This window comes from Frigoribacterium sp. UYMn621 (assembly GCF_040549525.1).
Lineage (GTDB): Bacteria > Actinomycetota > Actinomycetes > Actinomycetales > Microbacteriaceae > Lacisediminihabitans.
Map to the genome: position 1 here is coordinate 1 of NZ_JBEPTM010000003.1, position 57,671 is coordinate 57,671.

The following is a 57,671-nucleotide window of genomic DNA, read 5'->3' on the forward strand; positions in this document are numbered from 1 at the left end:
ATGGTGTCCGAATCGTCGCTGCTGCGAGAAGTTCCGGTCGCGGGGATCCTGGGCGACCAGCAGGCCGCCACCTTCGGGCAGGCCGCGTTCGATGCCGGGGAGTCGAAGAACACCTACGGCACCGGCAACTTCCTCATCTTCAACACCGGGGAAGAGATCGTGCACTCCAAGAACGGACTGCTGACCACCCTCGGCTACAAATTGGGGGATGCGAAACCGCACTACGCGTTGGAAGGCTCGATCGCGGTCACCGGGTCGTTGGTGCAGTGGTTGCGCGACAACCTCGGCCTGATCAAATCGGCCCCCGAGGTTGAGGACCTGGCCAAAACTGTCGACGACAACGGTGGGGTGTATTTCGTGCCCGCGTTCTCCGGCCTGTTCGCCCCGTACTGGCGTTCCGACGCCCGGGGTGCGTTGGTGGGCATGACCCGGTATGTGAACAAGGGACACATCGCCCGCGCCGCGTTGGAGGCCACCGCGTTCCAAACCCGCGAAGTCCTCGACGCCGTCAACGCGGACTCCGGAGTGGATCTGACCGAACTGAAAGTCGACGGCGGAATGATCGCGAACAACACCCTCATGCAGTTCCAGGCCGACATCCTCGGAGTCCCGGTCGTGCGTCCCGTCGTCGCGGAAACCACCGCCCTCGGCGCCGCATACGCGGCCGGCCTGGCCACCGGATTCTGGTCCGACCTCGACGAGTTGCGGGCCAACTGGCAGGAAGACTCCCGCTGGACCCCCAACATGGACCCCGACGAACGCGACCGCCAAATCCGCCTCTGGAAAAAAGCCGTCACCAAAACCTTCGACTGGGTCGACGGAGACGTCAAATAACAACACGCTAAGCGACTACGGCCGCGCTCCCACCCAGAGCAGCTCCTGCACACGCAGGGCGAGGTTCCGGAGGAGCGCGGCCTCGGCGTCGCTGAAGCCTCGCGGTGAGTCATCCATCACGCAGAGGGCACCGATGCGGTGGCCGTCGGGCGCTTCGATCGGGTACCCGGCATAGAACTTCACGCCGCCCGGCCCGGTGACGTGCGGACCATCGGCGAATCGCGCGTCGTCTCGCGTGTCCTCGATCACGAAGTGTCGTGATTCCTCGATGGTGACGTTGCAAAAGGCTTCCTGGCGAGGGATGACGGAGCCGATGAATCCGACGGCAGACTTCGTCCACTGCCTGGTGTTGTCGATGAAGGTGATAGCGGCCATCGGTACATCGAAAAGGTCGCGCGCGATCGAGGTGATCAGGTCGAAGGCCTCGCCGGGTTCGGAGTCGAGGATCGCCAAGGCGTCGAGCGATAGCTGCCGCTCCGTCTCGTCGACGACCTGGGTTTCATGTCGAACCTCGCTGGGCCTCCGCAGAACCTCACTGATGGGCGGGGCGGCGAGCGACGCCCAGCGTTCCGCACTGGCTGTGCCGGTCGAGCGGAGGGTCTCGAAGTCGTCGAGTCTGATGACGCTCGAGTGCGGATCATCCGCCACGAGTTCCGCGGTGATTGCGGTGAATTGCCGGGACTGGTACTGCACGAGGGAATTGAACGCGTCGGGGAAGAGCGTCGCCGAGCCGATCATCGGCATCGAAACGACGAAGATCTCGGCTCCGGCCGCGGACTGCCCGCGCACGATCTCCAGAAGCTCCGCGATGTCTCGCCGCCAGGACTCGGTCGATTTCAGCTCGAAAGCTTCGACCGTGCCCACGACAAGGACGATCGCGTCGAAGCGGTCGAGGGCAAGGGACGCCAGCTCGGCGGCGCAGTCTTGTGCCGTCATGGTGGTCGACACTCGGATCTCGATGTCGACGGCCCGACCGCTCAGCACCGCGAGTCGGCGGGCGAGCTGCCCGGCCAAGGCGAGATCGTGGGTGACGGTGCCGTAGCCGGCAGCAATTCCGCTGCCGCTCAGCAGCATCCGCACGGCATCCACGCCGGCGCCGTGCACTGTCGGCGAGTCGACGGGCGAGGGTGAGCGCTCCCAGGAGTTGACCGATTGGTGCAACCACAACTCGATGAATGGTCGCATCACAGCATTGACGACGTGACGAATCATTTCGGCCCCCAGACCGGGCGATTACCCGCAGCGCCTGATCGCACCGTTCGGGTGAGCATACCCTGCGCCCCCGAGCGGGCGTCGGAGGCTCTCAGATGAGCTCGTCCGTCAGGTGATTGGGGGTTCCGAAGCGATGCGCGGTGATGCTCACCGCCTGCTCGCGAAGGAACGGCAGCAGTTCGATGCGACCGGCTGGCGTGACCGGGCCGCTGTAGATCGCGACATCCGGCCGACCGCCGATCGCTGCGGCAAGAGTCACCGGGTCGCCGCCGATGAGGCGGATGCGGCCGGTTTCGAGCGCGGGGAGACGGGAGAGCCAGGCCGCGTCATCCTCGACGACCGGCGAGAGGTCGGCAAGAGCATCACTCGCCACGGCACTGGAGACGGTCAGTCGAGATCCCGCGAGCAGGCCCGCACCGACGACACGGAGCAGTTCGCTGACGGGCGCGCCCTCGCTCAGTCGGATGGTCACCGGCACGGGGAGGTAGCGGAACACATTGCGTTCGGCGGAGAGCGCGGAGACATCCTCGGCCCGGCCGAAGGCGTTGTTCCAGGCGGCGGCATCGCTGCCGAAGGCACCGGACAGCGAACCCTCGGCCGCGAGAAGCGCCTTCACCGCCGGGTGGGTGATCGCTTCGCCCGCCGCAGAATGGTGTGCCGCAACCCAGGACCCGAGAGCCACCAGATAGTTCGGTCCGCCGGCCTTGGTGCCGGCACCAACGGAGGACTTCTTCCAGCCGCCGAAGGGCTGGCGCTGCACGATCGCCCCGGTGATTCCGCGGTTCACATAGAGGTTCCCCGCCTGCACGGTGTCGAGCCAGAGAGCGAGTTCGGTGGAGTCGAGGGAGTGGATGCCCGCGGTGAGTCCGAAGTCGGTCTCATTCTGCAGCGCGATCGCCTCGGCCAGCGTGGAAGCGGTCATCACGCCGAGCACGGGACCGAAGTACTCGGTCTGGTGGAAGGCGGATCCGCGCCGCACCCCGGTGCGCACCCCGGGCGTCCAGAGCTGTCCGTCCCGGTCGAGCTTGCGCGGCTCGAGCATCCAGGCTTCCCCCTCACCGAGGGTGGTCAGCGCGCCAAGCAGCTTGCCCCTGGCCGGTTCGATGAGCGGACCCATCTGCGTGGCCGCGTCGGAGGGGTATCCGACCTTGAGTGAGGCGACCGCATCCCTCAGCTGGTTGGTGAAGCGGGCGGATTCCGCCACCGATCCGACCAGGATCACGAGCGATGCGGCCGAGCACTTCTGGCCGGCGTGACCGAAGGTAGAAGACACGACGTCCTTCACGGCGAGGTCCAGGTCCGCGCTCGGGGTGACGATGATCGCGTTCTTGCCGCTCGTCTCGGCCAGCAGCGGCAGGTCGGGGCGGAAGGACCGGAACAGCTCGGCGGTCTCGTAGCCGCCGGTGAGGATCACCCGGTCGACCGACGGATGAGAGACCAGGTTCGTGCCGAGGTCGCGCTCGCTCAGCTGCACGAGCTGCAACACCTCGCGCGGCACACCGCCCTCCCACAGGGCTTCGGCCAGCACGGCGCCGCAGCGTGCCGAGAGCGCCGCAGGTTTGAGGATGACGGCACTTCCGGCGGCGAGGGCGGCAATAGTCGAGCCGGCGGGGATCGCGATCGGGAAGTTCCACGGCGGCGTCACAACCGTCAGCTTCGATGGAACGAAGGTCGCGCCATCCACGGTTTCTAGGCCGCGAGCGAGTTCGGCGTAGTAGTGGGCGAAGTCGATGGCCTCGCTCACCTCGGGATCCCCCTGGTCGACGGTCTTCCCGGCTTCGCTCGCCATCACCTCGAGCAGTTCGGCCCGTCGAGCGCTGAGCGCGTCTCCGGCACGGTGAAGGATGGCCGCGCGCTCGGCCGCCGGGCGGGCGCCCCATGCCGCACCTGCCGTAGAGGTCTGGGCGATCATCCGGTCGAGCACGTCGGCCTCGGTGATCAGCGAGGATGCCACCGCCTCGACTCCCAGGGTGGAACCCGGCACGCGAGCGATGATCCCCGTGCTCCAGACGCGGTTGGCCGGAAGCGAGGGGTCGGTGTCGGCAGTGTTCTCGAAGCGGTCGCGCGGCGCTGCCTCGGCAACGGCGCGATCCTGGGTGCGGCGCGGAAGCGGGATGCCGCGGTCGAGCTGGGCGAGCGAGGCGAGGAAGCGCTGCTTCTCCCGCTCGAACAGCGCCTCGTTGCTGGAGAGTTCGAAGACGGCAGACATGAAGTTGTCCTGGCTTGCCCCCTCCTCGAGTCGGCGGATCAGGTAGGCGATCGCGACATCGAACTCCTGGGGGTGCACCACCGGGGTGTACAGCAGGAGCCCGCCGACATCCTTCTTCACGGCCTCCGCCTGGCCGGTGGCCATGCCGAGCAGCATCTCGAACTCGATGCCGTGTTGCACGCCGCGCTTCTGCGCCAAAAGCCAGGCGTAGGCCACGTCGAAGAGGTTGTGACCGGCGACGCCGAGGTGGAGGGCGTCGATTCGCGCCGGCCGCAGGGCGTAGTCGAGGATGCGCTTGTAGTTGGTGTCGGTGTCCTGTTTCGTGGACCAGGTGGCGAGCGGCCAGCCGCGCAGCGACGACTCCACCTGCTCCATCGGCAGGTTGGCGCCCTTGACGAGTCGCACCTTGATCGATGCGCCTCCAGCGGCCCGCCGCTGTGCGGCCCAGTCCCCGAGGGTCACCATCGCGGAGAGCGCGTCGGGCAGGTAGGCCTGCAGCACGATTCCCGCCTCGAGCTGAGAGAACCGTGGCTGGTCGAGAATGCGGGTGAAGACCGCGACCGTGAGGTCGAGATCCTTGTATTCCTCCATGTCGAGGTTGATGAACTTGGCGGGGGTCGTGGAGGCAGCGCGTTCGAACAGCGGGGCGAGGCTCGCGACGACGTGTTTGACATCCGCCTCGAAGGCCCAGGGCGAATGCGGGGCGACGGTGGAGGAGACCTTGATCGAGACGTAGTCGACATCATCGCGTGCCAGCAGCGCGTGGGTGCCGGCGAGTCGACGGGCGGCCTCTCGTTCGCCGAGCACCGCTTCACCGAGGAGGTTGACATTGAGTTTCGCGCCGCCGGCCCGGAGCGAGCCGATCGCCGCGCCGAGACGCCTCGGCGTGGCATCCACAATGAGATGCCCCACCATGCCCCGCAACACTCGACGGGCGATCGGGACGACCACGCCCGGCAGCACCGGCGCACAGACGCCACCGAGGCGCACCGCCGCCCTCAGGTATCCGGGCAGGAAGGAAGGCACGCGCGGTGCGAGCGCGGCGAGGTTGCGCGCCGCGACCCTCAGGTCCTCCGGGCGGATGACACCGTCGACGAAGCCCACGGTGAAGTCGAGCCCCTTCGGATCCTTCAGTACTCCGGCGAGGCGCTGCGCGGAGGCATTGACCGGCGCCCTGGCGCCTTCCTCGAGCCAGTGGCGCACGAGCGCGACAGTGCGCTCCGCGAGCTCGGGGGAGAGGGCGTCGTCGAGAGACGTGGTCGTGGCGGTGTCGGTCACGGGAATCCTTTCGGGGCGATCTGCTCCCAGTATTTCTCGCCGCATCCAGTTAGGTAAAGCGACCGTTTCTGACGAGTATTCTTAAGTGCAACTGACTGTTGGGAGGCCCGATGCTCGATGTGCGCCGGCTGCGCCTTCTGCGCGAACTCCAGCTTCGTGGAACGCTCGCGGGGGTCGCAGAAGCCCTCAATTTCAGTCCCTCGGCCGTGTCGCAGCAGCTGAGTCAGCTCGAGAAGGATGTCGGTGTCGAGCTGCTGCGATCGTCGGGTCGCCGCGTGGTGCTCACGCCGGCGGCCGAGATCCTGGTGAGTCACACGGCGGAGGTGTTGCGCACGCTCGAGCGTGCCGAAGCGGAGCTCGCCTCATCCCTCACCACGATCACCGGCACCGTTCGCGTGGCGGTCTTCCAGTCTGCGGCGCTCGCGATCATGCCCGATGCGCTCGCCATCATGGAGTCCGAGTACCCCGAGGTGCGAGTGGAGATGGTGCAGCGCGAGCCGGAGTCGGCGCTGCGGGAGACTTGGGCGCGGGACTTCGACCTCGTGATCGCGGAGCAGTACCCGGGGCACGCCGCCCCGCGGCATCCGGAGCTCGATCGGCGCACCCTCACGACGGACGCGATCCGCCTCGCTACTCCACCGGCGGATCGCGGGCGACTGCATCCCGCCTCCATCGAACGGGCATCGGATGCCGCGTGGGTGATGGAACCCCGCGGAACAGCCTCCCGGCACTGGGCCGAGCAGGCCTGTCGCCGGGCCGGGTTCGAACCCGACGTGCGGTTCGAGACGGCGGACCTGCAGTCGCACATCCGTCTCGTCGAGTCGGGTAATGCGGTCGCCCTCCTTCCCGACCTGGTCTGGATCGGCCGCGGGACCTCGGCCCAACTGCTGCTGCTGCCGGAGAATCCGCAGCGCACGATCTTCACCTCTGTGCGGGAGGCGAGCAGCACCAGGCCCGCGATCGTGGCGGTGCGCGCGGTGCTGGACCGAGCGGTGCGCCTCGTGGCCGGCTGACCCGAGGACGCTCCCTATCAGTCCCCGCGTGCCGAAAATGCAGGAGATTCGCCCCGAAATGCCGTGGATCGCGGCCGGAAGGCGCTTTCCATGGCGAATCTCCTGCGTTTCAGGTGAGGTGTTGGGTGCCGCCGGGTCAGCGGAGTGACGTCGCAGCCAGCGAACCCGACTTCGCTGACTGCAACAACAGGTCGGCGGCCTTTTCCCCGATGACCATCGACACGGCCTGGGTGTGCCCGCGGATGATGTCGGGCATCACCGAGGCATCCGCGACGCGGAGTCCCTGCACACCGCGAACCCGCAGCTCTTCGTCGACGACGGATGCCTCGTCCGTGCCCATGCGGGCGGTGCCGACCGGGTGGTAGAGCGTGTGGGCTGCCGTTTCGAGCGCGACGGTGTTCCGCTCGGCGCGCTCAAGGGCATCCGTTCCCTCTGGAGCGAGGAAGTGCGGCCCGGTGGTCGTCTTCAGCGCGGGCGCCTGGAGGATGTCCTCGCAGATTCCGAGGCCGGCCATCAGCCGTGCCCGGTCGCTGCCCGCCGCATCACTGAGGTATCGCGGATCGATGATGGCCTTCTCGAGGGGGTCTGCAGAGGCGAGGGTGATCGTGCCGGTGCTCTGGGGCGTCAGGAGGATGGCTCCGATGGTGATCGCGTGCGCCGGCGCGGGAACGAGGCCCTCGCCGATGAACGCGACCGGGGCGAAGATGATCTCGATGTCGGGCAGTTCCATCGCGGGATCCGATCGCACGAAACCGTAGGCTTCCGCGACATTCGAGGTGAGCATGCCCCGGCCCCTGGCGAGGAAGTTCACCAGTTCCGGTGCCTTCTTCGCGGAGAAGAGGGTGTCGCCCGAGGTCTCGACGATGAGGCCGGAGAGCAGGTGGTCGCGCAGATTCTCGCCGACCTCTGGCGAGTCGACCAGCACCGGGATTCCGTGTTTTTCGAGCTGCGATGTGCCGCCGATGCCCGAGAGCATCAGGAGCTGCGGGGTGTTCACCGCCCCGCCGCAGAGCACCACCTCGTGATGCGCCATCGCTCGAGCGGTCTGCCCTCCGAGCACGTACTCGACGCCGATGGCGCGGGTGCCGTCGAACAGTACCCGGGTGGCTTGCGCACCCGTTCGCACCGTGAGATTGGGCCGATCCTTCGATGGCACCAGGTAGCCGTCAGCACTGGAGAATCGTTTGCCCCTCTTCTGGCTCACCATGGTCTGGCTGAAGCCGTCGGGCAGCGCGGTGTTCGGTGCCACGAGCGAGTACCCCGCCTGTACAACCGCCCTGAGGAAGGTCGCGGTGTGCGATCGGGGACTGCGCTGGTGCTCGATGCTGATGGCGCCTCCGGATCCCTGATCGGGATCCGAGTTCCCCTCGACCCGCTCGACGCTCCGGAAGTAGGGCAGCAGTGCCGCATACGACCAGCTCGGCCCGGCGGTCTGTGCCCAGTGGTCGTAGTCGGCGGCGAATCCCCGCACCCACATCATGGCGTTGATCGACGACGATCCTCCGAGCATCCTGCCTCTCGGCCAGTAGATCGTGCGGCCGGAGAGCTGCGGCTGCGGCGTGGTGTCGTAGTTCCAGTCCAGTTCCGACCGGAAGAGCGCCGAGAACGCTGCGGGGATATGCACCTCGGTCTTCTTGTCGACGGGGCCGGCCTCGAGCAACAGCACCGAGCGGGTGCCGTCTTCGGTGAGCCGTGCTGCCAGTGCGGCCCCGGATGCCCCGGCGCCGACCACGACGAAATCGAAATCGTTCCCGCCGCTCATGCTGGCACCTCGAGGCTGCGGAGATCCTTGCGCAGGATCTTGCCAGAGCTGGACTTCGGAATCGTCTCGATGAACGCCACCTGGCGGATCTTCTTATGCGGTGCCACGTGCTCGGCGACGAAGGCCATCACCTCTTCCGACGTGATCTCGGCCCCCGGCTGCACGACGACGAAAGCCTTCGGCACCTCTTCTCCCTCGGCATCATGGGCGCCGACCACCGCGGCATCCGCAATGCTCGCGTGGGTGAGCAGCAGTGCCTCGAGCTCCGCCGGCGCAACCTGATAGCCCTTGTACTTGATGAGCTCCTTCAGCCGGTCGACGATCGACACGATGCCGTCCGACGACACGGTCGCGATGTCCCCGGTGTGGAGAAAGCCGTCTTCGTCGATGGTCGCGCGCGTCGCCTCGTCGTTGCCGAGGTAACCGCGCATGATGTTCGGGCCACGGCAGAGCAGCTCGCCGGGCGCACTCGTTCCCTCGGCGGGCATCTCGATCTCGTCACCGGTCGCCGGATCGATGAGCTTGCACTCGATGTTCGGCAGGGTGATCCCCACCGAACTGAGGGGGATGTCCGCCCGGCTCACCGGGATGCTGTGGGAGACCGGGCTCATCTCGCTCATGCCGTAGCCCTGCCTCACCAGGCATCCGAGACGTTCCGCCACGGCCTTGCCGAGTGCGCCGTCGAACGGCGCGGCGCCGGAGACGATGACATCCATGCTCGAGAGGTCGTACTGGTCGATGAGCGGATGCTTCGCCAGCGCGACCGCGATCGGGGGCGCGATGAAGGCCCAGTTGATCCGGAAGTCCTGGATGATGCGCAAGAACTCCGCGAGGTCGAAGCGCGGCATCGTCACCAGCCGTGCCCGACTGCGGAATGCCATGTTGAGGAGCACGGTCATGCCGTAGATGTGGAAGAACGGCAGCACCGCGAGCACGCGGGCATCGGCATCCGCCCCGAGCAGTGGGAGGGACTGCGCGACATTCGCCACCAGGTTGCGATGGGTGAGGATCACCCCTTTCGGTCGCCCGGTGGTGCCTGAGGAGTAGGGCAGCACCGCGATCTGCTCGGCCGGATCGAAACTCACCTCCGGCGCCGGATTCTTCTCCATCATCAGGTCACGCAGGGAGGCGAAACCCTCGGCGCCGTCCAGCACGATCACCTGGTCGTCGGCGATGCCCGCCCGGGATGCCGCGTCCCGCGCGGAGGCGAGAAGCGGCGAAACGGTGAACAGGAAGCGCGCCTTCGAGTCGACGAGCTGCGTGCCCATCTCCTCCCCGGTGTAGAGCCCGTTGACCGTTGTGGCAGTGGCGCCCGACCGCAGGATGCCGTGGAACACCGCGGCGAAGGCGGGCACGTTGGGAGAGTGCAGCGCCACGACATCCCCGAGCCCGATGCCGCGAGCCGCGAGTGCGCCCGCAACGAGGTCGATCTGGCCGATCAGCTGGCGATAGCTCGTCTCTGCTCCGGATGCGCCATCCACGATGGCGATGCGGTCGAGATCGGCCTCATCGATGCTCGCGAACAGGAAGTCGTACACGCTGAGGTGCGGGATCTCGACATCGGGCAGGGGTCCTCGGAAAACCACGTGAATCTCCTTTGATCGTGTGGTGGGTGGTGCGGGTGAGCGTTGCGAGAAACCTACCCGGTCAGGCGCGGAACGCGGAGATGAATATCGCCGGCATCTTGAACCACGAGGGCGCCGCAGCGAATCCGGAGAGCAAGCGCCCCGTCTTCTTCGCACTGCGGGCGGTCACGAACCACGGGGGCTTCGGGAACAGTGCGAACTCGCCGTGGAGAGCGGACCGGGGGAACGGGCGGAACGGGCCACGGGCGATCGTCTTCTCGGTCTCGGCGAGGAGGAGCGCATTGTGCACGACCCCGATACCGCTCTGCACGTGTTCGAGGCTGTGCCCGGGAAACGCGCCCCAAGGGGCTCCCGGTGTGAGGAAGCCGAGCGCGGTCCAGGTGTTGACCGCGATGGTTCCGTAGTCGAGCCTCGAGAGGGCGTTCTCGAATCCGGCACCGAGTCCCTTGATGGTGCTCGGCATGCCGATGATGTTGGCGCCGAGCGTGCCGACGAAGTCGCGGTTCACCGTGTCGACCGCGGTGTCGAGGAACGCCTGGCCGGTGCCGGGAAGTTCGATCACTCCGAGCACGGGGGAGAAGTACTCGGTGGTGAGCAACGTCGAGGCGTCGTCTTCGGCGTGGATGTCGACGAGCAGGCGACCGCCGCTCGCCCCGAACTTCTCGGCTCCCGGGTATGAGGTGCAGGCCTGGCCGACGCGCACGTCGCTGCCGGGGTACCACGGGGCGCGGTCGGGGGTGCGCGCGAGGGCGCTGCGGAGTTCGGCGAGGAAGGCCTTGCGCTGCGGCCACTGCGAACTGAGCACCACGATCTGGCCGGCGATGCAGTTGTAGCCCCCGTTGTGAAGTCGCTGCGTGACCACATGCTCGGCCTGGTACCTGAGGTCGGCCTTCGACCAAGCGCCCGGAAGCACGATGATCGGCGCGACGCCGCCCAGTTCGCTGGTGATGGGTTTCGCCAGAAGGGGGGTTCCCGCGGCGCGGCGGGTGGCCGCACCGGGTCCGGTGCCCCACACGATCACATCGTGGGTCGCTGCGCTGCCGGTGATGTGCACGTGCGAGATCCCGGGATGGTTGGCGAGGTAGCTGCCGACATCTCCAGCACCGGTCACGATGCGCAGCAGCCCGAGGTCGATCAGCGGTTTGAATGCTGCCGAGTATGGCGCGAGCATCCGGTCCATCACCGGGTTGAGTTTGAGCAGGGCGACGCGATTGTGGGCGATGAGCTCGTAGAGCACGTCGAGCGGTGGGATGGAGGTGATGTTGCCGGCGCCGAGCACGAGGCCGACCCCGTCGGTCTCTGTCGGTGTGCGTGCCCCGAGGCCGGCGGATGCGCGCACCGCCTTCTCGGAATCGCCCGGCTTCATCCAGACCTCCGCGCTGAAACCGTGGAGCAGCAGCGCCTCGTAGGGGTTGGCGGGCAGCACCGGAACGCTCACGCGGCCGCCGGGAGCGGTGCCGAGCTTCGCGTCCGCGATGGGGCTCTTTCCCTGCGCGATGGCGCCGAGCGTGTGCTGGAGGGCGAGGAGAGAGGAAAGAACGATGTACGGTCCCGAGATCCACTCCTCACCAACGTAGGCGGAGTCTGGATCGAGATTCTTGGTGCGCACGGCGGCATCGACCCACTGGTCGGCCGCCGCGGCGACGCTGGAGTGGACCTTGCCGAGCAGGGCGATGCGAGCCGGAATCGGCATCTTCGCCCACCGGGACTCTCCTTCGGCGAGCTGGCTCACCGCGGCATCCAGTGCGGCGCGAACCTCCGCGTCGAGTGCGGGGGTGGAGGGAGCGGCCGTGGCGGGCACGGTCGGGTCTGTGGTGGTCATCAATCTCCTTTGATCGCTGCCGACTTGGTCACGGGCATAGTCGAAACGACCACGCCTCACCAAGGAACCTTCAGTATCGCCCACGAACCCCCCGAGTGCGATAGGCGAACGCCGTCTGTTCCCTGAATACCGTTGTGCCACCGCACAATACGCCGCTACAGTCCTCTCATGTCCATCGACCAGGTTCCCCGGCGAGTGATCGCGCCAGAGCATCGCGCAGCCCGTGCCGAATCCGCCGACTTCTTCCTCGAGCTCGTGGACTCCGTCGGGCCGATCACCGACGGTGTCGTCGATCAGATCCTCGCGGGGGAGAACGAATACGCCGAGAATCCGATGCCGCGGGAGCTTCTGCATTCGATCGTGAGGGAGAACATCTCCGCGCTCCTCGCCACTCTCGCCGGCACGACGGACTCGCTTGCCGCTCCGCGTCGAGCCGGTCGCATCAAAGCCGAGCACGGCATCCCGATGGCGAGTCTGCTTCACGCGTACCGGCTCGCCGGATTGCAGCTCTGGGACGAGATGATGGCGCGGTCGGTCGGCAGCCAGCGGGCCGAGACGCTGCTGCATCTCTCTTCGGATGTCTGGGGCATCATCGACCTCTTCTCCGGTGCGGCCGCGGAGTCCTACCGCGCCTTCGTCGACGAGCGGGATCGCCGCGATGAGCAGGCGCGCAGCGTCATGCTGCTCAGCCTCCTCGATGGGAGCGCCACTCCCGGGGAGATCGGCCGGCTGCTTCGTGCGCTCGAGCTACCGGAGCACGCCCACTACCTGGTGATCGCCGCCGAGCGCAGCAGCAGCGGCGCGGATCCGGTGCCGGAGGTGCACGGTCGACTGAACGCCGTCGGGATATCGTCTGCCTGGACCGCGTGGAAAGGCGAATACGTCGGCCTCGTCGGCATGCCTCGGCACGCGGAGATCGACCGTGCGATCGCCATCGTGGCGGCCGCAGCAACCTCCCGGGTCGGCATCAGCAGAACATTCACGCAGCTCTCGGCCTCTCCGGATGCCGTCGACCAGGCCCGGATGTCGGTCGAATGCATCGCCTCCCCGGGCGTCGGCATTCACCGCTACGGATCGGCCCCCCTCGACCTGCTCCTCGTGGCGCAACCCGGCTACGGTGCGGAACTGCGAGACGGCGTCTTCGGTCGCCTGTTCGGCCCGGACTGCGCGGATGGCGCAGTGTTGCTCGACACCCTCGAGGCCTGGTTCGACGCCGAGGGGTCGACCTCCGACGCCGGAAGACGGATGCACTGCCACCGCAACACGGTGCTCTACCGTCTCGGGCGCCTCGCCGAGCTCACCGGGCGATCGGTGGCGCGTCCGGTCGAGGCATCCGAGTTGTATGCGGCACTGCGAGCGGTGCGACTCGGCGGTATCCGGGCCTAGAGTCGTTCGATGATCGTGGCGTTCGCCATGCCGCCGCCCTCGCACATCACTTGCAGGCCGTAACGGCCGCCGATGGCCTCGAGGTGGTTCACCATCGTGGCGAGCAGGCGCGCGCCGGATGCCCCGAGCGCGTGCCCGAGGGCGATCGCACCCCCGCGGGGGTTGAGCTTCGCCGCATCCGCTCCCGTCTCGGCGAGCCAGGCAAGCGGAACGGGCGCGAAGGCCTCATTCACCTCGAAGGCGTCGATGTCGTCGATGGTGAGACCGGCTTTGGCCAGCACCTTCGCTGTCGCGGGGATGACCCCGGTGAGCATGAACAGGGGGTCGCTGCCGGTCACGGCGAAGCTGTGGAAGCGGGCGCGTGGCTTCAGCCCGAGTTCCGCGGCCTTCGATTCGCTCATGATGAGGGTCGCCGCGGCCGCGTCGGTGAGGGGCGAGGAGTTGCCCGGAGTGATGTTCCAGCCGATTTCGGGGAAGCGCTCCGCGAACCGCTCGGTGTAGAAGGCCGGTTTGAGGCCGGCGAGGCCCTCGGCGGTCGTGGTGGGGCGAACCGTCTCGTCGGTGGTGACGCCGCCGACGGCGATGAGTTCGTTGGCGAAGAAGCCGCTGGCGGTCGCTTCGGCGGCGAGCTGGTGCGAGCGGGCCGAGAAGTCGTCGAGCTGCGCACGGGAGAATCCCCACTTGCTCGTGATGAGCTCCGCGGAGATCCCCTGCCCGACGAGACCCTCGGGGTAGCGCGCGGCCACCTGTTCTCCATAGATGTCCTCGCCCATGATCGAGTAGCCGATCGGCGCGCTGCTCATCGATTCCACTCCGCAGGCGATGGCGATGTCGTAGTTGCCGGTCATGATGCCCTGGGCGGCGAAGACTGCAGCCTGCTGGCTCGATCCACACTGGCGGTCGATCGTGACGGCGGGCACGTGATCAGGGAACCCGGCGCCGAGCACCGCGTTGCGGGTCACGTTGTAGGTCTGCTTGCCCGCCTGCGCGACGCATCCGCCGATCACATCGTCGACGGTGGCCGGGTCGACGCCGTTGCGTTCGACGAGGGCGCGGAGGGTTGTGGCGAGAAGGTCCACGGGATGAACCCCGCTGAGCGAGCCTCCCGGCTTGCCGCGGCCGGACGGGGTACGGATGACGTCGATGATCACTGCGGAGTTGTTCATGGGGACTTCCTTGTCTGGGGTCCCTCCAGCTTAGGCACGCACCCTGGGGAGTCTTGCGCGATTCACGCCACCAGTAGACCAGGCGCCCGACCGACCTCGTCGCGCTTCACAGCTTTGCCGGCCCCACCGGCAGTCGAAGCCCGCACCTTTCACCGAAATCTCGGGCATTCCGCGTCATAATCGGGAAGGATTTCGCCCCGAGGGCGTTGACATCCTGGTACCGCAAAATCGTCGTCGACAGGCAACTGCCGTCTGGCCTGGAACAGAAAGCGCAGCCCATGCCGCAACGCATCTACAACGACATCACCGAGATCTTCGGAAACACCCCGCTGGTGCGCCTGAACAAGGTCGCCGAGGGACTCGGCGCCACCGTGCTCGCGAAACTGGAGTTCTACAACCCCTCCGCCAGCGTCAAGGACCGCCTCGGCGTCGCCATCGTCGATGCGGCCGAAGCGTCCGGCGAGCTGAAGCCGGGCGGCACGATCGTGGAGAGCACGAGCGGCAACACCGGCATCGCACTCGCGATGGTCGGCGCGGCCCGCGGCTACAAAGTGATCCTGACGATGCCGGAGTCCATGAGCAAGGAACGTCGGATGATCCTGCGCGCGTACGGCGCGGAGCTCGTTCTCACCCCCGGCCCCGGCGGTATGCAGGCCGCCGTCGATCGGGCCGCCGAGATCGTGGCGAACACCCCCGGAGCCGTCTACGCCAAGCAGTTCGCCAACGCGGCGAACCCCGCCATCCACCGGGCCACCACCGGTCCCGAGATCTGGAACGACACCGAGGGCGCGGTGGACATCTTCGTGTCGGGCATCGGCACCGGCGGAACCATCACCGGAACGGGCGGATACCTCAAGGAGCAGAAGCCCGACCTCGTTGTCATCGGCGTCGAGCCGGCCGAGTCCCCGATCCTCAACGGGGGAGCGCCCGGCCCGCACAAGATCCAGGGAATCGGGGCGAACTTCGTTCCGGAGATCCTCGACCGTGAGGTCTACGACGAGATCATCGACATCGACATCGCCCAGTCGGTCGCGATGGCCCGCCGCCTTGCCGCGGAGGAGGGCATTCTGGCCGGGATCTCGTCCGGAGCGACCGTGCAGGCTGCCCTCGAGGTTGCCGCCCGCCCGGAGAATGCCGGCAAGACCATCGTCGTCATCGTCGCCAGCTTCGGCGAGCGGTACCTCTCGACGGTGCTATACGAAGACCTCGCGGACTGACCGGGTGCCTTTCGGGGGCGTTCGAGAAGACGTGCGGATGGCTCGCCAGAAGGATCCGGCGGCGCGGTCCGGCGCCGAGGTGTTTCTGGCCTACTCCGGGCTCCACGCCGTGTGGGGATACCGCATCGCTCATCGGCTCTGGATGTGGCACTGGTATCTCCCCGCGCGAATCTACTCGCAATTGGTGCGCTCGCTGACCGGGGTGGAGATCCACCCCGGCGCGACGATCGGTCGTCGACTCTTCATCGACCACGGCATGGGCGTGGTGATCGGGGAGACGGCGGTCGTCGGAGACGACGTAGTGCTGTACCACGGCGTGACCCTCGGCGGCACGAGCTCCGTGCGGGAGCGCCGGCATCCGACGATCGGCGACCGGGTCACCATCGGGGCCGGCGCGAGTGTCCTCGGGCCGGTCACGATCGCTCACGACTCGATCGTCGGTGCGAACGCCGTGGTGGTGACGGATGCTCCGCCGAATTCCGTTCTCACCGGCATCCCGGCGCGGGTTCGGTCGCGCATAGCCGCTCCGGTCGATGAGACCTTCACCGACCCCGCGATCTACATCTGACGCCGCTACAGGTCCAGCGCGTCACCCGGCTCGAGCGCGACATACTCTCCGCCGCCCTGCTCCACCGCCCACTTGAGGCGATCCCCGCCCATGCCCTTGCCAGCCGTCGACAACACCATCTCGTGGGTGGCGAAAGCACGACGTGGGCGCACGGCGAGCACGAAGTCGATGGCCTCGCCGATCTTGAGCCACGGGGCACCGACGGGTGCCGCGAGGGTGTCGACTTCGATGCCCTCCGGCACGGTGAAGGAGTCACCCGGGTAGTAGAGGGAGTCGTTCGCAAGCACTCCGACGTTGTCGACGATCGGGATCGAGGAGTGGATCACGGCGTGCTTCTCGCCGAAGAAGCGCAGTGAGAAGGGCTCCGCATCGATCACATCGCCATCCTTCACGACAGTGATGTCGAAGTCGGTTGCGGCGATCGCGACGCCCTCCGGGCCATACAGTTTCGCGTCGGGATTGCGGCCGAGGATGTGGGTGAGCTGGTCTGCTGTCCAGTGGTCACCATGTTCGTGGGTGATCACCACGGCGACGACGTCGTTGAGGCCGACGAGGGCTGTGGTGAAGACTCCCGGATCGATGACGAGCGTCTTGCCCGCCGATTCGAGGATGAGGCAGGCATGTTCTTGTTTGGTTACGCGCATTTTTCAGACTGTACTCGCACACGTGCGCCTCGAGATGTTCCCCGACGGCATCCGACATACTGGGCAGATGACGACACCGGCGCCGCTCTCGTGACGGCCCTGCGCGTCGTCGTCGCCATCAATCCGTCGGCGTCATTCGGCAAAGGTCGTTCGGTCGGGCCCGCCGTCGTGCAGGCCCTGCGCGGTGCCGGTCACCGGGTGACCGCACTGAGCGAACCTACCTTCGCCGATCTTCACCGCGAGGCCGAGAAGGCTATCGCACTCGTCCCAGACGCCCTCGTGGTCGTTGGCGGTGACGGTATGGTCAGCCTGGGCACCAACCTGGTCGCCGCAACGGCCATCCCCCTCGGAATCGTGCCCTCCGGCACCGGAAACGACGTCTCGCGTGGCCTGAAGATACCCATCGGCCAGACGGATGCCGCCATCGACCTGCTGCTCGCAGCGCTCGGCCACGAGCCACGAGTGATCGACGCAGTGCTCGTGCGACGCTCGGGCGAGCCGGATCGCTGGTACGCGGGAGTGCTCTCCGCCGGCTTCGACGCCCTGGTGAACGAGCGTGCCAACCTGTGGCGCTGGCCCCGCGGGAAGAGCCGGTACAACCTCGCCCTCCTGCGCGAACTCGCGACCCTCCACCCCACCACGTACCGTCTCGTGCTCGACGGGGTCGAGTGGAACACCGCAGGCACCCTGGTGTCGATCGCCAACAACACCTCCTTCGGCGGCGGGATGCTGATCACCCCCGACGCTCTCCTCGACGACGGGCTGCTCGATGTGTGTGTGGTCGAACCGCTGTCTCGGACCGCCTTCCTCGGCATCTTTCCTCGAGTATTCAAGGGCACGCACGTGACCGATCCGCGGGTCTCGATCCGTCGTGCCCGGCGAGTGAGGATCGAAGCGGCTGGCGTGGTGGCCTACGCCGACGGAGAGCGGGTCGGAGCGCTGCCCCTCGAGATCGAAGTCGTGCCCGGAGCCCTGAGGATCCTCGTGCCCTGACCGGAGCATCCCGCACCGTTTTGGTGCGCTTGGCTCGCGTGTGGCATACTCGTTGAGTTGTCCACTTGCGGCCCCATCGTATAGCGGCCTAGTACGCTGCCCTCTCACGGCGGTAACACCGGTTCGAATCCGGTTGGGGTCACCACCGGTCCGGATACCAAGGATTCATTGGTGTCCGGGCCTTTTTTGTTAAGGGCTCGGCGCATCCGTCGGAATGTGCTCCGATTCGGGGCATTCGGCGCTGATTCTGACGGTTGGGCGCTCGGCGGGGGTGGCCCGGGCGGTGGCTGGGCGCGCCGGCGAGTGTGGGCCGGGCCCGGGCGGTGGCTGGGCGCGCCGACGTGGGTGGGCCGTGCCCGGGCGGTGGCTGGGCGGGCCGGCGAGGGTGGCCCCGTCATCCGTCAAAAACTGTCCCCAAGTGGGGTATCCGGCGCTGATTGTGACGGTTGGGCGCTCGGCGGGGGTGGCCGGGCCGGTGGCTGGGCCGTGGCTGGGCGCGCCGACGAGGGTGGCCCGGGCGGTGGCTGGGCGGGCCGGCGACGGTGGCCCCGTCATCCGTCAAAGACTGTCCCTAACAGGGGTGTCCGGCGCTGATTGTGACGGTTGGGCGCTCGGCGGGGGTGGCCGGGCCGGTGGCTGGGCCGTGGCTGGGCGCGCCGACGAGGGTGGGCCGGGCGGTGGCTGGGCGGGCCGGCGAGGGTGGCCCCGTCATCCGTCAAAGACTGTCCCTAACAGGGGTGTCCGGCGCTGATTGTGACGGTTGGGCGCTCGGCGAGGGTGGCAGGGCCGGTGGTCAGGGGGGTCATCCGTCGCAAACTGTTCCGAACCGGCCACATCGCAGCGGATTGTGACGGTTGGGGGAGGAGCGGGAGGTGAACCCACCCGAGCGAACCCGACGGCCGCCGACCCCAGGGCCGCCGAACCTACGGGCCGCCGAACCTACGGGCCGAGCGAACCCCGGGGCAGCCGACCCCCAGAGCCGCCGAACCTACGGGCCGCCCAGCCAATGGTCTATGCGGTGATGGTCGGGGGTGAATCCATGGCCGACTCCCCACAGCACCGCCTGGCTGCGGCTTTGCGCGCCGATCTTGCGGTAGGAATTCCTGATGTAGGACTTCACCGTGTTGGGGCTCAGATACGTGAGCGCCGCCACCTCCGCGTTGCTCTTGCCCTGCGTTATCAGGGCGAGGATCTCGGACTCACGGTCCGTGATGCCCTCCCGCCGCCCGGGCCAGTCCAGCGCCATCGCGCTTCCCGACCGTCGAGTAGGTTCGCTGATCACTTCCTCTCCGGCGTGCACCAGCTCGAGGGCCGAGACCAGTTCGTTCGCTGCCAAGGTCTTGGAGAGGTATCCCTTGACGCCCTGCTCGCGGGCGCTCTCGACGAGACGGGGATGGAAGTTCCAGGTGTAGACCACGACGTTGCGGGCCTTGGGGTTGGTGACGAGCGCCTTCAGCTCCTGATGGTCGGACTCGGGCTGAGCGAAGGAGTCGTACATCACGATGTCGACCGAGTCGTCCAGCGACGCATTCGAGTCGATTTCGGAGACGAGGATGCGGTCGCGGTAATCGTCGAACATGTGCGCGAGGCCCTTGAGCACGACGTCGTAGTCGTCGACGAGCGCGACGGTGAGGGGGCGGGGCGGGACGAAGCTCGGCATCCCTGCACATTACCTCCCTAGGGGTGTGACCGACCACCCCCTTAGAGGTGTTGTGTAGACACGTGGCCCGCTGAGGGTCGCACCGAAAAGACACAGCGCAAGGAGAACCTCATGCTCGGACTCATCATCAGCATCATCATCGTCGGACTCATCGCCGGAGCCATCGCGCGCCTGGTCGTGCCCGGAAAGCAGAGCCTGTCCATCGGGATGACGCTGCTCCTCGGAATCATCGGATCGTTCGTCGGCGGATTCCTCGGCTACCTGCTCCTCGGTGCCGACCCCTCGGGTGGATTCTTCCAGCCGGCCGGCATCATCGGCTCCATCATCGGCGCGATCATCGTGCTCCTCATCTGGACCCGAGTCGGAAGCCGTCGCACCTCGCGCCGGTGAGACCAGCTTCGGATCGACACTCGATCCGCCTGAGACGCCCGGATGCCCGCCGAAAGTCGGCCTCCGGGCGTTTTTCGGTGGGGACCGCCGCCGCCACCGTCAGGCGAGCCCGACGAGGTGGCGAGCGGCCTGCCGCAGCCACGGATAGCTGTCGCGCGCCCACCGCTGGACCGCAACATTCGCGCGGGCTCGGCTCGCACCATCCAGTGCCTCGAACAGCGGAACGATCACGTCGACGATGAGCGGATCGGCCAGCGCCGGAGTACGCGCCTCGCGCAGGAAGCCCTCGAGGCGGGTGAGGTCTGAGTTGTCGAGCAGGCTCACGTGGGTCTGCAACAGGACGACCGCCGCGAGCCTCCGCTCGTAGACGGGAGCCCTCCACAACTCCGAGGAGAGCGCGGTGATCTCGTCGTGTCCGAGGCCGCGGTACCGGAGGGCCACAGCGCGGATGGTGCCCCGCACGGCACCGACCGATGCGCCATAGAACTGCAGGTCGGATCCGATGCGCGCCTCGTCGGCGAGGGCCCGCTGCCAGGTGGCTTCGAGCTGGAGGGCGGCATCCACGAACTCGCCGGCGTCGCTCACCGCGCTACGCGAGGGGCTGCGCGATCTCCCAGATGTGACCGCCCGGGTCCTGGAAGCTGGCCGTGCGGATGCCCCACTCGCGGTCCATCGGACCGTTCAGAAGCCGCACCCCCCGCCCGGTGAGCTCGGCGCACATGGCATCGACGTCCTCCACGTCCAGGGTGAGTTGGAGCCGCGAGCCCGCCTGGGCCGCGGCCACCGCTGCGGGCTCGATGAGGCTCACCGCCTCGGAGGACTTCAGCAGGTTGATCATCGTGTTGTCGAACCGGAACACCGCGGAGTTCGCATCTTCGAAGAGGATCGGCAACCGGAAGACATCGAGGTAGAAGGACCTGGTCGCCGCCAGATCGTCGACGAAGAGCGTGATGGCGGTGATCGATCCGGGCCACGGTGTCATGGGCATCCTCGTTCCTGTCGCTGTAAAAGTTACGCCCTCGGATCCGTCTTGGTCACGAACCGGCCATAACATGAGCATATGTACTCAAAATCGGAGACCGGCGTTCGCGCTGTGGCGGCACGATGACCGGGCCCTCCGGCCCGACGGGCCTCGCGGACTTCTCGGCGATGCTCGAGCGCGGAGTGGATGCCCCGGGCTCTGACCCCCTCGATCCGTCCGTGCAGGCGTCGGCTCGCCGCCGTCGCAGGCGGCGTCGCATCGCCGGGCTCGTCGTGATGCTCGTGATCGTGGCAGTGGTCGGCACCTACCTTCCGGTCACACTCCTCGCACCGCTGCCAACTGCCGTGCTCACCGCGACCAAACCAGCCCTCAGCGTTCCGGGTGCCGTTCAACTGACGCTGCCGGCCCAGGGGGAGTCTGCCGTGAGCGTCACCGGTGCCGAGACCTTCGCCGGCACGGTCGGGACCAACGGCATCCTGGCCTCGAGCGGAGGGCCGGGTCCGGTGCCGATCGCGAGCATCAGCAAGCTGATCACCGCCCTGGTGGTGCTCGAGGCCAAGCCGCTGACGGGCGACGACGCCGGACCGACCATCACCTTCAGCAAGGCCGACCACGACCTCTACGACCAGTACTACGTGCTCGACGCCTCGGTCGAGCCGATGAAGACCGGCAGCACACTGTCGGAACACGACGCGCTCGCGCTCATGCTGGTGGCATCGGCCTGCAACTACGCTCACGCGGTGAGCACCTGGGCGTTCGGATCGCGCGGCCGGTATCTCAGCGCGGTCAAGACCTGGCTCTCCGCCCACGGGCTCAGCGGAACGACCATCGTGGAGCCGACGGGAATCGACGCCAGGAACGTCAGCACCCCCGCCGACCTCATCGCCATCGGCAAGCTGGCGATGGCGAATCCGACTCTGGCGTCGATCGTCGGCTCCCGCACCGTGGACCTGCCGGGCGTCGGAACCCTGTCGAACAACAACATCAGCCTCGGCTCCGAGGGGATCGACGGCATCAAGACCGGCACCCTCGACTCGGCAGGTTCGTGCCTGCTCTTCTCGGCCACGGTGGATGTCGGCCTGCCGAAGCCGATCACGATAACCGCTGTGATCCTGGGCGGGAGCAGCCGCGAAAGCGTGAACAGTGACGCCCAGATCCTCATCCGCAGCATCGAGTCGGGCTTCCATGTCGTGACACTGGAGACCACCGGAACCGCAGTGGGGAGCTATTCCACCCCGTGGAAAGACGGCGCTCGAGTGGTGACCGGCGATCGGGCGTCCGTGCTCACCTGGTCGGATGCGCCGATCACCTCCACCATGACCATCAGACCGCTGTCGATCACTTCAGGCACTACCGCCACCGACGGATCGAGAGTCGGAAGCCTCGACTTCACGGTCGACGGGAAATCGATCTCTGTGCCCCTCCTGCTGGACGGCTCGATCTCCGGGCCGGACGGAAGGTGGCGCCTCACCCATCCCGAGGTGCTGCTCGGCGGCCACTGAGCCGCCGTCCCAGGCCAGAGCCTTGCCACGCTCGGACCATCGCCGAACTCAGAGCCTCGTCACGCTCAGAGCCGCGCCAACCTCTCGATGTCTTCGAGGAACTCCGCGGCGACCTGCGGTGACACCGTCGTGCGCGTGGACCTGATCGCCGCAATGTAGTCCTGGGTGCTCGGGCCGGCCGGGCCAGAGGCGTCCGCCCCGGAGAAGAGGGCACGCTCGAGCGCCTCCTGCGAGGCTCGACGCGCCGCGTACTCGACATCGGCGGGGGAGAACCCGTCGCTCGCCGCGACGAGGGCATCCAGATCGACCAGGCCGTCGACGGATGCGGGGATGTACCGCTCCCAGATGGCCAGGCGGGCCGCGACATCCGGAAGCCCGATCGGAACGACATAGTCGAAGCGCCCGTGGCGGAGGAAGGCCGAATCGAGAGCGCGGATGAAGTTCGTCGCACAGACGAGAAGCCGTCCCGGCTGTTCGCGGAACGCCGGGATGATCTTCAGCAGCTCGTTGGTCACCCCCTGCAGCGCCGAGGGCGGCTCCCCGCCGCGCTGGGCGGCGATCTCCTCCACCTCGTCGATGAACACGACGGCGTGTTCGAGCTCGGAGATCTTGAGGAAGGTCTCACGCAGTGCGCCGGCCAGTCCCTTCGGGTCGGCGGCGAGGCGGGAGGGGAACACCTCGACGAACGGCCATTCGAGGCGGGAGGCGATCGCCTTGGCGAAGGTGGTCTTGCCCGTGCCGGGCGGACCGAACAGCACGACGGCCTTGGGCGGAACGACCCCATATTGCTCGGCCATATCCGGTTTGGCCAGGGGCATCACGAGGCGTCGCTCGAGCAGTTCCTTTTCCTGCTGCATGCCGCCGACCCCCTCCCAGAGGTCTCGGGGAAGGATGCGTCCGCCCAGCTCGCTCAGTGAGCGCAGCTCTTCGCGCTGCACCGGGATGTGGCGTTCGAAGTAGCGCAGGTTCTTCTTGACCTCGAAGCCGCGATTGAGGAAGGCATCCACCCGGCTGGCGGACTCCGGCATCAGGGCGGAGAGCTTGGCCAGCCCGTGGGGGGCCATCCGATTCTCTAGGGCGGCGAGCATCGCGGTACCGATGCCCTGCCCCTGCCACTGCCGGGCCGTGGAGAGGAACACGATCCAGCCCTGGGCGTGGGCGGCGCGACCGACAGCGGCGCCGATCACCGTCTCACCGTGCATGGCGACGACGGCATGGTCCTTCTGGCAGGACGCCAGCACCTCGGAGAGGCCGTACACCGGCTCCGTCTTTGCGGCAGTGATCTCCTCCCACAGGTGAAGAATTCCGTCCAGATCGTCCGAATGGAAGTCTCGGATGCGCCAACCGGTCATTGTGGCTCCCTCGCGTGAATGACGTGTGGGTGTCAATCTAGGGCAACACTGCCCGCGCGAGCTTCGAGTGCCGTACTCTCACAGCAGAGGGAGTCTCATCATGAGTGGAGTTGCGCCGCGCGGCCGGCCGCTGAGCATCGGGCGTCGATTTGTCTACCTTCTCGCCACACCCTGGTGGCGCGCCGTGTGGGTCGTCGGGGCCATCGTGTGGTTCTTCGTGTTCGTCGGGCTCGTGGCGACGGTCCGGGACTTTGCCCTGGCGCTCGCAGCGCTCGGTGCAGTGCCCCTCCTGACAGTTTTCCTCGACATCGCGCGGAGGCAACGAGTCCTCCGAAACCGATGAACAGGGTGAGGCTCGCACTCGTGCGGCTGGGATCTCTTGCCGTCGATATCGCCCAGTCGATCGTTGCCGCGTTCGGCGGGGGCGGCGGCGATCCGGCCCGACTGCACGAGTCGGCCGAGTTGCGGCACGTCACGCCGAAGAAGCGGGCGGGCCGTCGCCGCTGAACCGCGGAGGGTCAACCGAGAGGGGCTGTTCCACCGCATCGCTGACGGCTGGGGGCGGACATTCGGATGACTCTGTGGCGTGTTCCCTCCGATGGACGGCGTGTCGGCGGAGTCATCCGCCCTCAGCCCCACGATCCGCGCCCTCTCGACCGGGCGTAGGGGCCGGAATCGCGGGTCGGACCTGCCGGAGCGCTCGATAGAACCGCAGCAGGTCCGCGGTCGGAGCCATCGCCCAGCCGCACGGATCCGTGAGAAGGGTGAAACGTTCCGCGGTGAAGACCCCGAAGGGCACTTCGAATGGGAGCCGCGTGAGCTGGTCGGGCATACCGACAAGAGAGATGACACCCCGAAACACCGTTGACGGGAGATCCTCTGCGAGTGGTCATTTCGGGGCGGGCGGTGGTGCCCGAGCCCCGGTCTGCGATCGAGGATGACCGCAGGGGCGGGCCTTGGGTTCCGAATGTGCGCGCCGCGAGGCGAACCGACCCACCCCGCCGGTCAGCCGAGAAGCGTCGGTCGCACCCAGTTCGCATCGTGAACATGCTGGTCGAGGAATGCGAAGACGGTCTCGTACCAGACCACGGCGTGCTGGGGTTTCAGCACCCAGTGATTCTCGTCAGGGAAGAGAAGGAACTTGTGCGGGGTCGTGCCGTCGGCAGCGGCATGGTGCTCGGCCAATTCGGACCAGAGTCGCAGGCTCTCCCCGACCGGAACGCGGTAGTCGTTATCCCCGTGGATCACCAGCATCGGCGTCACGATGTCCCGAACGCTGTGGTGCGGTGAGCTGTCGATCATGCCCTGAGGTGAGAAGATGCTCTGCCAGTACCAGGAATTGTCGGTGGTGCCGTTGAACTGGTCGAGCGCCCACAGGCTGGCGTGGCTGACGATCGCTCGGAAACGGGAGCTGTGCCCGGCCACCCAGTTGGCCATGTAGCCCCCGAAGGATCCTCCGAGCGCCGCCGTGCGCGTCGCGTCGATGTCAGGGCGGGCTTCCGCGGCATCCGTGATCGCCATCAGGTCGGTGAAGGGCTTCGCGCCCCAGGCATCCCAACCCCTCGCGATGAAGTCGAGGCCGTAGCCGGTGGAAAGGGCGGGATCGGGCAGCAGCACCGCGTACCCGCGCGCGACCGCGAGCGACGGGTTCCACCGCCAGCTCCAGGCGTTCCAACTGTTGAGCGGCCCGCCGTGAATCCAGAGCAGGAGCGGAGCCGGATGTTGCGGCGAGGCGCCCTCAGGAAGCAGCAGCCACGCGCGAACCCGCGCGCCATCCTCTGCGACAGTCTCGACCTCGGTGATCGACCCGGGCACCGAGGGAAGCTGCGCCGGTGTTGCGAGCGGGGTGACGACTCCCGATCGGTCGATGCGCACCGGATGCGGCGGCGTGACCCAGGACGACCGCAGCGCCACGAGTTCACCAGTCGCCCCGTCGACCGCGACATCGGTATAGCTGAAGTCGTCGACGGTGAGCCGGCTCGGGGCTCCACCATCGAGAGGCACCCGGAAGATGGGGCCGCGACCGTCGTGGTCGGCAGTGACGATGAGGGAGTGGTCGTCGGCGTCGAAGACGAGGCTCGAGGCCCAGCGATCCCATCCCTCGGCGATGCGGCGGGGGTTGCCACCGTCGATGTCGGCCACCCACAGTTCCTGGTCCGCCGGGCCGCTCGGAGTGCTGTATTCGGCACGAACGAAGGCGATCCGCGTGCCGTCGTGGCTCACGGCCGGCACCTCGAAGTCCACCCGTTCCTCGTCGAAGAGGGGCGTCGTCGCACCCGAATCGACGTCGATGGACACCAGGATGAAGCGACCGGCTCGCTGCTCCGCGACCCGTAGCGCAGCGATGAGGGTGTGACCGTCGGGGGTGAGTTCCTGACCGGCCGTGTCGGCGGTGCGGCCCGGGCTCGGCGTGAGGTCGCGCGGATGAGGGAGGTCTGCGGGATAGGGTGCCGGCTCCGGGGGCGTGGCGGAAGGCTCGGCGGACATCGGCACGGCATCGGCCAGGTCGGAAAGGTCGAGCGCGAACAGATGCGGCTCGGCCGGCCCGAGGTCGTGGTCCCAATACCGCACGGGATAGGTCTCGTGCAGGATGGCGGTGACCTTCTTCGTCGTGCGTTCGGCGCGCGCCGCAGCCTCCGTCTCGAGACTGTCCGAGGACGGAAGGAGGTTCGCCGCGAGGATCACCCGATCGCTCCCGGTGGCGGTTGCGGCAATCGCGGACACCCCGCCCGGCAGCCGGGTTACCGCTCGAGCCTCACCCCCGGCGGCAGGCAGGATCCAGAGCTGCGCGGCCTCCGTGTCCTTCTCTGCGGCGGCATCCGCACGGGCGGAGATGAAGAGGATGTCGCCGGACCCGGTGAAAGCCACCCCGGATTCGCCCTTGGCCGAGCGGGTGAGCCGGGTCGGGGTGCCCGATCCGTCGGCCGGTACCGACCAGAGCGCGCGCTCGTAGGTGGTGCGGTCGCGGGACAGGGTCGCGACGGTGAGCACCACCGCGCGCCCGTCGGGAGAGAGGGCGAGGCCCTCCACCCGGGGAAGAGCGATGTAGCTCTCGAGGGACGCGAAGGGCAGAAGCTGAGTCTCAGTTGACATCCCTCCACGCTAGCCGCACATTGCGGCGATATGGATTCGGTCGCGCTCCTGGGCTTCGCGGTTTCCCATCGAGAGACGGGACCAAAGACCCCACATCAGTATCGGCAGGAGACTAATTTTCAGGTAATCGAAATGCCGGGAGGTCAGTGTGCATGCTCTACTCGCAACAGTGATGGGGGACTCGTCCCCCACCTATTTGGGATGGGGTGTTTTCACCATCCAGATAGGCAACTTCATCATCATCTCGGTGATGATAGTGCTGTTCGTCCTCGCCCTTGTTCTTCCATTCCCAGCGGGACGGAAGCGCAAATGACACACATCGTGCAACAGCCGACCAGCGAGTCAACGGATTCGCCTGACCGGGGCCCCGACGAGGAGTTCTATACCTGGACCGGCAAGGCTCGGCGCTGGATGCTCAAGACCCTTCCGCCGGACAAGCTTCTTCCCGAGACGCAGCCGAGCTACGTCGCATCCTGGATCTACGTCTTCGGCATGGGCGCGATCGCCTCGCTCGTCGTCCTCATCGTCTCGGGTGTGGTGCTCGGCCTGAATGGACCGAGCTGGTGGCATCTCTCGTCCTTCGGCCACTTCATCAACAGCACGCACCTCTGGAGCGCGGAATTCTTCTTCCTCTTCATGGTCGTGCACCTGTGGGGCAAGTTCTGGATGGCATCCTGGCGTGGTGGGCGATTGCTCACCTGGATCACCGGGGTCGTCGCCTTCGCCGCGTCGATCGGTGCGGCATTCACCGGCTACCTCGTGCAGACCAACTTCGAGTCGGAGTGGATCTCGTACCAGGCGAAAGATGTCGTGAACGCGACAGGAATCGGCGCCTGGTTCAACCTGGCGAATGTCGGCCAGATGTTCATGTGGCACATTGTCCTGCTCCCGCTCGCGGTCGCCGCGATCGTGGCCCTGCACGTGCTGCTCGTCAGAGTGCACGGCGTGGTTGCCCCCATCGACGCTGCCGATACCGACACCCAACTGCGTGACGCGGTCATCCCCGAGCTCCATGACAAGGCAGACAAATGAGTAAGCAACTGAGTGCGATGTCCTGGCGCAAGGGAAACGGCGTCGCCGGCCGCCCGTGGAACGGAGCCAAGCGCGAGTACGACCTGTTCAAGGAACTGACCGTCGGAGTGATCGTGGTCAGCCTGTTGGTGGTCGCGGTCTCGGCGATCTTCAGTTCGCCCGACGACAAAAGCGTGACGCTCAAGTCCTGGGCCAATAGCCAGCCGAACGACTTCGTGGTCACCACGAATGCGGAACTCGGCCACACGAGCGACTCGGCCGGCTACGGACCTCCGTACAACTCCACGACGGACGCGAGCCAGACCATCGGCGCGCTCGACCTGCAGAGCCTCGCCGGGGTGAAGATTCCGATCGACTCGGCCAAGGACTTTGTGATCGGCCCGCTCAGCACCCTGCCGAATACGCCCGCAGCGGTTTCTACGTGGAAGGCAGCGAGCAGCGCGCAACAGACCGCGTGGACGGATGCCTACGGCAAGGCCCTCGACACGGCCAAGGGTGACCCGGCCGCCGTCGCTTCGGGGAACTACGGACCCGTTCCGGCGATCACCGGTGAGCTTCTCACCATGGCAAAGCAGGGATCGCTTGACAGCGTGCTCAATGCTGGTGGTTCGTTCTACAACTTCAACTACACCAGGTCGATGTTGTTCCTCGGGGACAGTGCGTACTTCACCGACCTCGCGACGAGTCTTCACCTGACCGGCGACCAGTGGGGCATGATCAACGGAATCGGTTACTACCCCGGCCAGTCCTGGCTGTGGATGTTCTCGCTCTTCTACCAGATCGAGCCGTTCAAGTCCCTCCCCAACGCGGACTTGGTCATCATCCTTATCGTCGCGGCGCTGACGATGGTGCTCATGATTGTGCCGCTCATCCCCGGCCTGCGGGATCTGCCTCGGCTCATCCCGATTCACCGCCTGATTTGGAAGGACTACTACAAACGGCGTTAGCGTTACCGCATTCCCCGGTCTCCTCGGCCTAACCCCTGAGACCGGGGAATTCGTCGTCTCGCCACTCCACTGCCACGATCGCGCCGAAGGCGACTCCCTCTTCGCGCTCGCGCAGTTCCACGCGGCGGATCTTGCCGGAGATCGTCTTCGGCAGCTCCATGAACTCGATTCGGCGGATGCGCTGGAACGGTGCGAGCTTCGCGCGGGCGTAGACCAGGATCTCGCGCGCGGTGTCGGCCGAGGGCTCGAACCCGGCCGCGAGCACGACGTAGGCCTTCGGCACGGCCAGGCGCACGGCATCCGGAGCGGGCACGATCGCGGCTTCGGCCACCGCCGGATGCTCGATCAGCACGCTCTCGAGCTCGAAGGGGCTGATCTTGTAGTCGGAGGCCTTGAACACGTCGTCGGTGCGACCGATGTACGTGATGTAGCCATCGGCATCTCGCGCCGCGATGTCGCCGGTGTGGAAGTAGCCGTCGTGCATGGTGCGAGCGTTTCGATCGGCATCCCCGACGTAGCCGGTCGTGAGGTTGACCGGGTGGCGGCTGAGGTCGACACAGATCTCGCCCTCTTCGGCGACGTCGCCCGAGATCGGGTCGACGAGCACGATGGGGCTGCCGGGAAGCGGTCGGCCCATCGATCCGTCCTTCACGAGGGATCCCGGGGTGTTTCCGACCACAGCGGTCATCTCGGTCTGGCCGTAACCGTCGCGGATGGTCAGTCCCCAGTGGGAGCGCACCTGGCTGATCACCTCGGGGTTGAGGGGCTCACCGGCTGAGATCGCTTCCCGCAGGTCGCCGCTGCCGCCCGTGAGGTCGGACTGGATGAGCATGCGCCAGACGGTCGGCGGCGCGCAGAACGACGTCACGTGTTCCTGACGGATCTTCTGCAGCAGGGATGCGGCATCGAAGCGACCGTAGTTGTAGACGAAGATCGTCGACTCGGCGATCCATGGCGCGAAGAAGCAACTCCAGGCGTGCTTCGCCCAGCCGGGGGAGCTGATCGCCAGGTGAACGTCCCCGGCCTTCAGCCCCAGCCAGTACATGGTCGAGAGATGGCCGACCGGGTAGGACACCTGGGTGTGTTCGACCAGCTTCGGCCGCGTGGTCGTGCCCGAGGTGAAATAGAGAAGCAGGCGGTCGTGGGAGGCCGTCTTCGGGTGGGGCAGCGGCGCAGCCGGCGCGGCGAAGGCATCCGTGAAATCGATCCAGGGTGCGGCTCCGTCACCCACCCTGATGCGGGTGAAATCGCCGGGTACTTCATCGAACTTGTCCACGTCGGCGGATGCGGCGATCACGTGCCGCACGCCTCCCCGCTGCATCCGGTCGATGAGATCCGCAGTGCCGAGCGCGGTCGTGGTCGGCAGGATCACGGCGCCGATCTTCATGATGCCGAGCATCGAATCCCACAGCTCGACCTGGTTGCCGAGCATGAGCATGACGGCGTCACCGCGCTTCACCCCCAGGCCCTGCAACCACCGGCCGACCTGGTCGGACCGCGTCGCCATGTCGTCGAAGGTGAATCGGGCGGTCGATCCATCCTCCTCGGCGATCACGAGGGCGGGTCTGGTGTTACCCCGAGCGATGGCATCGAACCAGTCGATGCCCCAGTTGAAAGTGTCACCGACATCGGGCCAGCGGAACGTGCGCACGGCACCGTCGTAGTCGTCTCGAAGGGCGACCAACTGGTCGCGGGCGGCTCGAAAACTGTCGGTTGCGGGACTGTGCGACACCGGTGGCGCTCCTTGGGATTGGATACTCGATCGTATCGCGGGTCGCCGTGCGCCTAGTTCGCGCGCAGGTCCCGGGCCAACTGCTCGTACTGCGCTGCCCGTAACTCTTTCTCTTCTGCGGTGGCGCTCGGGAACGGAGTGCTCGGAGAATCGGCGCGCTGTGGGCCCGCCGCAATGACCGCAGGGCGCGATCCGCTCGAGATCTTGTCGATCCAGGCCAAAGCCACCGCGGAGAAGATGAAGACGGTGTGGATGATGACCTGCCAGAACACGCCCTCGGGGGTGTAGACCTCGTCGGTGACCTCATCGACCACGATGTTCTTCGCCCCGAGATCGTTGACGCCGATGAAGGTCTTGAGAAGATGGATGGAGGAGATCCCGATGATCGCCATGGCGAGCTTCACCTTGAGCACATTCGCGTTCACGTGCGACAGCCATTCCGGCTGGTCGGGATGCCCATCGATCCTGATGCGCGACACGAAGGTCTCATACCCGCCGATGATCACCATGATCAGCAGGTTGGCGATCATCACCACGTCGATGAGTCCGAGCACGCCGAGCATGATCTCGGCCTCCTTGATCTCCAGCGGATGCGCAAGCACCTTCTCGCCCAGGTGGTACAGCTCCACCATGAAGACGACGACGTAGATCAGTTGGGCGACGATGAGCCCGACGTAGAGCGGGGCCTGCAGCCAGCGGCTGAAGAAGATCAGATAGCCGATTCCGGAGACTCCGGCGGGTTGTGGGCGGTATTCGCGGAGCTGGTTGGGCGACGTCATGGGAGGTCCTCGAGGCTGGGATCGGTCGGTTGTCGGTTGGCGGAGGCGCTGCATCCGTCTGATGGGAGGGGATCAGGGCGTGCGAACTCGCGCATCGCCCCGCGTCTTGCGCAGGCTGAGCGCGGTGGCGACGGCGATGGTGAGGCCGATGAAGAGCAGGGAGAACCAGATCGGGATTTCGGGAGCCCAGCCCACCGATCGACCCCCGTTGATGAACGGCAGCTCGTTGACGTGGAGTGCGTGCAGCACCAGCTTCACGCCGATGAAGCCGAGGATGACCGCGAGCCCCTGAGCGAGGTAGACGAGCCTCTCGAGCAGCCCACCGATGAGGAAATAGAGCTGGCGCAGTCCCATCAGAGCGAAGGCATTCGCGGTGAACACGATGTACGCCTCGTCGGTCAGTCCGTAGATCGCGGGAATCGAGTCCACCGCGAAGACCAGGTCGATGAAGCCGATCGCAACGATCGTGAGCAGCATCGGGGTGAAGAATCGCTTGCCCTCGATCTTCACCGTGATGCGATCACCATGGAACGTCTCGGTGATGGGCAGCATCCGGCGGGCGAGATTCACGACGCGCCCATGGGCCGGGTCGCTCTCGTGCGAGCTGAAGGCCTGCCGGTAGGCCAGCACGAGCAGCAGCGCACCGAAGATGTAGAAGATCCAGGAGTAGTTCTCGATCAGGGCAGCACCGACAGCGATGAACGCGCCACGCATGATCAGGGCGATGACGATCCCGATCATCAGCACCTTCTGCTGGAACTGTCTCGGCACCGCGAAGCCGGTCATCACGATGAGGAAGACGAAGAGATTGTCGATCGAGAGGGCCTTCTCGGTCAGGTACCCGGCGAAGTACTCCCCGCCGAAGTCCCAGCCGGACACCAGCCCGAAGAGCAGGGCGAGGCCGATATAGAAACCCGACCAGCGGGCGGATTCACCGATGCTCGGCGTGTGCGGCCTGCGCACGTGAACGAAGAACTCGAACACGAAGAAACCGATCGTGATCGCGATCGTGATGATCCAGATGAGCGGCGTGATCGCCATGGGAACTCCTTGGTCTGTCGATGAACGGACCAAGGTCTCTTCCACCCCGAGGAATCGGGGCAAGCCGCCCGGAACACTGTGCGGTGTTCGTATTGACGAATCGGCTTCGTGGGAATACTCCCCTTGCTGTGCTGAGACTATTGCAGGGTTCCTGAGCGCAGCCCCTGAAGCGGAGAGGGATGTTTCTCGCTGAGAGAGGCGCCCGGTTCTTCGAGCTCCACCAGCCGCCTAGGATTGTCTACGCGAAGGGGAGTATTCCCACGGGCGGTCAACGCCTTACTCCGCACCCGTCAAGACGGTCACCGCTGATGCTGGCCCGGGTGCGGCGGTGTCGGCCGGTTCGGCGCGGAAGAGACTTTCGGGATTTCGGCGTACCCACGTCATCCTCTCCTGAAAGGCCGATATGGACCTGCAACTCCCGCTCTGGTTCGAAATCAGCAGCATCGCCGTTCTGATCCTCATCGTGATCGCCGACCTCGTGCTGGCCTACAAGCGTCCTCACATTCCGACGACGCGGGAGTCGAGCCTGTGGGTCGGCTTCTACGTGCTGCTCGCGATCATCTTCGCGGTTCTCATGTACTTCTTCGCCGGAGCCGAACATGCCGGGCAGTTCATCGCGGGTTGGCTCACCGAGTACAGCCTCTCGATCGACAATCTCTTCGTCTTCGTGATCATCATGGCGAGGTTCGCGGTGCCGAGGAAGTACCAGCAGGAGGTGCTGATGGTCGGCATCATCATCGCCCTGGTGCTGCGGGGGATCTTCATCCTGCTCGGCGCGCAGCTGATCGAGAACTTCAGCTGGATCTTCTATATCTTCGGTGCCTTCCTGCTCTACACGGCGTTCGGCCAGGCCTTCCAGAACAGCGACGAGATGGACGAGAAGGAAAGCGGCGTCATCCGCCTTCTGCGCAAGCGCATCAGGATCTCCAACGATTTCGACGGGGCGAAGCTGCGCACCGTCATCGACGGAAAGAGGGTCTTCACACCGATCATCGTGGTCTTCATCGCGATCGGCACCACCGACCTGGTCTTCGCCCTCGACTCGATCCCGGCCATTTTCGGCATAACGACGAGTCCCTTCATCGTGTTCACCGCAAACGTCTTCGCGCTGATGGGGCTCCGCCAGCTCTACTTCCTGCTCGGCGACCTGATCGACAAGCTGGTGTACCTCAAGTACGGCATCGCCTTCATCCTTGCGTTCATCGGTTTCAAGCTCATCGCTCATGCCCTTCACACCAATGAATTGCCCTTCATCAACGGGGGCAAACACATCGAGTGGGCGCCCGAGATCGGCACATTCTTCTCGTTGGGCGTGATTGTGGTGTCGATGGCTGTCGCGGTGATCGCCAGCCTGGTCAAGATCCGCTACGACCGCAATCGCGTGGGCCTCGATACCGGCGAATAGGGGCCTCGGCACGGTCGATGGGCAGTGCTGCCCATTGAGGTGCCCGGTGCTCGACGTCAGGATGCCCATAGAGTTGTGACGCGCTGAGCGGGAGGGGGTGCGTCGTGGACGAAACACAGGAGCTCGAGCTCGCGAGCGGCACGGCGCGATTCCGATTCAGTGGGCATTCCGACCGTGGTGCCGTGCGCCGATTGAACGAAGACAGCTTTCTGGCAGCACTTCCCGTGTTCGTGGTGGCCGATGGGATGGGCGGGCATGCCTTCGGGGATCGAGCCAGCCAGGCCGCTATCGGCGCGTTCTCCGCGACATTCTCCGACACCACCCGTGCCACCGCGCAAGAGGTGCTCGAAACCATCCATCGCGCCAATGACGCGGTGCTCGGGGTCACGAGCGAGCCCGGCGCGGTCTCGGGCACCACGCTCAGCGGCATCGCCTTCGTGGAGATCGGCCCCGCCGACAGCCATCACTGGATGGCATTCAACGTTGGCGACTCCCGCATCTACAGCTGGGACGGTCGGCACCTGGCGCAGTTGAGTGTCGACCATTCCGCCGTGCAGGAGTTGGTGGAGCTCGGTCAGATCACGCGACAGCAGGCGGATACCCACCCGGATCGCAACATCGTCACTCGGGCCCTTGGCGCGGATGCCGTGGTCGATCCCGACATCTGGCTGCTGCCGGCCCGGGGGCGCCAGACCTTCCTGCTGTGCTCCGACGGCCTCACCAAGGAGCTGGGCGATGAGGAGATCGCGCGCATCATCGTGTTCCACGGGGCCGAACAGGTGCGCGAGACGGACCGTCTTCCCCTGACCCTCGCGGAGCGGCTGGTGAGTGCTGCGGTGGCTGCCGGGGGCTCGGACAACGTGACGGTGGTCATCGTCGAATCCGACCTTGTAGGGTCGGGTTCGATGTCTTCGGAAGACACGGTCGATCGAGATGCGATGCCCGGTTTCCTCGAAGAGACGAAGCCAAGGGGGTAGACAGCGCCATGACCGTGCACTTCAGGCCTGCGCTGAGCGGGGGATGGCTCGCGCTGACGTCGGGCGAGACGCTCCTGGTGATCGGTGCGCCGGCCGACCAGCCGAGCGTCGACGCGCTGTGGGAGGCGGTCGGGTCTGCGGGCGGATTCCAGAGGGTTCTCGACGTTCTGACGAGCAAGGGGCTGGCAGCAACTCCGCCGTTCGCGCTCTTCGACGGCGCGGCGGCATCCCTGCGCGTCATCGTGCGCGGAGAGGTCGCGGCAACGGTGACGAATGCCGCGGGCACCGCGCAGATGGACGGATCCGGGGTCACGACGTGGCGGGAGCAGACGTGGGCCGACGTCTCGACCGTGGGGATCACCGTGGTCGCGGCGCTTCCGGCCGACGGTGTCGCTGAGCTGCCCTTGGGCAGCGGCGGGGCGTGGGTCGCGACGCTGCGACTGTCGTTCGCGGCATCAGCGGGCCCCGATACGGCCGCGGACGGCCTCCGCGACCAGCGGCGTGCTGCGGACGCCCCCCTCAAGCAGCGGCGGCTCGAGATCGACCCGGAGGCCACCGTCACGGAGGCGCCGACCGAGCGGATCGATTCCCCCGAGGCGACGCCCGACACCCCCGCCGAGGGGTACGACTACCTCTTCGGCGCCACCATGTTCCGCGGCGTGGCGGAAGCCGCAGTGCAGGAATCGCCCCCGGAAGAGGTGCCGACAACCGAACTGGCCGGTGACCATGACGGCCATACCGTGCTCACCTCCGACATCGCGAAGCTGCGGGCGGAACGCCGGGCCGCACGCGGAGCATCCACACCTCCCCCCGCGATTCCGCCCGCTGCCCGAGTGTTCCTCGCCCTGTCGAGCGGAACACGCGAGCCCCTCACCCAGCCGATCCTGGTCGGTCGCTCCCCGAGCGTGAGCCAGGTCTCCGGTGGCCAGATGCCGCGACTGCTCACTGTGGGCACTCCGGACCAGGACATCTCCCGCACCCATGTGCGGTTCGTGCTGGAGGGTGGCACGGTCGTCGTCACCGACCTGCATTCGCGCAACGGCACCCTCGTGGTGCTGCCGGGCAAGGAGCCCCAGAAGCTCCGCGCCGGTGAGCCGACCTCGGTCATCACCGGAACCGTCGTCGACCTCGGCGGCGGTGTCACCCTCACGGTCGAAGAAACGGCGGACGACGCCTGATGCGCCGCGCTCCGTCACTGCCTCCCGAACTGCCCGGGTACAGCTTCGTCAAGGTTCTGGGATCGGGAGGCTTCTCCGACGTCTTCCTCTACGAACAGAAACTGCCCAAGCGCCGCGTCGCCGTGAAGGTGCTGCTCACCGAGGAGCTGAGTGGCGCGAATCGGGCCGCTTTCGTCGCCGAGGCGAACCTGATGGCGCAGCTGTCGACGCATCCGTATATCGTCACGATCTACCAGGCGGATGTCGCGGGCGACGACCGCCCCTACTTCGTGATGGAGTACTGCTCCGGGCCGAGCCTGGCCGAACGGTACAAGCGGGAGACCTTCCCGGTGGTCGATGCGCTGCGCACCGGGGTGAGACTGTCGAGCGCCGTCGCGACGGCGCATGCGGCGGGCATCCTGCACCGCGACATCAAGCCGGCGAACGTGCTCACCAACGACTACGGCTGGCCAGCGCTCACCGACTTCGGCATCTCTTCCGCGGTCGAAGACGACGTGCTGCCGATCCACACCGGCACGCTCGCGAGCGCACTCGCGCAGGACACCGGCACCGGCGGCACCGGCCAATCGGTCGGCATGTCGGTGCCGTGGTCGCCTCCCGAGATGTTCGAGGATGACCCGGAACCCGACGTGCGGTCGGATGTCTTCTCGCTCGCCGCGACGATCTACACCATCCTCGCGGGCCAGACTCCCTTCGAGTTGCGCGGCCACTCGAACGGCACTCTCGACCTGATCGGGCGCATCGAGCGCGGTGCGATCACCCCGATGGCGCGGGATGACGTTCCGCGCTCCCTTCTCGCGGTACTTCAGAAAGGCATGGCCTCCGCGCGTGCCGACCGGTTCGCCACGGCGGTGGATTTCGCCAGGGCGCTTCAGCGGGTGGAACTCGAACTCGGCTATTCCCCGACCACGATCGATGTGCCCAACCTGCACATCGAGGCGCCCTCTCGTGCCGGTGCCGCGGATGATGCGGACGAGACCCGCGCCCGCAGCGTCGCCACGATCCAGGCCCAGCCGGTCGCCCCGATCCTGGCGCCCCCGCCCGGCCCCTCTCCCGACGAGACCCAGGTGCGCGGAGCGCCGACGGTCATCTCCCAGCCGGAGCCCGCGAGCGAGACGATTGTGCGACGGAGGGTCACCGCTCCCGGCGAGCCAGCGATCGCGACCGAAGCCGAGGCACCGAAGGAGCCCGGGGCGCCGACGGCGCAGACCGGGATGTCCCGCGCGAACAAGATCCTCATCGGTGTCGCTGGCGGTGTCGTGCTGCTCATTGCGGCCGCGGTCGTCGCGGGCCTGGCCCTCGGCGCGGATCCGACCGGTGCGGCGAGCCCGAGCCCGAAGGCATCCGGCGGTGATTCCGCCATCGTCGAGACAGTGCCGGTGCCCACCCTGGTGGGTGCACCGGTGGTGACGGGAACCGACCTCGTCTTCACCGCGAAGAACCCCAAACCCGTGAAGGGTGACAGCTTCCGCTGGAAGGTCAGCAATCGCGGCGCAGATGAGGCCCTGCACGTGAGCGCAGACGGAGTCGTGACCGTGCCGGGCTACACCGCGGGATCCACGGTCTGTGTTCAGATCACGGTCGCCCGCGACGGAAAGGTCTCCGACCCCCTGGAGGCGTGCTACCCCCAATGAAGCCTCTCAAGATCGAATTCTGCGGCGAATGGTACGAGGTCTCGCATCCCCGGGATTTCCACATCGGTCGAGAGTCCGACCTGGTGATCGACGACAACCCCTACCTGCACCGCCGATTTCTCCGCATCTACGAAGACTTCGGCATGTGGTGGCTCTCGAACGTCGGCAACCTCCTCTCGGCCACCGTGACGGATGCCACCGGCCAGGTGCAGGCCTGGCTCGCTCCCGGAGCGCGCCTTCCCATCGTCTTCCCGCAGATGCAGGTGCTCTTCAGCGCCGGATCGACCACCTACGAGTTCACGATCTTCTCGGCGGAGGACTACTTCAGCACCTCCTCGGCCATGGCCGGCTCTGGCGGATCGACCACCATCGAGCCGGTGGCGCTCACCAGCACCCAACGGCTGCTGATCGTGAGTCTCGCGGAGGGCGTGCTGCGGCAATCCTCGCCGGGCCGGGGAGAGATCCCGACCTCGGCCGAAGCCGCAGCGCGGCTGCACTGGTCGATGACCACCTTCAATCGCAAGCTCGACAACGTGTGCGACAAGCTGGACAAGATCGGGGTGCAGGGGCTCCGCGGTGGCAAGGGCAATCTCGCGACGAACCGTCGCCTGCGACTGGTCGAATATGCCGTCGCGACCCGGTTGGTGAGCCAGGACGACCTCTACCTTCTCGCCAAGAATGATGCCGATGCCGCCGAGAAGACGGGATCGGACGGCGTCGGTTAATGGCCGGCGCGGCCCGACCGCCGTTCGACCATGGGCAGCGCTGCCCATGTCCCGGGTTATCCGACGAATATTCGCCGTGTTAGGTTGATTCCAGCTGCCGGGCCCCCGTGGGGACGGCCGTTGCACATCGCCGGTAAACCAGCCGTGGGGGGTCACGCGTGAGTGCGGTCGGACGATGGGTGAAGAGCCGTAAAACGCTCGCATCCGCGCTCGTCATCGCGGTGGTCGCCGGGGTGCCTCTGACCATCGCCGCGCTGCATCCGGGCTTCCCCGTCACGGACGTGAAACTCACTTCGCGAGATGTCTGGGTGACGAACGGAAAACAGCTGCTCGGCGGCCGTCTCAACCGCCAGATCGACGAGCTCAACGGTTCCGTCGTCGCCTCGAGCGCGAACTTCGATGTCCTTCAAGACGGTGACTCGCTCTACATGCACAATCCGGACGCCGGCCGCATCGAGTCGGTCGACCCCGCCTCCACCCAAGTCACCTCGGCGATCGACGTGCCGAAGAACTCGGAGGTCGGCTACGGCGGAACGACCCTGGTCATCGTGTCGCCCAAGGGTGAGCTCTGGGCGGTGCCCTCCGTCGGCGACCTGCAGTTCAACTACGTGTCCACGCCCCCACTGGTAAAGCTGGGCGTCGGCGGCCATGCCACCATCACCAAGACCGGTGCCATCATCGCGGTGTCCCCGACGAAGAAGAAGATCTACCGGATGGATACCCTCGCGAGCCCGCCGGTCGCCTCGGCCTTCCCCTCGGTCGGCGCGTTCCAGATCTCTGCGGTGGGGGAGCAGGCGGTGATCTTCGACCAGGCCACCAACGAACTCATCACTCAAGACGGAACGAAACACTCACTTCCGAAGACCGGCTTGCGCCTGCAACAGGTCGGGGCGAAGTCCGACTACGCCGTCCTCGCCACCGCGGATTCCCTCCTCGAGGTCGATCTCGGTTCCGGCTCGGTGAAGACCATCCCGGCAGACGTGAGCACCCCGGCCAAGAACGCGGCGGGGGTATCTGCCCCGGTATTCCTCTCCGGCTGCGCGCACGGCGCGTGGGCGACATCCCAGAAATACCTTCTCGCGTGCGACGGGCAGAAGCCGGTGCGACACGACATCGAGGAGCCGACGCGCGGGAGCGAGCTCGAGTTCCGGGTGAACCGCACGGTCATTGCTCTCAATGACCTCAGCAACGGTAACGTCTGGCTGGTCAACGAGAACATGCGTCTCGTGGACAACTGGGATGACGTGACGCCTCCCGCCGAGAAGCAGAGCGAAGAGACCGGCGACCAGAAGTCCGCAACCCAGTCCTTCGAGGACACTCTTGCCCAGCGCACCGACGTGAACCGCCCGCCGACGGCCGTCGACGACAGTTTCGGCATCCGCCCGGGACGCACGACGATCCTGCCGCTGCTCGACAACGACACCGACCCGGATGGCGACGTGCTGGTGATCTCCGCCTTCGACGGCATCGCGGATTCGACCGGCCACCTCGACCCGATCGACGGCGGTCGCGCCCTGCAGTTCACTCCCGCAGCGGGATTCGTCGGATCGGTGTCCTTCGGGTACACGGTCGACGATGGCCGGGGCGGCACCGCGACGGCGCGGGTGACCGCACACGTCGTGCCGGAGAGCAGCAACCAGGAGCCGGTCGAGATCCGCAAGGGTGGCGTGAGTGTCGAGGCCGACCAGACGGTCTCGTACAACGTGCTGACCAACTGGCGTGACCCCGACGGCGACGACCTCTACCTCGTGAACGCCTCACCCAAGTCGGGCGACCTGGTGCGCTTCACTCCGGACGGCTTCATCACCTTCACTCACCAGACCTCGGAGATAGGCAAGAAAGACGTCGTCTTCCTGGTGAGCGACGGCCATGGAGCCCAGGTTCAGGGCACGCTCACGGTGGACGTCAAACCGGCGGGGTCGCTCGATCCCGTGGGCACCCCCGACTTCGCGACGGTGTTCACCAACGAGACGGTCGTCGTGAAGCCCCTCGAGAACGACATCTCGCCGTCCGGCGCCCAGCTGCAACTCGTGGCCATGGAGACTCCGAGTGGCAAGGCGGTGGCCTCGTTCAACTCCGATTCCCAGGAGATCACCTTCAGTTCGTCTGAGGCCGGCGTCCACTACCTCAAGTACACGCTCCAGGCTGGAGCGAAAACGAGTGTCGGCCTCGTGCGGGTAGACGTGCGCGACAAGCCTCAGGACGATTCGCTGCCCCCGGTCGCGGTGAAAGACACCGCCTATCTCCGAGGGGATGAGCCGACAACGGTGGCGGTGCTCGCCAACGACGTGAGCCCCAATGGCCGGGTGCTCGCGGTGCAGTCCATCGCCGTGCCGCCGGAGCTCATCGCTAAGGGTCTCGTCGTCGAGCTGCTCGAAAGCGCGCAGATCCGCGTCACCTCGCCCGCGGCCCTCACCGAGCAGGTGAGCTTCACCTACACGATCTCGGATGGTTTCCACGAGGCGACGGCGGGCGTGACGGTGGTGCCCGTGCCCGCCCTCACGAAACACCAGCCGCCGATCGCCGCGAACGATAGTGCGAAGGTGCGTGTCGGGGACGTCGCCACTCTCGACGTGCTCGCCAACGACGTGCACCCCGACCGCTCGCCGATGACTCTCGACACCACACTGGTGACCCCTCCGACGGCCGGGCTCGCCTTCGTGAGCAAGAACAAGCTGCGGTTTCAGGCGCCCATGACCCCGGGCGCCTACACCGTCGACTACCGGGTGCTCGACCCCTTCGGAGAGACCGCTACCGCGACGGCCAGCTTCACGGTCATCGGGCTGGATGCCAAGGCAAACCAGGACCCCACCCCGCGCCCGCTCACCGCACGGGTGCTCGCCGGCGACTCGATCAAGGTGCAGATCCCGCTCGACGGAATCGACCCCGACGGCGACTCCGCCCAGTTGCTGAGCTTCCCGGTCGGGCCGAGCCTCGGCTCGATCGAGAGCCAGGGTACCGACTTCTTCATCTACAAGTCGTCAGCTGCGGCATCCGGAACCGACACCTTCAGCTACAAGGTCTTCGATGCCTTCGGTGCCACCGGTGATGCCGACATCAAGATCGCCGTCATCCCTCCGCCCAAGTCGCTCTCGAACCCGATCGCCGCTCCCGACAGCGTGTCCGTGCGGCCGGGGCGAGTGGCTCAGGTCGACCTCGTCGCCAACGACTCCGACCCGCAGAGTGCGCCGATCCAGGTCTCGAAGAAGCTCATCGACGTGCCACAGGGCATCAAGGCCTCGGTGGTGAAGGGCCAGTATCTGGTGCTGACCGCTCCGGACACCGAGCAGTCCTTCTCGATGCGCTACGAGCTCACCAACAACCGCGGAGGCAAGTCCGTGAGCTATGTGCTGGTGAAAGTGACGAAGGATGCGCCGATCCTCCCGCCCACGGCCGAGGACATCTCGATCCTTCCCAAGACCATCGCGGGCAAGCAGTCCACCACCGTCGATGTCTTCGATGGCCACGCTTTCAACCCCTCGGGACCCACCGAAGACCTCGTCGTCAGCGTGGAGGGGCCGAACGCCGGTTCGGCGAAACTGCTCGAGAAGAACGGCCGCATCGAGGTGACGCCGGGCAAGACCCGCCAGGCGATCGCCTACCGGGTGACCAACGAGAAAGACAAGCTGACCGCGATGGCGTTCATCCTTGTGCCCGCCGCGGTTTCGAAGGACTTCGACCAGCAGCCGTCGATCGATCCTTCGTTGCCGGTGCAGTACGTGGGCATGAACGAGACGCGCACCTGGAAGCTGAAGGACATCCTCACAGTGCCCTCAGGGCGTGAGGCGCACATCATCGACAAGGCCACGGTGAGCGCCCTGCAGAGCAACGGTGCCTCGCCCTATGTCGACGCCGACACGATCACCTTCACCCCGGCCAAGGACTACCGCGGCCCCGCAGCGGTGAAGTTCTCCGTGTCCGATGGGGCGTCGAAGGACGACCCGAAGGGCCTGAAGGCGAACCTCACGCTGAACATCGTGGTCGGGGACCCGCAGTTCAGGGACACTCCGCCGGAGTTCACGAGCCCGAACGAGCAGGTAGAGGTCGGAGAGACGAAGACGATCGACTTGCGCGCCTCGACCGGTCATCCGAACCCCCAGATTCTTCAGGAGGTGACCTACTCCGACATCACCGGAACGTCCGCGGGACTTCAGGCCAGTCTCAACGGATCGCAGCTCACCCTCACGACACCGCGAAATGCGAAGAAGGGCAGCAGTTACAAGCTCGGTGTGACGCTCAAGTGGGACAAGTTCACCGTGCCCGGAACGATCACTGTGACCGTCGTCGGCTCCAGCCGCCCGCTTGCCGTCGCCGTCTCCGACGCCTACGAGACGCAACGCGGCGACGGGGCCGTCGTGGCGCATCCGCTCACCAACGACTCGAATCCGTACCAGACCACCGGTGAGAAGCTCACCATCGTCGATGCGAAGGTGCAAAACAGTGGGCAGCCGGCATCGATTTCGTTCACGAAGGATTCGGTCACCGTGACACCGAGCGCCGCGCTGAAAGACGGCCGGATCGAGATCGTCTACACGGTGCAGGATGCCACGGAAGACAAGGACCGTGAGGTGAACGGCACCATTTCCGTGATCGTGAGCGACGTGCCCGATCAGGTGGCGAAACCCACCCGGACTTCGGCGATCGGCGGGGACGGCAACGCGACCTGGCGGTTCATCGCTCCAGCCTCGAACGGCAAGCCGATCACGTCCTACGACGTGCGGACGACTCCGGGCGGAGCGACGGCGAACTGCACAGCGGGCGCCGACTGCACGGTCTCCGGGCTGTCGAACGGCACCGCGTATACCTTCTCGGCTCGCGCGGTCAACGTGCACGGAGCGGGTCCCTGGTCTGTGGAGAGTGACCAGATCACGCCGTACGGCACGCCGGGCACGGCATCCCCCACACTCTCCACCGCGAACAAGTGGGCCACCGCGACCATCACGGCGAGCTGGCCCGCCGTGGGAGCGACCGGCGGCACCACCACCTACTTCTGGTCCACGAACTCCGGAAAATCGGGGAGCACCACCGGCACGACCGCGACCTTCAGCGAGGGCGCCGGGAGCTATACGGTTTCGGTCTACGCCAAGAATCAAGGCGGCAAACAGGGCGGTACCGGCACCTCGGGCGCGCTCTCCGTGCAGAACCAGCCGATACCGACCGCGCCGCAGAACGTGAGCACACCCGCCGATCGCACCGGGGCCGGCACCCTCACCTGGACCTGGAACGCCCCAGCCAACGCGACTCCGGATGCGGCGGGCGACGGCATCAAGTACATCTGGTCGGCGAGCAACGGCGACAGCGGCACAACGACCGGTCGCAGCGCGTCCATCAACGTGGGGGATACGACCGCCAACTACTCGCTCACCGTGAAGGCGACTAACAGCGGGGGAACGGGCCCCTCCGCCGGATCGGGTTCGACGCACGTGACCAAGGCCTCCAACCCCCGGGTCGCGGTCGCCTGGGGTGGCAACGCGCAGGGCCAGCCGAACTGCAGCGACGCCTCCTGCCACTTCATCAAGATCAATGTCTACGACCTCGGGCCGAACACGAGCTACACCGCCACGAGTCCGGGTTGCTCCTCCCGAACCGTGAACACCGACGGCAACGGCAACGGCAGCGTGGAGTTTAGCTGTTACTTCGGCTACCCCGACCAGAACGTCACGGTTTCAGCCGGAGGCCACAGCGACACCCGGTTGTGGAAGAACCACGAATGACCGTCTATACAGTGAAAGTGATTCCATGCCAGTAACCCAGGAGCAGGCGACATGGTTCGCCGATGCCTTCCAAAAGCTCGTCGCGAACGTCGACAAGGCCATCGTCGGCAAGAGCGGAGTGATCCGTCTGGTGCTCACCGCGCTGGTCTCCGACGGCCACGTGCTGCTCGAGGACTACCCCGGCACGGGCAAGACCGTGCTGGCGAAGGCCCTCGCGAACAGCCTGGACGGCACGACCTCGCGCATCCAGTTCACCCCCGACCTTCTGCCCTCCGACGTCACCGGCGTGCAGATCTACGACCAGTCCAAGGGCAAGTTCCAGTTCCACCAGGGACCGATCTTCGCCTCGATCGTGCTCGCGGACGAGATCAACCGGGCAAGCCCGAAGACCCAGAGTGCGCTGCTCGAGGTGATGGAGGAGGGGGTCGTGACGATCGACGGCGAGGGCCACGGCGTCGGTGCCCCATTCATGGTGATCGCGACCCAGAATCCCGTGGAGCAGGCCGGAACCTACAAGCTGCCGGAGGCGCAGCTCGACCGCTTCCTGATCAAGACCACGCTCGGCTACCCGGATGCGAAGACCGCGGTCGCCCTGCTGATGGACTCCGCGACCCGTGCCCGCGCATCCCTCGTCACGCCGATCATCAAGCCGGAATCCATCGTGGCGATGGCAGGACTCGCGTCAGAGGTCTTCGTGGATGAGTCGGTGATGCAGTACCTCAACGAGATCGTCGAGGCCACCCGAAAGAACCGCGACGTGGTGCTCGGGGTCAGCATGCGCGGCGCGATGGCGCTCGCCCGGGCCATCAAGACCTGGGCGATCACCCAGGGCCGCACCTACGCGACCCCGGATGACGTGCGGGATCTCGCGGTGCCGGTGCTCGCGCACCGCATCATCCTCGACCCGGAGTCGGAGTTCGCCGGGGTGAAGGCCGAGGACATCGTGAGCCGCATCCTGCTCGATATCGAACCGCCAACCTACCGGGCGGCCTGACCTCGCTGCCATGACCGCCACCGACTCGAAACCCGGGCTGGCCGAGCCTCTTCAGAGGCTCGGAGCTCGCGGCACCCGACTGGTCACTGCCGTTGGTGCGATCGTCGCGCCCGCCGTCAGGGTCGCCTGGCGTGTCGCCGGGCCGGTGTTCCGCACGATCACGGCGGCCGGATGGCTCGTGCTCGGGCTCTCACTGGTGGCTCTCGTTCTCAGCGCGGTCTTCGGATGGCAGGAGTTCACCTACCTCGGCTTCATCCTGCTCGCCTCCCTCGCGATGTGCGCGGTGTTCCTCTTCGGACGTGCATCCTACGGCGTGCTCGTTGAGCTGAACCCGCGCCGGGTGGTCGTGGGGGACCGGGCCATGGGGCGCATGGTGGTGACGAACATCGGCACCCGTGGTCTCACCCCGACCCGCATGGAGTTGCCGGTGGGGAGGGGCATCGCCGAGTTCCAGCTACCGGCGATGAAGCCGAAGGAGGAGCACGAGGAGCTCTTCGCGGTGCCGACCAATCGGCGCGCGGTGATCGTCGCCGGGCCGGCCGAGTCCGTGCGGGGCGATCAGCTCGGCATGCTGCGGCGAGCTCTCACGTGGGCGGATGCTGTCGACCTCTTCGTGCATCCGAAGACGGTGCGTCTCGCCCCTTCGGCCGCCGGTCTCGTGCGTGACCTCGAAGGGCAGGTATCCAAGAAGATCACCAACAACGACATCGCCTTCCATGCCCTGCGTCCGTACGTGCCGGGGGACGATCGCCGCTATGTGCACTGGCGCACCTCGGCGCGCATCGGCCAGTTGATGGTTCGGCAGTTCGAGGAGACGCGCCGTTCGCAGGTGACGATGATCCTCGCCTCCCGGAGTGACCTCTACGCCTCAGATGAAGAATTCGAACTCGCGATCTCGGTCACCGCCTCGATCGCCGCGCAGGTGATCCGTGACGGGGTGCAGATGAACGTGGTGAGCGAGTCCGGCGTCTGGCGCACCCAGACCGTCACCTCGATGCTGGATGCCTCGTGTCGCATCGAACCGGTCGGACGGGTCTACCCGAGCATCCGGGACTTCGCCCGCGAACGCACCCGGCGCCTGCCCGCCCCCAGCGTCGTGATGATGATCGGCGGGTCGAATATGACGACCGGCGAGTACCGCAGCGTCGAATCGCTGTTCGGCCAGGACACCGCGCAGGTGGCGTTCCACGTCGTGGCCGGCGCGCAGCCGAAGATCGCCGCCGTCGCGGGCCTCACCGTGATCACCGTCGGCGACCTCTCCGATCTCTCGCGGCTGGTTCGGGGGCTCGGCTGATGACGCAGACGTCGATCCCCACCCGCGGCATCCGTAAGCTGACCGGTTGCACCTGGGCCGACATCGCCGTGTTGCTCGTGCTCTCCGTGCTCGGCGTGCTCGGATTCGAACCGTCTTTCGGCGGCTACGGATTTCTGGTCGCGGGTCTCGGTGGGCTGGCGCTCGGGGCCGCGACGGGCATCCTCGCCTCGGTCTTCCGCATCAACATCATCGCTCTGGTGCTCGTCGCCGTCGTCGGGTACTTCCTCGTGGGCACGGCCATCGCGGTGCCCCAGCAGGCCCTCTTCGGCGTGCTCCCCACTCTCGCGTCGCTCGAGAGTCTCGCGATCGGAGCGGTCTACGGCTGGTCTGACATCGTCACGCTTCGCACCCCGATCGGCGCACCCGCCTACATCACCGTGATCCCCTACTTCGCCACCTGGATCGTGGCACTCGTCTCCACCTCGCTCGCCGCCCGCTGGCTCTCGTCGAAGCCGCGGTCGGCCTGGCGCTTCGCGATCACTCTGATCGGTCCGGTGGCGCTCTATCTCGCAGGCATCCTGATCGGCACCGATGTGCCCTACCAGGCGGGCATCCGCGGGGCCGTGTTCGCGGCTCTCGCTCTCGTCTGGCTGGGCTGGCGTCGACCAACCATCACCGCCACATCCACCGGCCCCAATCGCCTGCGCACCCGCAAGCTCGCCGGAACCGCGATCGTGGTCGCCGGCGCAGTCCTTCTCGGAGGCAGCGCCGGATTCGTCTTCGCTCCGCCGAAGGACGAACGCTTCGTGCTGCGCGAGGAGATCCAACCGCCCTTCGATCCTCTGGACTACCCGAGCCCGCTCTCGGGCTTCCGGCACTACACGAAACAGGCCGCCGACGACGTGCTCTTCACGGTGAGCGGGTTGAAGACCGGCGACACGATCCGGCTCGCGACTCTCGACTCGTACACGGGAAAGCTGTGGAACGTGACGGGCCCGAAGACGAGCACGGATGGCTCCGGCACCTTCAACCTGGTGGGACGCACGCTGCCCGATCCCACCTTCATCACGCCGGTCGTGCGCAAAGACGTCACCTTCACGATCGACAGCTACAAGGACTTCTGGCTGCCCAGCGTCGGCTACCCGACCAGCCTCGACTTCACCGGCGGGGCGGCCAAAACCGCAACGGACAGCCTGCGCTACAACGACTCCACCGGCACGGCCGTGCTCACGACCGGCCTCGTCAAGGGCGACAGCTACACCATGACCGCGGAAGAGCAGAAGGTCATCCCGGCCGAGAAGCTCGCCAAGGATCCCATCGCCACCGTGAATCTGCCACCGGTGGTCGGCAGCCCGGATGTCGTGACGAGCAAGGCGCAGGAGTTCGCAGGCAAGGCGGCCACTCCGATAGCCCAGTTGGAGGCCATCCGGCTCGCCCTCGTGCAGAAGGGCTTCCTCAGCCACGGGCGCGCCTCCGATGCAGTCGCCTCCCGGGCCGGGCACGGGGCGGACCGCATCAGCGAACTGCTGGAACGCCCGCAGATGATCGGCGACCAGGAGCAGTACGCCTCGGCCTTCGCCCTCATGGCGCGCAGCTACAACTATCCGGCCCGGGTCGTGATGGGCTTCGCGCCCAAGATCGCCGAGGGCCAGAAGTCGGTGCAGGTGACCGGAAACGATGTGACCGCCTGGGTCGAGGTCGCCTTCGACAAGGTGGGCTGGGTGGCGTTCAACCCCACGCCGAAGGAGACGGATATCCCGCAGGCGCAGGTGCCGAAACCCCAGAGCATCCCGCAACCGCAGGTGCGGCAGCCCCCACGCTCCGAGAAGAACAGCGACGACCTGCTGACCCCGGTGGAGCTCGAGAAGCAGAAGAAGCAGGACAAGGGGGTGCTGTTCTCGCTGCCGGGGTGGGTCTACATCCTCAGCCTGAGCATCCTGATTCCGGCCGTGATCGTGTTCGTGCCGATGCTGATCATCGCCGCGGCGAAGCGGCGGCGGGCCCGAAGCCGTCGCGAGGCGGCCCGCACCGAGGACCGAGTCTCCGGCGCCTGGGACGAGTTGCTCGATCGCTATTCGGAGCTCGGCTACTCGGTCATCGGCAAGACGACGCGGGTGCACGTCGCGGATGACCTCGAACGTCAGGTGGCCCAGCCGGTGATGCTGAGATCGCTGGCCATCCGCGCCGACGAAGCCGTATTCTCCGGCCGCCCGGTCGACGACCAGACCACCGAGCGGGTCTGGACCGAGGCATCCGCCTCCATCGAAGCCGCGCGTGAGGCGGTGGGGGGCCTTCGCCGGTTCCTCAGTCGGTATCGGGTGCGCAAAGCCCGCGATTGGGCCCTGCGAATGAGCACCCGCAAGGACCGGGACTAGGCGGCGCTCGGCGAACGGTGCGTTAGCATTGCTCGACTGACGGACCAACCGGGGAGGGTGCTGTGTCGGACGAAGGCAACCCCCTCCTGATCACTCCGCCACCCGGGCTGTTGCCGGCCGCGAGCCCGGCTTCCGCACCGGCCGCGATCGAGCCGGATGATCCGGAAGAGTTCATCACGCTGCCCCCGGGTATCGCCGATTCGGCGACGCATCAGGTGGCGAACGCGCGGATCGTGCCGCCCCGGGTCGCTCCGGCGGGTTCTCCGGGTTCGGCGGGTTCTCCGAGCGTGCCGGGCTCTTCGGGTCTGCCGGGTTTTCCGGGTCTGCCGGGCTCTGCGGGATCTCCGAGTTCGCCGGGTTCTCCGGGTTCTGCGGGTTCTCCGAGTTCGCCGGGTCTGTCGGGTTCTCCGGGTCTGTCGATAGACGACATCGTGTTCTTCCCCGTCGTGCCGGGTGCGCCGCCGGTCGTGCCGTCGGCACTCGGGGAGGCCGCGCCGGCTTCGGTGCCGACAGCTTCTCCTCCGCTGAGTTCGCTGCCTCCGGGGCCTCCGCTGAGTTCGCTGCCTCCGGGGCCTCCGCTGACTTCGCTGACTTCGCTGCCTCCGGGGCCTCCGCTGACTTCGGTGACTCCGGGGCCGAGCGTCCCGGTTCCGGATGCGTCGGTCGCGTCCGCGGCATCCGTCGACGAGACCCGCGCGAGCGTTCCCCTGCGCGATTCGACGAGGGCGTGGAGTGTCGTACTCCCGACCGGGCAGTCCGTGCCGGTCGCCTCCGCCGTGATCATCGGGCGGGATCCGGTGGCAAACGCCGCCTGGCCGACGGCCGCTCTCTTGCCTGCGCTCGATCCAGCCAAGTCGCTCTCGAAGACGCACGCTCTTCTCGAACTCGAGGGCGGCATCCTCTGGGTGCACGATCTCGATTCGACCAACGGCGTGTTCGTCGCAGCCCCCGGGGTGGACGTCGTGCAGGTCGACCCGGGCAGCCGTGTGGTGGTGCCGGATGGCGCGGAGATCGAGCTCGGCGAATTCATCGTGACAGTGGTGCGCGCCTGACCCCCTAGATCGGTTCCTTCGACCAGTCCCTTCGATCGGTCCCTTCGATCGGTCCCTTCGACCGGCGCCGAGACCCCAGCACTGCCGTATTTCGACTCGGGAGTAGATGCGGCTTGCGGTTGCTCCAGCTCGCCTTTGCTCCCGACTCGATCGGGGAGGCGGCACTGCCGTATTTCGACTCGGGAGTAGATGCGACTTGCGGTTGCTCCAGCTCGCCTTTGCTCCCGACTCGATCGGCGCCGATAGCCCAGCACCGCCGTATTTCGACTCGGGAGTAGGTGCGACTTGCGGTTGCTCCAGCTCGCCTTTGCCCCCGACTCGATCGGGGAGGCGGTACTGCCGTATTTCGACTCGGGAGTAGATGCGACTTGCGGTTGCTCCAGCTCGCCTTTACTCCCGACTCGATCGGGGAGGGGGTACTGCCGTATTTCGACTCGGGAGTAGATGCGACTTGCGGTTGTCTCAACCCGCATCTACCCCCGACTCGACTCGGCGGAGCGAGCTGGTCGCTAAGGTGCGCCGGATCAAAGCGCGCCGAACCGCCATCCGAGGAGGATTGCCAAACGGTGTTAGCCTGAAGCGGTGTTGTTCGGTCTGCTTCTTCTTCGTAGCCGCGACGAGTCCTAGTTTCCAGGCCTCCCTCGTCGCGGAGTCTGGTGCGGGTAGACGCGCCGCTGGCTGACCACCGTTTGGCATAGGAGAGCGCACGACAATGAACGATGACATCACCGCAGCACCCCGCACACTCGCCGAGAAAGTGTGGGATGACCACCTCGTCGTCGCGGGCGAGGACGGCAATCCCGACCTCATCTACATCGACCTCCACCTCGTTCACGAGGTGACGAGCCCGCAGGCCTTCGACGGGCTTCGCCTCGCCGGTCGACCGGTGCGGCGCCTCGACCTCACCATCGCCACCGAGGATCACAACACCCCGACCCTCGACATCGACAAGCCCATCGCGGATCTCACCAGCCGCACGCAGATCCAGACCCTGCGCAACAACTGCGCAGAGTTCGGGGTGCGCCTGCACTCCCTCGGCGACATCGATCAGGGAATCGTTCACGTCGTCGGCCCGCAGCTCGGACTCACCATGCCGGGAATCACCGTCGTCTGCGGCGACTCCCACACCTCGACCCACGGAGCGTTCGGCGCGATGGCGTTCGGCATCGGCACCAGCGAGGTTGAGCATGTACTCGCCACGCAGACCCTGCCACTCAGCCCGTTCAAGACGATGGCGATCACCGTGGAGGGCACCCTGCGCCCGGGAGTGACGGCCAAGGACATCATCCTCGCGGTCATCGCCCAGATCGGTACCGGAGGCGGGCAGGGCTACGTGCTCGAGTTCCGCGGCAGCGCCATCCGCTCCCTCTCCATGGAGGGCCGGATGACCGTCTGCAACATGTCGATCGAAGCGGGCGCCCGCGCCGGAATGATCGCGCCGGACCAGGTGACCTACGACTACCTGAAGGGACGCGCGCACGCGCCCAAGGGTGTGGACTGGGATGCGGCGGTCGCCTACTGGAACACTCTCGCAACCGATGCCGATGCGGTGTTCGACGCCGAGGTCTACCTCGACGCCGACGCGCTCGAACCCTTCGTCACCTGGGGAACAAATCCCGGGCAGGGCGCGTCGCTCAGCGACCGTGTGCCCGATCCCTCGCTGATCATCGACATGAACGAGCGCGCCTCCGCCGAGCGGGCCCTCGAATACATGGATCTCGAGGCTGGCACCCCGCTCAAGGACATCCACGTCGACGCGGTCTTCATGGGCTCCTGCACCAACAGCCGCATCGAAGACCTGCGGGCCTTCGCCTCGATCATCAAGGGCCAGAAGAAGGCGGATGGCGTGCGCGTCATGGTCGTGCCTGGTTCGGCCCGCGTGCGCATCGAGGCCGAAGCCGAGGGCATCGACCAGATCGTGAAGGACTTCGGAGCGGAGTGGCGATTCGCCGGCTGCTCGATGTGTCTCGGGATGAATCCCGACCAGCTCGCTCCGGGCGAGCGCTGCGCCTCCACCTCCAACCGCAACTTCGAGGGTCGGCAGGGCAAGGGCGGGCGCACTCACCTGGTGTCGCCGCTCGTGGCAGCGGCGACGGCAATTCGGGGAACGCTGAGTTCGCCGTGGGACCTTTCCGCTGGTCGAGTGGGCCGCGACGAAGGAGCAGCCGTGTCGAGACCGGGTCTCGACACGGTCGCTGGCGCTCCCTACTCGACCAACAACGGCGGGAGCAACTGATGGACAAGGTCTCCGTGGTCACCGGCGTCGCGGTGCCCCTCGAGCGCGCCAACGTCGACACCGACCAGATCATCCCCGCGGTGTTCCTCAAACGGGTCACCAAGACCGGATTCGACGACGCGCTCTTCTACGCGTGGCGCCAGAACCCCGATTTCGTGCTCAACAATCCCGCCTTCGCCGGCGCCAGGGTGCTCATCGCCGGACCGGACTTCGGCACCGGATCCAGCCGCGAGCACGCCGTGTGGGCCCTGCGTGACTACGGATTCGCCGCCGTGCTCAGCCCCCGCTTCGGCGACATCTTCCGCGGTAACTCCGGCAAGCAGGGGCTGCTCGCCGGCGAGATCACCGAATCGGACCTCGAGGCGCTGTGGGCCGCCATCGACGCGGATCCCGGCATCGAGGCATCCGTCGATCTCGTCGCCAAAACGGCGACGATCGGCGACGTCACCGTGCCATTCGAGATCGACGATTACACTAGGTGGCGGCTGCTAGAAGGCCTTGACGACATCGGACTCACCCTGCGCAACGAAGCGGAGATCACCGAGTTCGAGACTCGTCGGGAATCTTGGCGGCCCCTCACACTCCCGGTACAGCAGGTCTCGAACCACAACGATGCAGGTGAATAGATGAACCCCCTAGCCACAGATGCCCAGAAGGCAGGACGGCGGGTGGGATTGACCTCCGACGAGATCACGATCACCGGCGGCAACCCCCTCAAGGGCCGCATCTCGGTGCGCGGCGCCAAGAATCTGGCGACCAAGGCGATGGTGGCCGCCCTTCTCGGCGAGACGCCGAGCACCCTGCGGGACGTTCCGGACATCAGCGACGTCGAGGTAGTTCGCGGGCTCCTGGAGGTCTACGGTGTCATCGTCACCTCCCCGAAGCCGGGTGAGCTGCACTTCGACACCTCCAACGTCGAGAAGGCCCACTTCGCCGAGATCGACGCGCATGCCGGGTCGAGTCGCATTCCGATCCTGTTCTGCGGTCCTCTCCTGCATCGTCTCGGCGAGGCTCGCATCCCCGACCTCGGTGGCTGCCGAATCGGCGACCGCCCCATCGACTTCCACCTCGACGCGCTTCGGGCGTTCGGTGCCGTCGTCGACAAGTCGTTCGAGGGCATCTACATCACCGCACCGGATGGACTCCACGGCGCCGACATCGAGTTGCCGTACCCGAGCGTCGGCGCGACCGAGCAGGTGCTGCTCACCGCTGTGCGCGCGAAGGGGACAACCGAGCTGAAGAACGCGGCCATCGAGCCGGAGATCATGGATCTCATCGCCATCCTGCAGAAGATGGGCGCGATCATCTCGGTCGAGCCCAATCGCGTCATCCTGATCGAGGGCGTCGATCGCCTCGAAGGCTACAAGCACCGCGCTCTGTTCGACCGAAACGAGGTCGCGAGCTGGGCCGCAGCGGCGCTGGTCACCAAGGGCGACATCTTCGTGGAAGGTGCACGCCAGAGTGAGATGATGACCTTCCTCAATGTCTTCCGCAAGGTCGGCGGCGCCTTCGACGTCGAGGATGACGGCATTCGCTTCTACCACCCGGGTGGAGAGCTCAAGCCGGTCTCCATCGAGACGGACGTGCACCCCGGTTTCATGACGGACTGGCAGCAGCCGCTCATCGTGGCCCTGACGCAGGCCACCGGAGTCTCCTACGTGCACGAGACCGTGTACGAAGACCGCTTCGGCTTCACGGATGCGCTCAACGAGATGGGCGCGAACATCGTCGTTCACAAGGAGGGACTGCCGGATCACCCGCGCCGCGTGGCCCGCCGTGACTTCGAGCAGGCCGCCGTCATCACCGGTCCGACCAAGCTGCACGGCGCGAACGTGCGCGTTCCCGACCTGCGCGGCGGCTTCAGCTACCTGATCGCGGCCCTCAGCGCCGAGGGCGTCTCGACGGTGAGCAATGTCGGCATCATCAGCCGCGGCTACGAGCACTTCATCGACAAGCTCGCGATTCTCGGGGCCGACTTCGTCTACGAGGGCTGAACATCGCAGTGACCGCACCGACCGCACCGAAGCGAGTTGCCTCAGAGAAGATCCCGATCTTCCGCCTGTTGGCGTTTCTCCTCGTGCCGCCGATGGAGTTCCTCGCCCGCTATGTGATCATCGACGGTCACAAGTTGCCGAAGTCCGGCGCATTCGTCTTCTCTCCCAACCATTACAGCGAGATCGATCCGGTGGTGATCGGGCGCGTGATGTACAAGCTCGGACGCGTGCCGCGGTACCTGGCCAAGGCATCCCTCTTCTCCGTCCCGGTCATGGGCTGGTTCCTGCGCACCTCCGGGCAGATTCCGGTTGAGCGCACCGGCGTGGTGCGGGGGCAGGATCCGATCGCCGCAGCCGATGCCCTCGCGCATGCCGGCCACGCCGTGGTGATCTACCCAGAGGGATCGCTCACCCGCGACCCCGAGCTGTGGCCGATGCGCGGCAAGACGGGGGCGGTGCGGATGGCGCTGCTCGCCGACATCCCGCTGATTCCGGTCGCGCACTGGGGAACCCAGCACGTGATGCCGCGCTACGGAAAGAGGATCAGCCTCTTCCCGCGCAAGACGATCACGGTGAAGATCGGGGACCCGGTGGATCTCTCCGCCTTCCGCGGCAAGGGCGTGGAACCCAAGCTGCTCGCGGCGGCCACCGCCGTTCTCATGGCGGACATCACGAAGCTGCTCGCCGACCTGCGCGACGAACCGGTGCCCGCCGAGACCTGGGACCCGTCCCAGCACAGCCAGAGTGAGATCGGTCGTTTTGAACAACCCTAATCCGATGACATTGCCCATCCGACTCTCCCGTCCGGGTGTGCGAAGAGTCGCGGTTCTCGGTGCCGGTAGCTGGGGCACGACCTTCGCCAAGGTGCTTGCCGACGGCGGATCCGATGTCGCCCTCTGGGCGCGACGCCCCGAGCTGGCCCGCGAGATCTCGCAGTCCAAGCGAAACAGCGACTACCTGCCCGGGATCAATCTGCCGCGCAATCTCTGGGCTTCCTCGTTCATCCCCGATGTGCTCGATGGCGCCGAGATCGTGTTCATCTCCGTACCGAGCCAATCGCTGCGGGAGAACCTGCGGATCGTGCGCGACGTGATCCCGCCGGACGCCATCGTGGTGAGCCTCATGAAGGGTGTCGAGAAGGGCACCGGCGATCGCATGAGCGAGGTCATCCACCAGGAGCTCGAGATCGAGCCGGATCTCGTGGCCGTGGCATCCGGACCCAACCTCGCGCTAGAGATCGCCAAGGAGCAGCCGACGGCGGCAGTCGTCTCGTCCCTGTCGCTCGACACTGCGACCTTCGTGGCAGCGGCGGCGACGGCCCCCTATTTCCGCTCGTTCGTGAACACGGATGTCATCGGCACCGAGTTCGGCGGGGTGCTCAAGAACCTCATCGCCGTGGCCATCGGGATCGTCGATGGCGTGGGCTACGGCGAGAACACGAAGGCTTCGATCATCACCCGGGGTCTGGTGGAGATGACAGACTTCGCCGTCGCCTACGGCGGTCTCGCGCAGACCCTGTCTGGTCTTGCGGGTCTCGGCGACCTCATCGCGACCTGCGAGTCGTCGCTCTCCCGCAACAACACCGCCGGGCGACTGCTCGGGCAGGGCTACAGCTTCACGGACGTCGTGAAGCAGATGAACCAGACGGCCGAGGGTCTCTCCTCCGTTGCGCCGATCCTCGAGCTCGCCGCCGCGCGTGGGGTGGACATGCCCATCGTCTCCCAGGTCGCGCAGGTTCTCGCCGGCACGATGGATCCCCGAGACATCGCGCCGCACCTCACCACCGATGAGGCCCCGGCGATCCTGGTCGAGTAACCCGGCGGGGCTTCCTCTGTCTGCATAACTCCTGCAGTTTTCTCCCGGAGGTGTGCCGGGGCCCGCAGAGACGGGGGCGGAGCGGCGCCGCGCGGGAAACTGCAGGAGTTATGCCGGAGAGAACGGGGTAGGGCGGGGGACTACGGGCTGGGGGTCGGCGTGCTGTCCGGCACGAAGCCGGGGTCTTTCAGGGTGCACTGCTTGGTCTGCGGGATCGTCCCGACCGCGTTGGCCAGGGCGTCGAGGATGATCGCCTCCTGGCCCTGCGTCAGTTTCGTGTCGACGACCACCTGCGTCGCCGGCGAGCGGCCCCAGGTCGTGTAGACGTAGCGCGGCGAGCCCGAGACATCCACGACCCAGTCCACGCCGTTGACGGTGGAGCAGCTGGCCGAGGGGGCGGGCTGGGCGACACCGCAGCGCAGCAGCACCGAAGTGGGGTTACCCCACGCGCTGGTGGCCTGCGCATTGGTCTCGCGAATGGGCTGGCCGACGACACTCTGCGGCAGCCGCACGATGATCTCCGCACACTTCGGATTCGTCGCATCGGCGGCAGGCGTGAGGGGAACCGTGGGGGCGCACGCCGTGACGAGCCCGAGGAGCAGCGGAGCGAGCAGCCCGGCCGCGATGGCGGCGTGCTTCCGAGTTCTCGACATCACAGGCATCCCATTCAGGCTACCGTTTGGAGCATGACGATCACGCCAGAATCCGCCGCTCCCGACACTCTCGGAGGTATCGGGGAGTCGGCGGTGCTCGCGCGCATCTTTCCGCGGCTGCCCGCCGCGGCCTCCGCCCTGCTCGGTCCGGGGGACGACTCGGCGGTCGTCGCCGCGCCGGACGGACGCTTCGTCGTGACCACCGACATGATGATCCACGGTCCCGACTTCCGCCTGGCCTGGTCGAGTCCCCACGACCTCGGGTGGAAGGCTGCCGCCTCCAATCTCGCGGATGTCGCCGCCATGGGTGCCGTTCCGACCGCGCTCGTCGTGGCGATCGCTGCGCCCGCCGACTCGCCGGTCACCCTGTTGGAGGGCATCGCCGACGGACTGCGCCAGGCCTGCGAATCCCTCGCACCGGGATGTGGCGTGGTCGGGGGAGACCTCTCGGTCTCCGCGACGCTCACGATCGCTGTCACCGCCTTCGGTGATCTCGAGGGGCGCGCCCCGGTGCTGCGCTCCGGCGCTTCGCCCGGGGACATCGTCGCCGTGGCCGGAGTACTCGGAGCGGCCGCGGCCGCGCTGCGGTTGCTTTTCGCCGAGGCGGTAGATGCCTCCGGGCTCCCGGATGCCGCTCTCGCCACGGTCCTGCGCTCGCGCACCGCGCCACAATTGGCGCCGTCTCCGCCGATCGCCGCGGGCCGCAGCGCTGCTCTCGCGGGGGCCACCGCCATGCTCGACCTCAGCGACGGACTTGCCATCGACTCCGCACGCCTCGCGAGAGCCAGTGGCGTGGGAATCGACTTCGCTTCGGATGCTCTCGGGAACGATCCCGCGCTGGCGCTCGGCGGAGGAGAGGATCATTCGCTGCTCGCGACCTTCCCGGCGGGGCTCGGGCTGCCCGCGGGATTCCGCGCGATCGGGGTGTGCGTCGAGGGGGATGGACTCACCGTCGACGGTGCACCGCACGACTCGGCCGGGTGGGATCCGTATCGGGACTGGGCCGGATCCGCGGGCTGACCGGCGCACCCCTGGGTCGAGCAGCGTCGTCTGGGGCGCGTATCGAGTCCGGCTCTTGCGGGTCTCGCAAGGTGCGCCGGGTGCCCCGCTCGACCGGCGTGCTATGCGGTCGAACCAGCCCACCAGAGGGTCGTGTCGCCGTAGTCCTTGCGGCGATCGAGCTCGATTCCCTTCGGCCAGGTGGGCTCGGGGGAGCGGCTGCTTCGCTCGAGGCAGACCACCGCATCCGGCTCGAGGCGGGAGGCGAGCGAGGCGAGATTCTCCGCGAGCTCGGCCTCGGCGAGGTCGTAGGGCGGATCGAGGAACACGAGATCCCAGGTCTCCGGATTGCTCGTGAGGAAGGACTGCACGAGCCGACCACTGACCTCGATCCGCAGGGCGGAGCCGAGCGGCGCCTGAGCGAGCACCGCGGCCGCGTTGGCGCGGCAGACCGCTGTGCCGGGC

Annotated in this window: 45 protein-coding genes and 1 tRNA gene (1 of these 46 running past the window's edge); 29 read left to right on the forward strand and 17 right to left on the reverse strand. The window is 66.7% G+C overall.

Annotated elements, in window-relative coordinates; translation table 11 throughout:
* Window positions 1–834 (forward strand): FGGY family carbohydrate kinase (locus ABIB54_RS06350; protein ID WP_354574677.1); only part of this gene is annotated, 834 nt, incomplete at its 5' end.
* Between the two features lie 15 nt (window positions 835–849).
* On the opposite strand, the gene ABIB54_RS06355 is transcribed toward ABIB54_RS06350, so the two are convergent.
* Both ABIB54_RS06355 and ABIB54_RS06360 read right to left on the reverse strand, forming a co-directional pair.
* The gene (locus ABIB54_RS06355) at window positions 850–2,046 is read right to left on the reverse strand and encodes a GAF domain-containing protein (protein ID WP_354574678.1); all 1,197 of its coding nucleotides are present in this window, start codon (window positions 2,044–2,046) and stop codon (window positions 850–852) included.
* 91 nt (window positions 2,047–2,137) lie between these two features.
* Complete coding sequence (locus ABIB54_RS06360) at window positions 2,138–5,578, reverse strand: bifunctional proline dehydrogenase/L-glutamate gamma-semialdehyde dehydrogenase (protein WP_354574679.1); 3,441 nt, start codon at window positions 5,576–5,578, stop codon at window positions 2,138–2,140.
* Window positions 5,579–5,643: 65 nt separating this feature from the next.
* Between ABIB54_RS06360 and ABIB54_RS06365 the strand changes: the two genes are divergently transcribed.
* Window positions 5,644–6,546, forward strand: a complete 903-nt coding sequence (locus ABIB54_RS06365; RefSeq protein ID WP_354574680.1) for a LysR substrate-binding domain-containing protein — start codon at window positions 5,644–5,646, stop codon at window positions 6,544–6,546.
* 136 nt (window positions 6,547–6,682) lie between these two features.
* Here ABIB54_RS06365 and ABIB54_RS06370 read toward each other — a convergent pair whose 3' ends face one another.
* The 3 genes from ABIB54_RS06370 to ABIB54_RS06380 form a co-directional block, all read right to left on the reverse strand.
* A complete protein-coding gene (locus ABIB54_RS06370; RefSeq protein ID WP_354574681.1) occupies window positions 6,683–8,308 on the reverse strand; it encodes a GMC family oxidoreductase in 1,626 nt (541 codons plus the stop codon).
* Entirely contained in the window at window positions 8,305–9,894 is a 1,590-nt protein-coding gene (locus tag ABIB54_RS06375) for an AMP-binding protein (RefSeq protein WP_354574682.1), read from the reverse strand. Before ABIB54_RS06375 ends, ABIB54_RS06370 begins: the two co-directional genes overlap by 4 nt.
* A gap of 61 nt (window positions 9,895–9,955) precedes the next feature.
* Window positions 9,956–11,716 (reverse strand): aldehyde dehydrogenase family protein, encoded by a 1,761-nt coding sequence (locus ABIB54_RS06380; protein ID WP_354574683.1) that lies wholly within the window; start codon window positions 11,714–11,716, stop codon window positions 9,956–9,958.
* Window positions 11,717–11,884: 168 nt separating this feature from the next.
* Here ABIB54_RS06380 and ABIB54_RS06385 point away from each other — a divergent pair, with 168 nt between their 5' ends.
* The gene (locus ABIB54_RS06385; RefSeq protein WP_354574684.1) at window positions 11,885–13,102 is read left to right on the forward strand and encodes a PucR family transcriptional regulator; all 1,218 of its coding nucleotides are present in this window, start codon (window positions 11,885–11,887) and stop codon (window positions 13,100–13,102) included.
* Here the strand turns inward: ABIB54_RS06385 and ABIB54_RS06390 are convergent.
* On the reverse strand, window positions 13,099–14,268 hold the full coding sequence (locus ABIB54_RS06390; protein WP_354574685.1) for a thiolase family protein: 1,170 nt from the start codon (window positions 14,266–14,268) through the stop codon (window positions 13,099–13,101). The genes ABIB54_RS06385 and ABIB54_RS06390 overlap by 4 nt on opposite strands.
* 278 nt (window positions 14,269–14,546) lie before the next feature.
* On the opposite strand from ABIB54_RS06390, the gene cysK reads away from it, so the two are divergent.
* Both cysK and epsC read left to right on the forward strand, forming a co-directional pair.
* Window positions 14,547–15,485 (forward strand): cysteine synthase A, encoded by a 939-nt coding sequence (gene cysK / locus ABIB54_RS06395; protein WP_354574686.1) that lies wholly within the window; start codon window positions 14,547–14,549, stop codon window positions 15,483–15,485.
* A complete protein-coding gene (epsC, locus tag ABIB54_RS06400) occupies window positions 15,400–16,053 on the forward strand; it encodes a serine O-acetyltransferase EpsC (RefSeq protein WP_502917084.1) in 654 nt (217 codons plus the stop codon). Before cysK ends, epsC begins: the two co-directional genes overlap by 86 nt.
* 5 nt (window positions 16,054–16,058) lie before the next feature.
* On the opposite strand, the gene ABIB54_RS06405 is transcribed toward epsC, so the two are convergent.
* Entirely contained in the window at window positions 16,059–16,697 is a 639-nt protein-coding gene (locus tag ABIB54_RS06405) for an MBL fold metallo-hydrolase (RefSeq protein ID WP_354574688.1), read from the reverse strand.
* Between the two features lie 90 nt (window positions 16,698–16,787).
* Between ABIB54_RS06405 and ABIB54_RS06410 the strand changes: the two genes are divergently transcribed.
* Complete coding sequence (locus ABIB54_RS06410; RefSeq protein WP_354574689.1) at window positions 16,788–17,690, forward strand: diacylglycerol kinase family protein; 903 nt, start codon at window positions 16,788–16,790, stop codon at window positions 17,688–17,690.
* 69 nt (window positions 17,691–17,759) lie between these two features.
* A tRNA-Glu gene (locus ABIB54_RS06415) sits at window positions 17,760–17,835 on the forward strand.
* A gap of 843 nt (window positions 17,836–18,678) precedes the next feature.
* Here the strand turns inward: ABIB54_RS06415 and ABIB54_RS06420 are convergent.
* Window positions 18,679–19,350, reverse strand: a complete 672-nt coding sequence (locus ABIB54_RS06420; protein ID WP_354574690.1) for a response regulator transcription factor — start codon at window positions 19,348–19,350, stop codon at window positions 18,679–18,681.
* Window positions 19,351–19,461: 111 nt separating this feature from the next.
* Here ABIB54_RS06420 and ABIB54_RS06425 point away from each other — a divergent pair, with 111 nt between their 5' ends.
* The gene (locus tag ABIB54_RS06425) at window positions 19,462–19,740 is read left to right on the forward strand and encodes a GlsB/YeaQ/YmgE family stress response membrane protein (protein ID WP_354574691.1); all 279 of its coding nucleotides are present in this window, start codon (window positions 19,462–19,464) and stop codon (window positions 19,738–19,740) included.
* A 99-nt stretch (window positions 19,741–19,839) separates the two neighbouring features.
* On the opposite strand, the gene ABIB54_RS06430 is transcribed toward ABIB54_RS06425, so the two are convergent.
* Together ABIB54_RS06430 and ABIB54_RS06435 are read right to left on the reverse strand one after the other, a co-directional pair.
* Window positions 19,840–20,325 (reverse strand): DNA alkylation repair protein, encoded by a 486-nt coding sequence (locus tag ABIB54_RS06430; protein ID WP_354574692.1) that lies wholly within the window; start codon window positions 20,323–20,325, stop codon window positions 19,840–19,842.
* A 4-nt stretch (window positions 20,326–20,329) separates the two neighbouring features.
* Window positions 20,330–20,722 carry a VOC family protein gene (locus tag ABIB54_RS06435; RefSeq protein WP_354574693.1) on the reverse strand — a complete coding sequence of 131 codons (393 nt, stop codon included), beginning with the start codon at window positions 20,720–20,722 and terminating at the stop codon, window positions 20,330–20,332.
* Window positions 20,723–20,844: 122 nt separating this feature from the next.
* Between ABIB54_RS06435 and ABIB54_RS06440 the strand changes: the two genes are divergently transcribed.
* Window positions 20,845–22,224 (forward strand): D-alanyl-D-alanine carboxypeptidase family protein, encoded by a 1,380-nt coding sequence (locus tag ABIB54_RS06440; RefSeq protein WP_354574694.1) that lies wholly within the window; start codon window positions 20,845–20,847, stop codon window positions 22,222–22,224.
* A gap of 65 nt (window positions 22,225–22,289) precedes the next feature.
* Here ABIB54_RS06440 and ABIB54_RS06445 read toward each other — a convergent pair whose 3' ends face one another.
* Window positions 22,290–23,576 (reverse strand): ATP-binding protein, encoded by a 1,287-nt coding sequence (locus tag ABIB54_RS06445; RefSeq protein WP_354574695.1) that lies wholly within the window; start codon window positions 23,574–23,576, stop codon window positions 22,290–22,292.
* A gap of 100 nt (window positions 23,577–23,676) precedes the next feature.
* Here ABIB54_RS06445 and ABIB54_RS06450 point away from each other — a divergent pair, with 100 nt between their 5' ends.
* A complete protein-coding gene (locus ABIB54_RS06450; RefSeq protein ID WP_354574696.1) occupies window positions 23,677–23,919 on the forward strand; it encodes a hypothetical protein in 243 nt (80 codons plus the stop codon).
* A gap of 5 nt (window positions 23,920–23,924) precedes the next feature.
* Window positions 23,925–24,083: a hypothetical protein gene (locus ABIB54_RS06455; protein WP_354574697.1), complete on the forward strand. Its 159-nt coding sequence runs from the start codon at window positions 23,925–23,927 to the stop codon at window positions 24,081–24,083.
* Between the two features lie 498 nt (window positions 24,084–24,581).
* Here ABIB54_RS06455 and ABIB54_RS06460 read toward each other — a convergent pair whose 3' ends face one another.
* Window positions 24,582–26,669 (reverse strand): S9 family peptidase, encoded by a 2,088-nt coding sequence (locus ABIB54_RS06460; RefSeq protein WP_354574698.1) that lies wholly within the window; start codon window positions 26,667–26,669, stop codon window positions 24,582–24,584.
* Window positions 26,670–26,978: 309 nt separating this feature from the next.
* On the opposite strand from ABIB54_RS06460, the gene ABIB54_RS06465 reads away from it, so the two are divergent.
* Complete coding sequence (locus ABIB54_RS06465; protein WP_354574699.1) at window positions 26,979–27,701, forward strand: cytochrome b N-terminal domain-containing protein; 723 nt, start codon at window positions 26,979–26,981, stop codon at window positions 27,699–27,701.
* The gene (locus tag ABIB54_RS06470; RefSeq protein WP_354574700.1) at window positions 27,698–28,648 is read left to right on the forward strand and encodes a hypothetical protein; all 951 of its coding nucleotides are present in this window, start codon (window positions 27,698–27,700) and stop codon (window positions 28,646–28,648) included. Before ABIB54_RS06465 ends, ABIB54_RS06470 begins: the two co-directional genes overlap by 4 nt.
* Before the next feature lie 28 nt (window positions 28,649–28,676).
* Here the strand turns inward: ABIB54_RS06470 and ABIB54_RS06475 are convergent, their stop codons facing one another.
* The 3 genes from ABIB54_RS06475 to ABIB54_RS06485 all read right to left on the reverse strand — a co-directional run bounded on the left by ABIB54_RS06475 (window position 28,677) and on the right by ABIB54_RS06485 (window position 32,200).
* Window positions 28,677–30,380: an AMP-binding protein gene (locus ABIB54_RS06475; RefSeq protein WP_354574701.1), complete on the reverse strand. Its 1,704-nt coding sequence runs from the start codon at window positions 30,378–30,380 to the stop codon at window positions 28,677–28,679.
* A gap of 53 nt (window positions 30,381–30,433) precedes the next feature.
* Window positions 30,434–31,159 (reverse strand): TIGR00645 family protein, encoded by a 726-nt coding sequence (locus ABIB54_RS06480; RefSeq protein ID WP_354574702.1) that lies wholly within the window; start codon window positions 31,157–31,159, stop codon window positions 30,434–30,436.
* A gap of 72 nt (window positions 31,160–31,231) precedes the next feature.
* Entirely contained in the window at window positions 31,232–32,200 is a 969-nt protein-coding gene (locus ABIB54_RS06485; protein ID WP_354574703.1) for a TerC/Alx family metal homeostasis membrane protein, read from the reverse strand.
* A 403-nt stretch (window positions 32,201–32,603) separates the two neighbouring features.
* Between ABIB54_RS06485 and ABIB54_RS06490 the strand changes: the two genes are divergently transcribed.
* The 15 genes from ABIB54_RS06490 to ABIB54_RS06560 all read left to right on the forward strand — a co-directional run bounded on the left by ABIB54_RS06490 (window position 32,604) and on the right by ABIB54_RS06560 (window position 55,554).
* Entirely contained in the window at window positions 32,604–33,605 is a 1,002-nt protein-coding gene (locus tag ABIB54_RS06490) for a TerC family protein (RefSeq protein ID WP_354574704.1), read from the forward strand.
* Window positions 33,606–33,709: 104 nt separating this feature from the next.
* Window positions 33,710–34,582, forward strand: coding sequence for a PP2C family protein-serine/threonine phosphatase (locus tag ABIB54_RS06495; protein ID WP_354574705.1), 873 nt, complete (start codon window positions 33,710–33,712; stop codon window positions 34,580–34,582).
* Between the two features lie 8 nt (window positions 34,583–34,590).
* A complete protein-coding gene (locus ABIB54_RS06500) occupies window positions 34,591–35,760 on the forward strand; it encodes an FHA domain-containing protein (RefSeq protein ID WP_354574706.1) in 1,170 nt (389 codons plus the stop codon).
* Complete coding sequence (locus ABIB54_RS06505; RefSeq protein ID WP_354574707.1) at window positions 35,760–37,394, forward strand: serine/threonine-protein kinase; 1,635 nt, start codon at window positions 35,760–35,762, stop codon at window positions 37,392–37,394. The genes ABIB54_RS06500 and ABIB54_RS06505 overlap by 1 nt, the downstream gene beginning before the upstream one ends.
* Entirely contained in the window at window positions 37,391–38,119 is a 729-nt protein-coding gene (locus ABIB54_RS06510) for a hypothetical protein (protein ID WP_354574708.1), read from the forward strand. Before ABIB54_RS06505 ends, ABIB54_RS06510 begins: the two co-directional genes overlap by 4 nt.
* Window positions 38,120–38,298: 179 nt before the next feature.
* On the forward strand, window positions 38,299–43,833 hold the full coding sequence (locus ABIB54_RS06515) for an Ig-like domain-containing protein (RefSeq protein ID WP_354574709.1): 5,535 nt from the start codon (window positions 38,299–38,301) through the stop codon (window positions 43,831–43,833).
* A 25-nt stretch (window positions 43,834–43,858) separates the two neighbouring features.
* A complete protein-coding gene (locus tag ABIB54_RS06520; RefSeq protein WP_354574710.1) occupies window positions 43,859–44,827 on the forward strand; it encodes an AAA family ATPase in 969 nt (322 codons plus the stop codon).
* Window positions 44,828–44,837: 10 nt separating this feature from the next.
* Window positions 44,838–46,121: a DUF58 domain-containing protein gene (locus ABIB54_RS06525; RefSeq protein WP_354574711.1), complete on the forward strand. Its 1,284-nt coding sequence runs from the start codon at window positions 44,838–44,840 to the stop codon at window positions 46,119–46,121.
* Window positions 46,121–48,457 (forward strand): transglutaminase TgpA family protein, encoded by a 2,337-nt coding sequence (locus tag ABIB54_RS06530; RefSeq protein ID WP_354574712.1) that lies wholly within the window; start codon window positions 46,121–46,123, stop codon window positions 48,455–48,457. The genes ABIB54_RS06525 and ABIB54_RS06530 overlap by 1 nt, the downstream gene beginning before the upstream one ends.
* A 623-nt stretch (window positions 48,458–49,080) precedes the next feature.
* Window positions 49,081–49,509, forward strand: coding sequence for an FHA domain-containing protein (locus ABIB54_RS06535; RefSeq protein ID WP_354574713.1), 429 nt, complete (start codon window positions 49,081–49,083; stop codon window positions 49,507–49,509).
* Between the two features lie 712 nt (window positions 49,510–50,221).
* Complete coding sequence (leuC, locus tag ABIB54_RS06540; RefSeq protein WP_354574714.1) at window positions 50,222–51,745, forward strand: 3-isopropylmalate dehydratase large subunit; 1,524 nt, start codon at window positions 50,222–50,224, stop codon at window positions 51,743–51,745.
* The gene (gene leuD, locus ABIB54_RS06545; protein ID WP_354574715.1) at window positions 51,745–52,371 is read left to right on the forward strand and encodes a 3-isopropylmalate dehydratase small subunit; all 627 of its coding nucleotides are present in this window, start codon (window positions 51,745–51,747) and stop codon (window positions 52,369–52,371) included. Before leuC ends, leuD begins: the two co-directional genes overlap by 1 nt.
* The gene (gene murA, locus ABIB54_RS06550) at window positions 52,372–53,739 is read left to right on the forward strand and encodes a UDP-N-acetylglucosamine 1-carboxyvinyltransferase (RefSeq protein ID WP_354574716.1); all 1,368 of its coding nucleotides are present in this window, start codon (window positions 52,372–52,374) and stop codon (window positions 53,737–53,739) included. It abuts the gene before it with no gap.
* A gap of 8 nt (window positions 53,740–53,747) precedes the next feature.
* Window positions 53,748–54,512, forward strand: a complete 765-nt coding sequence (locus ABIB54_RS06555; protein WP_502917086.1) for a lysophospholipid acyltransferase family protein — start codon at window positions 53,748–53,750, stop codon at window positions 54,510–54,512.
* A gap of 4 nt (window positions 54,513–54,516) precedes the next feature.
* On the forward strand, window positions 54,517–55,554 hold the full coding sequence (locus tag ABIB54_RS06560; protein WP_354574717.1) for an NAD(P)H-dependent glycerol-3-phosphate dehydrogenase: 1,038 nt from the start codon (window positions 54,517–54,519) through the stop codon (window positions 55,552–55,554).
* A 140-nt stretch (window positions 55,555–55,694) separates the two neighbouring features.
* Here ABIB54_RS06560 and ABIB54_RS06565 read toward each other — a convergent pair whose 3' ends face one another.
* Entirely contained in the window at window positions 55,695–56,207 is a 513-nt protein-coding gene (locus tag ABIB54_RS06565; RefSeq protein ID WP_354574718.1) for a DUF3515 family protein, read from the reverse strand.
* 33 nt (window positions 56,208–56,240) lie between these two features.
* Here ABIB54_RS06565 and thiL point away from each other — a divergent pair, with 33 nt between their 5' ends.
* Window positions 56,241–57,227: a thiamine-phosphate kinase gene (gene thiL, locus ABIB54_RS06570; protein ID WP_354574719.1), complete on the forward strand. Its 987-nt coding sequence runs from the start codon at window positions 56,241–56,243 to the stop codon at window positions 57,225–57,227.
* Between the two features lie 101 nt (window positions 57,228–57,328).
* Here thiL and ABIB54_RS06575 read toward each other — a convergent pair whose 3' ends face one another.
* Window positions 57,329–57,671 carry the 3' portion of an RsmD family RNA methyltransferase gene (locus tag ABIB54_RS06575; protein ID WP_354574720.1) on the reverse strand. Its footprint extends 227 nt past the window's final position, so 343 of the gene's 570 nt are visible here — the last part of the coding sequence; its start codon lies beyond the right edge, outside the window — the gene reads right to left on this strand; its stop codon occupies window positions 57,329–57,331.

What these genes read in the sequence shown, in the direction of transcription:
- ABIB54_RS06355 (WP_354574678.1), bottom strand. Translation starts at nt 2,046, where the DNA reads ATGATTCGTCACGTCGTCAATGCTGTGATGCGACCATTCATCGAGTTG.
- ABIB54_RS06360 (WP_354574679.1), bottom strand. Translation starts at nt 5,578, where the DNA reads ATGCGGCGAGAAATACTGGGAGCAGATCGCCCCGAAAGGATTCCCGTG.
- ABIB54_RS06365 (WP_354574680.1), top strand. Translation starts at nt 5,644, where the DNA reads ATGCTCGATGTGCGCCGGCTGCGCCTTCTGCGCGAACTCCAGCTTCGT.
- ABIB54_RS06370 (WP_354574681.1), bottom strand. Translation starts at nt 8,308, where the DNA reads ATGAGCGGCGGGAACGATTTCGATTTCGTCGTGGTCGGCGCCGGGGCA.
- ABIB54_RS06380 (WP_354574683.1), bottom strand. Translation starts at nt 11,716, where the DNA reads ATGACCACCACAGACCCGACCGTGCCCGCCACGGCCGCTCCCTCCACC.
- ABIB54_RS06385 (WP_354574684.1), top strand. Translation starts at nt 11,885, where the DNA reads ATGTCCATCGACCAGGTTCCCCGGCGAGTGATCGCGCCAGAGCATCGC.
- ABIB54_RS06390 (WP_354574685.1), bottom strand. Translation starts at nt 14,268, where the DNA reads ATGAACAACTCCGCAGTGATCATCGACGTCATCCGTACCCCGTCCGGC.
- cysK (WP_354574686.1), top strand. Translation starts at nt 14,547, where the DNA reads ATGCCGCAACGCATCTACAACGACATCACCGAGATCTTCGGAAACACC.
- epsC (WP_502917084.1), top strand. Translation starts at nt 15,400, where the DNA reads ATGCCGGCAAGACCATCGTCGTCATCGTCGCCAGCTTCGGCGAGCGGT.
- ABIB54_RS06405 (WP_354574688.1), bottom strand. Translation starts at nt 16,697, where the DNA reads ATGCGCGTAACCAAACAAGAACATGCCTGCCTCATCCTCGAATCGGCG.
- ABIB54_RS06420 (WP_354574690.1), bottom strand. Translation starts at nt 19,350, where the DNA reads ATGCCGAGCTTCGTCCCGCCCCGCCCCCTCACCGTCGCGCTCGTCGAC.
- ABIB54_RS06425 (WP_354574691.1), top strand. Translation starts at nt 19,462, where the DNA reads ATGCTCGGACTCATCATCAGCATCATCATCGTCGGACTCATCGCCGGA.
- ABIB54_RS06435 (WP_354574693.1), bottom strand. Translation starts at nt 20,722, where the DNA reads ATGACACCGTGGCCCGGATCGATCACCGCCATCACGCTCTTCGTCGAC.
- ABIB54_RS06440 (WP_354574694.1), top strand. Translation starts at nt 20,845, where the DNA reads ATGACCGGGCCCTCCGGCCCGACGGGCCTCGCGGACTTCTCGGCGATG.
- ABIB54_RS06445 (WP_354574695.1), bottom strand. Translation starts at nt 23,576, where the DNA reads ATGACCGGTTGGCGCATCCGAGACTTCCATTCGGACGATCTGGACGGA.
- ABIB54_RS06450 (WP_354574696.1), top strand. Translation starts at nt 23,677, where the DNA reads ATGAGTGGAGTTGCGCCGCGCGGCCGGCCGCTGAGCATCGGGCGTCGA.
- ABIB54_RS06460 (WP_354574698.1), bottom strand. Translation starts at nt 26,669, where the DNA reads ATGTCAACTGAGACTCAGCTTCTGCCCTTCGCGTCCCTCGAGAGCTAC.
- ABIB54_RS06465 (WP_354574699.1), top strand. Translation starts at nt 26,979, where the DNA reads ATGACACACATCGTGCAACAGCCGACCAGCGAGTCAACGGATTCGCCT.
- ABIB54_RS06470 (WP_354574700.1), top strand. Translation starts at nt 27,698, where the DNA reads ATGAGTAAGCAACTGAGTGCGATGTCCTGGCGCAAGGGAAACGGCGTC.
- ABIB54_RS06480 (WP_354574702.1), bottom strand. Translation starts at nt 31,159, where the DNA reads ATGACGTCGCCCAACCAGCTCCGCGAATACCGCCCACAACCCGCCGGA.
- ABIB54_RS06485 (WP_354574703.1), bottom strand. Translation starts at nt 32,200, where the DNA reads ATGGCGATCACGCCGCTCATCTGGATCATCACGATCGCGATCACGATC.
- ABIB54_RS06490 (WP_354574704.1), top strand. Translation starts at nt 32,604, where the DNA reads ATGGACCTGCAACTCCCGCTCTGGTTCGAAATCAGCAGCATCGCCGTT.
- ABIB54_RS06500 (WP_354574706.1), top strand. Translation starts at nt 34,591, where the DNA reads ATGACCGTGCACTTCAGGCCTGCGCTGAGCGGGGGATGGCTCGCGCTG.
- ABIB54_RS06505 (WP_354574707.1), top strand. Translation starts at nt 35,760, where the DNA reads ATGCGCCGCGCTCCGTCACTGCCTCCCGAACTGCCCGGGTACAGCTTC.
- ABIB54_RS06510 (WP_354574708.1), top strand. Translation starts at nt 37,391, where the DNA reads ATGAAGCCTCTCAAGATCGAATTCTGCGGCGAATGGTACGAGGTCTCG.
- ABIB54_RS06520 (WP_354574710.1), top strand. Translation starts at nt 43,859, where the DNA reads ATGCCAGTAACCCAGGAGCAGGCGACATGGTTCGCCGATGCCTTCCAA.
- ABIB54_RS06525 (WP_354574711.1), top strand. Translation starts at nt 44,838, where the DNA reads ATGACCGCCACCGACTCGAAACCCGGGCTGGCCGAGCCTCTTCAGAGG.
- ABIB54_RS06530 (WP_354574712.1), top strand. Translation starts at nt 46,121, where the DNA reads ATGACGCAGACGTCGATCCCCACCCGCGGCATCCGTAAGCTGACCGGT.
- leuC (WP_354574714.1), top strand. Translation starts at nt 50,222, where the DNA reads ATGAACGATGACATCACCGCAGCACCCCGCACACTCGCCGAGAAAGTG.
- leuD (WP_354574715.1), top strand. Translation starts at nt 51,745, where the DNA reads ATGGACAAGGTCTCCGTGGTCACCGGCGTCGCGGTGCCCCTCGAGCGC.
- murA (WP_354574716.1), top strand. Translation starts at nt 52,372, where the DNA reads ATGAACCCCCTAGCCACAGATGCCCAGAAGGCAGGACGGCGGGTGGGA.
- ABIB54_RS06560 (WP_354574717.1), top strand. Translation starts at nt 54,517, where the DNA reads ATGACATTGCCCATCCGACTCTCCCGTCCGGGTGTGCGAAGAGTCGCG.
- ABIB54_RS06565 (WP_354574718.1), bottom strand. Translation starts at nt 56,207, where the DNA reads ATGTCGAGAACTCGGAAGCACGCCGCCATCGCGGCCGGGCTGCTCGCT.
- thiL (WP_354574719.1), top strand. Translation starts at nt 56,241, where the DNA reads ATGACGATCACGCCAGAATCCGCCGCTCCCGACACTCTCGGAGGTATC.